The 56,594-nt window shown below is 73.5% G+C and carries 51 protein-coding genes and 3 pseudogenes (1 of these 54 only partly in view); 29 read left to right on the forward strand and 25 right to left on the reverse strand.

What is annotated here, in order from left to right:
* Positions 1–77: 77 nt before the first annotated feature.
* From ACIBMZ_RS18035 to ACIBMZ_RS18050, 4 genes and pseudogenes are all read right to left on the reverse strand, one after another.
* Positions 78–241, reverse strand: a pseudogene (locus ACIBMZ_RS18035) (biotin carboxylase N-terminal domain-containing protein); the annotation flags it as partial.
* Between the two features lie 11 nt (positions 242–252).
* A complete protein-coding gene (gene accB, locus ACIBMZ_RS18040) occupies positions 253–1,005 on the reverse strand; it encodes an acetyl-CoA carboxylase biotin carboxyl carrier protein (protein ID WP_396695087.1) in 753 nt (250 codons plus the stop codon).
* Positions 1,002–2,654 (reverse strand): carboxyl transferase domain-containing protein, encoded by a 1,653-nt coding sequence (locus ACIBMZ_RS18045; RefSeq protein WP_396695089.1) that lies wholly within the window; start codon positions 2,652–2,654, stop codon positions 1,002–1,004. Before ACIBMZ_RS18045 ends, accB begins: the two co-directional genes overlap by 4 nt.
* Positions 2,651–2,977: a TcmI family type II polyketide cyclase gene (locus ACIBMZ_RS18050; protein ID WP_396695091.1), complete on the reverse strand. Its 327-nt coding sequence runs from the start codon at positions 2,975–2,977 to the stop codon at positions 2,651–2,653. Before ACIBMZ_RS18050 ends, ACIBMZ_RS18045 begins: the two co-directional genes overlap by 4 nt.
* 309 nt (positions 2,978–3,286) lie before the next feature.
* On the opposite strand from ACIBMZ_RS18050, the gene ACIBMZ_RS18055 reads away from it, so the two are divergent.
* From ACIBMZ_RS18055 to ACIBMZ_RS18075, 5 genes are all read left to right on the forward strand, one after another.
* The gene (locus tag ACIBMZ_RS18055; RefSeq protein ID WP_396695093.1) at positions 3,287–4,129 is read left to right on the forward strand and encodes a BTAD domain-containing putative transcriptional regulator; all 843 of its coding nucleotides are present in this window, start codon (positions 3,287–3,289) and stop codon (positions 4,127–4,129) included.
* A gap of 94 nt (positions 4,130–4,223) precedes the next feature.
* Complete coding sequence (locus ACIBMZ_RS18060; protein WP_396695095.1) at positions 4,224–4,571, forward strand: TcmI family type II polyketide cyclase; 348 nt, start codon at positions 4,224–4,226, stop codon at positions 4,569–4,571.
* Between the two features lie 14 nt (positions 4,572–4,585).
* Positions 4,586–5,935 (forward strand): FAD-dependent oxidoreductase, encoded by a 1,350-nt coding sequence (locus tag ACIBMZ_RS18065; protein WP_396695097.1) that lies wholly within the window; start codon positions 4,586–4,588, stop codon positions 5,933–5,935.
* 219 nt (positions 5,936–6,154) lie between these two features.
* Complete coding sequence (locus tag ACIBMZ_RS18070) at positions 6,155–7,342, forward strand: hypothetical protein (protein WP_396695099.1); 1,188 nt, start codon at positions 6,155–6,157, stop codon at positions 7,340–7,342.
* Positions 7,343–7,567: 225 nt separating this feature from the next.
* Entirely contained in the window at positions 7,568–7,774 is a 207-nt protein-coding gene (locus ACIBMZ_RS18075; RefSeq protein ID WP_396695101.1) for a hypothetical protein, read from the forward strand.
* Between the two features lie 273 nt (positions 7,775–8,047).
* Here the strand turns inward: ACIBMZ_RS18075 and ACIBMZ_RS18080 are convergent, their stop codons facing one another.
* The 5 genes from ACIBMZ_RS18080 to ACIBMZ_RS18100 form a co-directional block, all read right to left on the reverse strand.
* Positions 8,048–9,676, reverse strand: coding sequence for a hypothetical protein (locus tag ACIBMZ_RS18080; protein ID WP_396695103.1), 1,629 nt, complete (start codon positions 9,674–9,676; stop codon positions 8,048–8,050).
* A 172-nt stretch (positions 9,677–9,848) separates the two neighbouring features.
* The gene (locus ACIBMZ_RS18085; RefSeq protein WP_396695105.1) at positions 9,849–11,942 is read right to left on the reverse strand and encodes an amino acid transporter; all 2,094 of its coding nucleotides are present in this window, start codon (positions 11,940–11,942) and stop codon (positions 9,849–9,851) included.
* A gap of 4 nt (positions 11,943–11,946) precedes the next feature.
* The gene (locus ACIBMZ_RS18090) at positions 11,947–12,342 is read right to left on the reverse strand and encodes a hypothetical protein (RefSeq protein ID WP_396695107.1); all 396 of its coding nucleotides are present in this window, start codon (positions 12,340–12,342) and stop codon (positions 11,947–11,949) included.
* A 257-nt stretch (positions 12,343–12,599) separates the two neighbouring features.
* Positions 12,600–13,370 carry a DUF5995 family protein gene (locus ACIBMZ_RS18095; RefSeq protein WP_396695108.1) on the reverse strand — a complete coding sequence of 257 codons (771 nt, stop codon included), beginning with the start codon at positions 13,368–13,370 and terminating at the stop codon, positions 12,600–12,602.
* 82 nt (positions 13,371–13,452) lie between these two features.
* Entirely contained in the window at positions 13,453–16,338 is a 2,886-nt protein-coding gene (locus ACIBMZ_RS18100) for a helix-turn-helix transcriptional regulator (RefSeq protein WP_396695110.1), read from the reverse strand.
* Between the two features lie 200 nt (positions 16,339–16,538).
* On the opposite strand from ACIBMZ_RS18100, the pseudogene ACIBMZ_RS18105 reads away from it, so the two are divergent.
* Positions 16,539–17,708, forward strand: a pseudogene (locus tag ACIBMZ_RS18105) (AAA family ATPase); the annotation flags it as partial.
* Between the two features lie 648 nt (positions 17,709–18,356).
* Here ACIBMZ_RS18105 and ACIBMZ_RS18110 read toward each other — a convergent pair.
* Positions 18,357–18,923, reverse strand: coding sequence for a dienelactone hydrolase family protein (locus ACIBMZ_RS18110; protein WP_396695366.1), 567 nt, complete (start codon positions 18,921–18,923; stop codon positions 18,357–18,359).
* A gap of 166 nt (positions 18,924–19,089) precedes the next feature.
* Positions 19,090–19,530 (reverse strand): annotated as a pseudogene (gene paaI / locus ACIBMZ_RS18115) (hydroxyphenylacetyl-CoA thioesterase PaaI); the annotation flags it as partial.
* 169 nt (positions 19,531–19,699) lie between these two features.
* Here paaI and ACIBMZ_RS18120 point away from each other — a divergent pair.
* On the forward strand, positions 19,700–20,458 hold the full coding sequence (locus ACIBMZ_RS18120) for a class I SAM-dependent methyltransferase (protein ID WP_396695112.1): 759 nt from the start codon (positions 19,700–19,702) through the stop codon (positions 20,456–20,458).
* Positions 20,459–20,489: 31 nt separating this feature from the next.
* On the opposite strand, the gene ACIBMZ_RS18125 is transcribed toward ACIBMZ_RS18120, so the two are convergent.
* Together ACIBMZ_RS18125 and ACIBMZ_RS18130 are read right to left on the reverse strand one after the other, a co-directional pair.
* Positions 20,490–20,825: a hypothetical protein gene (locus ACIBMZ_RS18125; RefSeq protein ID WP_396695114.1), complete on the reverse strand. Its 336-nt coding sequence runs from the start codon at positions 20,823–20,825 to the stop codon at positions 20,490–20,492.
* Between the two features lie 85 nt (positions 20,826–20,910).
* Complete coding sequence (locus tag ACIBMZ_RS18130) at positions 20,911–22,188, reverse strand: MFS transporter (RefSeq protein WP_396695368.1); 1,278 nt, start codon at positions 22,186–22,188, stop codon at positions 20,911–20,913.
* Between the two features lie 180 nt (positions 22,189–22,368).
* On the opposite strand from ACIBMZ_RS18130, the gene ACIBMZ_RS18135 reads away from it, so the two are divergent.
* The 19 genes from ACIBMZ_RS18135 (at position 22,369) to yidC (ending at position 39,639) form a co-directional block, all read left to right on the forward strand.
* On the forward strand, positions 22,369–23,355 hold the full coding sequence (locus ACIBMZ_RS18135; protein WP_396695116.1) for a LacI family DNA-binding transcriptional regulator: 987 nt from the start codon (positions 22,369–22,371) through the stop codon (positions 23,353–23,355).
* 215 nt (positions 23,356–23,570) lie between these two features.
* Positions 23,571–24,317, forward strand: coding sequence for an LppM family (lipo)protein (locus ACIBMZ_RS18140; protein WP_396695118.1), 747 nt, complete (start codon positions 23,571–23,573; stop codon positions 24,315–24,317).
* 86 nt (positions 24,318–24,403) lie between these two features.
* Complete coding sequence (locus tag ACIBMZ_RS18145; protein ID WP_396695120.1) at positions 24,404–24,739, forward strand: hypothetical protein; 336 nt, start codon at positions 24,404–24,406, stop codon at positions 24,737–24,739.
* A gap of 12 nt (positions 24,740–24,751) precedes the next feature.
* The gene (locus ACIBMZ_RS18150; RefSeq protein WP_396695122.1) at positions 24,752–25,363 is read left to right on the forward strand and encodes a glycine zipper family protein; all 612 of its coding nucleotides are present in this window, start codon (positions 24,752–24,754) and stop codon (positions 25,361–25,363) included.
* Positions 25,360–26,049, forward strand: a complete 690-nt coding sequence (locus ACIBMZ_RS18155; RefSeq protein WP_396695124.1) for a carboxypeptidase-like regulatory domain-containing protein — start codon at positions 25,360–25,362, stop codon at positions 26,047–26,049. The genes ACIBMZ_RS18150 and ACIBMZ_RS18155 overlap by 4 nt, the downstream gene beginning before the upstream one ends.
* A 22-nt stretch (positions 26,050–26,071) precedes the next feature.
* The gene (locus ACIBMZ_RS18160; protein ID WP_396695126.1) at positions 26,072–27,328 is read left to right on the forward strand and encodes a phage tail sheath family protein; all 1,257 of its coding nucleotides are present in this window, start codon (positions 26,072–26,074) and stop codon (positions 27,326–27,328) included.
* Between the two features lies 1 nt (position 27,329).
* Positions 27,330–27,809 (forward strand): phage tail protein, encoded by a 480-nt coding sequence (locus ACIBMZ_RS18165; protein WP_131054719.1) that lies wholly within the window; start codon positions 27,330–27,332, stop codon positions 27,807–27,809.
* Positions 27,810–29,049: 1,240 nt separating this feature from the next.
* Positions 29,050–29,619 (forward strand): hypothetical protein, encoded by a 570-nt coding sequence (locus tag ACIBMZ_RS18170; RefSeq protein WP_396695128.1) that lies wholly within the window; start codon positions 29,050–29,052, stop codon positions 29,617–29,619.
* Positions 29,619–30,362: a hypothetical protein gene (locus ACIBMZ_RS18175; protein ID WP_396695130.1), complete on the forward strand. Its 744-nt coding sequence runs from the start codon at positions 29,619–29,621 to the stop codon at positions 30,360–30,362. The genes ACIBMZ_RS18170 and ACIBMZ_RS18175 overlap by 1 nt, the downstream gene beginning before the upstream one ends.
* Entirely contained in the window at positions 30,359–31,954 is a 1,596-nt protein-coding gene (locus ACIBMZ_RS18180; protein WP_396695132.1) for a phage baseplate assembly protein V, read from the forward strand. Before ACIBMZ_RS18175 ends, ACIBMZ_RS18180 begins: the two co-directional genes overlap by 4 nt.
* The gene (locus tag ACIBMZ_RS18185) at positions 31,954–32,292 is read left to right on the forward strand and encodes a hypothetical protein (protein WP_396695134.1); all 339 of its coding nucleotides are present in this window, start codon (positions 31,954–31,956) and stop codon (positions 32,290–32,292) included. Before ACIBMZ_RS18180 ends, ACIBMZ_RS18185 begins: the two co-directional genes overlap by 1 nt.
* Positions 32,289–32,753 (forward strand): GPW/gp25 family protein, encoded by a 465-nt coding sequence (locus tag ACIBMZ_RS18190; protein WP_396695136.1) that lies wholly within the window; start codon positions 32,289–32,291, stop codon positions 32,751–32,753. Before ACIBMZ_RS18185 ends, ACIBMZ_RS18190 begins: the two co-directional genes overlap by 4 nt.
* Positions 32,750–35,338, forward strand: a complete 2,589-nt coding sequence (locus ACIBMZ_RS18195) for a putative baseplate assembly protein (protein WP_396695138.1) — start codon at positions 32,750–32,752, stop codon at positions 35,336–35,338. Before ACIBMZ_RS18190 ends, ACIBMZ_RS18195 begins: the two co-directional genes overlap by 4 nt.
* On the forward strand, positions 35,319–35,909 hold the full coding sequence (locus ACIBMZ_RS18200; RefSeq protein ID WP_396695140.1) for a phage tail protein: 591 nt from the start codon (positions 35,319–35,321) through the stop codon (positions 35,907–35,909). Before ACIBMZ_RS18195 ends, ACIBMZ_RS18200 begins: the two co-directional genes overlap by 20 nt.
* Positions 35,906–36,823, forward strand: a complete 918-nt coding sequence (locus tag ACIBMZ_RS18205) for a hypothetical protein (protein ID WP_396695142.1) — start codon at positions 35,906–35,908, stop codon at positions 36,821–36,823. The genes ACIBMZ_RS18200 and ACIBMZ_RS18205 overlap by 4 nt, the downstream gene beginning before the upstream one ends.
* Before the next feature lie 133 nt (positions 36,824–36,956).
* Positions 36,957–37,412 (forward strand): hypothetical protein, encoded by a 456-nt coding sequence (locus tag ACIBMZ_RS18210; RefSeq protein WP_396695144.1) that lies wholly within the window; start codon positions 36,957–36,959, stop codon positions 37,410–37,412.
* Between the two features lie 15 nt (positions 37,413–37,427).
* The gene (locus ACIBMZ_RS18215) at positions 37,428–38,198 is read left to right on the forward strand and encodes a hypothetical protein (protein ID WP_396695146.1); all 771 of its coding nucleotides are present in this window, start codon (positions 37,428–37,430) and stop codon (positions 38,196–38,198) included.
* Between the two features lie 29 nt (positions 38,199–38,227).
* Complete coding sequence (locus ACIBMZ_RS18220) at positions 38,228–38,551, forward strand: DUF6412 domain-containing protein (protein WP_396695148.1); 324 nt, start codon at positions 38,228–38,230, stop codon at positions 38,549–38,551.
* A gap of 170 nt (positions 38,552–38,721) precedes the next feature.
* Entirely contained in the window at positions 38,722–39,639 is a 918-nt protein-coding gene (gene yidC / locus ACIBMZ_RS18225; RefSeq protein ID WP_396695370.1) for a membrane protein insertase YidC, read from the forward strand.
* Between the two features lie 61 nt (positions 39,640–39,700).
* Here yidC and ACIBMZ_RS18230 read toward each other — a convergent pair whose 3' ends face one another.
* Genes ACIBMZ_RS18230 through ACIBMZ_RS18245 form a run of 4 tightly spaced genes read right to left on the reverse strand, consistent with a single transcriptional unit; the run spans position 39,701 to position 45,258 of the window.
* The gene (locus ACIBMZ_RS18230; RefSeq protein ID WP_396695150.1) at positions 39,701–42,031 is read right to left on the reverse strand and encodes a beta-glucosidase; all 2,331 of its coding nucleotides are present in this window, start codon (positions 42,029–42,031) and stop codon (positions 39,701–39,703) included.
* Between the two features lie 59 nt (positions 42,032–42,090).
* Positions 42,091–42,948, reverse strand: coding sequence for a carbohydrate ABC transporter permease (locus ACIBMZ_RS18235; RefSeq protein ID WP_396695152.1), 858 nt, complete (start codon positions 42,946–42,948; stop codon positions 42,091–42,093).
* A 1-nt stretch (position 42,949) separates the two neighbouring features.
* Complete coding sequence (locus tag ACIBMZ_RS18240) at positions 42,950–43,954, reverse strand: carbohydrate ABC transporter permease (protein WP_396695154.1); 1,005 nt, start codon at positions 43,952–43,954, stop codon at positions 42,950–42,952.
* Entirely contained in the window at positions 43,951–45,258 is a 1,308-nt protein-coding gene (locus ACIBMZ_RS18245; RefSeq protein WP_396695156.1) for an extracellular solute-binding protein, read from the reverse strand. The genes ACIBMZ_RS18240 and ACIBMZ_RS18245 overlap by 4 nt, the downstream gene beginning before the upstream one ends.
* Before the next feature lie 137 nt (positions 45,259–45,395).
* Here ACIBMZ_RS18245 and ACIBMZ_RS18250 point away from each other — a divergent pair, with 137 nt between their 5' ends.
* Positions 45,396–46,403 (forward strand): LacI family DNA-binding transcriptional regulator, encoded by a 1,008-nt coding sequence (locus ACIBMZ_RS18250; protein ID WP_396695157.1) that lies wholly within the window; start codon positions 45,396–45,398, stop codon positions 46,401–46,403.
* A 151-nt stretch (positions 46,404–46,554) separates the two neighbouring features.
* Positions 46,555–47,583, forward strand: coding sequence for a hypothetical protein (locus ACIBMZ_RS18255; RefSeq protein WP_396695159.1), 1,029 nt, complete (start codon positions 46,555–46,557; stop codon positions 47,581–47,583).
* Positions 47,584–47,637: 54 nt separating this feature from the next.
* Here ACIBMZ_RS18255 and ACIBMZ_RS18260 read toward each other — a convergent pair whose 3' ends face one another.
* From ACIBMZ_RS18260 to ACIBMZ_RS18270, 3 genes are read right to left on the reverse strand one after another with little or no spacing between them, the layout of a single operon-like run.
* Positions 47,638–48,102, reverse strand: coding sequence for a hypothetical protein (locus ACIBMZ_RS18260; RefSeq protein WP_396695160.1), 465 nt, complete (start codon positions 48,100–48,102; stop codon positions 47,638–47,640).
* Positions 48,077–48,709, reverse strand: coding sequence for an RNA polymerase sigma factor (locus ACIBMZ_RS18265; protein ID WP_396695162.1), 633 nt, complete (start codon positions 48,707–48,709; stop codon positions 48,077–48,079). Before ACIBMZ_RS18265 ends, ACIBMZ_RS18260 begins: the two co-directional genes overlap by 26 nt.
* 32 nt (positions 48,710–48,741) lie before the next feature.
* Entirely contained in the window at positions 48,742–50,058 is a 1,317-nt protein-coding gene (locus ACIBMZ_RS18270) for a S8 family peptidase (protein WP_396695163.1), read from the reverse strand.
* Between the two features lie 165 nt (positions 50,059–50,223).
* Between ACIBMZ_RS18270 and ACIBMZ_RS18275 the strand changes: the two genes are divergently transcribed.
* Entirely contained in the window at positions 50,224–52,845 is a 2,622-nt protein-coding gene (locus ACIBMZ_RS18275) for a CHAT domain-containing protein (RefSeq protein ID WP_396695165.1), read from the forward strand.
* 11 nt (positions 52,846–52,856) lie between these two features.
* Here ACIBMZ_RS18275 and ACIBMZ_RS18280 read toward each other — a convergent pair whose 3' ends face one another.
* The 5 genes in view from ACIBMZ_RS18280 to ACIBMZ_RS18300 are tightly spaced (at most 31 nt apart) and all read right to left on the reverse strand, a layout consistent with a single transcriptional unit that may run on beyond the window.
* Positions 52,857–53,726, reverse strand: coding sequence for a PmoA family protein (locus ACIBMZ_RS18280; RefSeq protein ID WP_396695167.1), 870 nt, complete (start codon positions 53,724–53,726; stop codon positions 52,857–52,859).
* Positions 53,723–54,355, reverse strand: coding sequence for a hypothetical protein (locus ACIBMZ_RS18285; protein WP_396695169.1), 633 nt, complete (start codon positions 54,353–54,355; stop codon positions 53,723–53,725). Before ACIBMZ_RS18285 ends, ACIBMZ_RS18280 begins: the two co-directional genes overlap by 4 nt.
* Positions 54,339–55,223: a carbohydrate ABC transporter permease gene (locus ACIBMZ_RS18290; protein WP_396695171.1), complete on the reverse strand. Its 885-nt coding sequence runs from the start codon at positions 55,221–55,223 to the stop codon at positions 54,339–54,341. Before ACIBMZ_RS18290 ends, ACIBMZ_RS18285 begins: the two co-directional genes overlap by 17 nt.
* Positions 55,223–56,206 (reverse strand): carbohydrate ABC transporter permease, encoded by a 984-nt coding sequence (locus ACIBMZ_RS18295; RefSeq protein WP_396695173.1) that lies wholly within the window; start codon positions 56,204–56,206, stop codon positions 55,223–55,225. The genes ACIBMZ_RS18290 and ACIBMZ_RS18295 overlap by 1 nt, the downstream gene beginning before the upstream one ends.
* Before the next feature lie 31 nt (positions 56,207–56,237).
* Positions 56,238–56,594: the final stretch of an ABC transporter substrate-binding protein gene (locus ACIBMZ_RS18300; RefSeq protein WP_396695175.1), read on the reverse strand. The gene runs 987 nt beyond the window's last position; the window shows 357 of its 1,344 coding nt (coding positions 988–1,344); the start codon falls outside the window, past its right edge; its stop codon occupies positions 56,238–56,240.

Genomic DNA, 56,594 nt, shown 5'->3' on the forward strand with positions numbered 1-56,594 from the left:
CGGGGGGCCCCGCCCGGCGCCCCGACTTGGGGGCCCCCCCCCCCCCGGGGGGGGGGGTGGTGGGGGCGGGGGGGGGGGCCCGCGGGGCCTCCCGGACGGCCTCGTCGGCCAGCCGCACCGCGGCCGAGTCGGCGTCCGCGGTCGAGTAGACCACGGCGGTACGGATGCCCAGCTCACGGCAGGCCCGCAGGATGCGCAGCGCGATCTCGCCCCGGTTGGCGATGAGCACCTTCTCGAACACGGTCCACCACCTCAGGCCGGGTCCAGGGCGACCAGCGGCTGGTCGTACTCCACCGGCTGGCCGTCGGCGACCAGCACCTCGGTCACCCGGCCGGCCCGGTCGGCGGTGATCTCGTTCATCAGCTTCATCGCCTCGACGATGCCGACCACCTGTCCGGGGCGGACCAGGTCGCCGACGGCCACGAAGGGCGCGGCCCCGGGCTCCGGCGCCCGGTAGAAGGTGCCGACCATCGGCGAGCGCACCGCGCTGCGAGGGATCGGCGGCACCGGCGGCGCACCGGCTCCGACCACACCGGCCAGCGCGGTGGGCGCGGGCGACGCGGGCGGTCCGCCCGACGGAATGAACACGCCCGACGTGCCGGGTGCGGAGGCCGGGCCGGATCCGGCCTCGTGCTGCCATTCCACCTCAAGCTCGGTCCCGCCGTCGCGCAACCTGAGGCGGCGCAACGGACCGGGCAGCTCGGCGACGAGCTGGGCGACGTGTCGACGCAAGCCGGTCAGTGCCGCCTCGGTGTCCGCCTCGTCGCGCGCCACGGCCGGGCCCGATCGGTGCGGGACCGTCTCGCCGGACGCGTCGGGTGCGGGTGGCGGGCAGGTGACCTCCGGGGCGCGCTCGCCCCTCGGCGTCGGGGCGGGCACCGGCTGCGGACCGGCCGCTGCCGCGACACCGGACCCGGGCATGCCGCCGTCCGGGCCGCCCGGTATCGGCGGCCGGACCGTCGGCGCACCGGCGACGGCGGGCGCGGCGCCGCCCGTGGCGCTCACCGGGCACCCGCCCGCAGGTCGGTCCGGGCCGCGCCGAACCGGCGGAACCGGCGTCGGCGACGCTGCACCAGCGTGGCGACCGGCAGCTCCAACAGCGGCAGCAGGTTCGCCAGCACCGCCTCGCGGACCGCCTGGCCCGCCGCCGCCGGGTCGTCGGCGATGCCGAGCCGTACCAGGTCCGGAGCGGTCAGCTTCAGTGCCCGGGCCGCCTGCGGCGCGGCGGTCCGGCCCGGCCACAGGATCGCGGCGCACCCCTCCGGGCTGATCACCGAGTAGACCGCGTGCTGGAGCATCAGCACCCGGTCGGCGACCGCGAGGGCGAGCGCGCCGCCGCTGCCGCCCTCGCCGGTGACCACGGTGACGACCGGGGTGGGCAGCACGCTCATGGTCAGGATGTTCTCCGCGATCGCAGCGGCCTGGCCGTGCTCCTCGGCGGCGATCCCGGGGTCCGCGCCCGGGGTGTCCACCAGGGTCACCACCGGCAGACCGAGCCGGGCGGCGAGCCGCATCAGCCGCAGCGCCTTGCGGTGCCCGGCGGGGCTGGCCATGCCGAAGTTGCGGGCCACCAGTTCGGCGCTGCTGTGTCCCTTCTGGTGCCCGATCACCATCAGGTGCCGACCGTCGAGCCGGGCCAGTCCACCCACCACCGCCGGACAGTCGCCGCCGAGTCGGTCGCCGTGCAGTTCGGTGAACCCGTCGAAGGCCGTCTCCAGGTAGTCGAGCGTGGTCGGACGGCCGGGGTGCCGGGCCAGTCGTACCGTCGCCCAGGCGTCCCGGGTCGTCGGCTCCGGTGCCGTGGCCGGGCCGGCGGGGCGCGACGAGGTGGGCGCGACGCCGGGTCGACGCCCACCGGCCGCGGCGGCGAGCAGCGTCGTCAGCCGGGCGCGCAGCGCGTGCCGGGGCACCACCATGTCGACCTGGCCGTGCCGCAGCAGGAACTCGGCGGTCTGGAAGCCCTCCGGCAGGTTCCGTCCGGTGACCTGGCGGATCACCCGGGGGCCGGCGAAGCCCATCCGGGCGCCGCTCTCGGCGACCACCAGGTCGGTGCAGGTGGCGAACGAGGCGGCGACTCCCCCGTACGTCGGGTCGGTGAGCACGCTGACGGTGAGCAGCCCGGCCTCCCGCAGCGCGGCGATCGCCTGGCTGACGGTGGCCATCTGCATCAGCGACAGGGCACCCTCCTGCATCCGGGCCCCGCCGGAGGCGGTGACCAGGACCAGGGGGACGCCGGCCGCCAGCGCCTCCTCGGCGGTCCGGGTGATCAGTTCACCGACCGCGCAGCCGAGACTGCCGCCGAGGAAGCGGAAGTCCATCACGGCGAGCGCGCACCGGTACCGGCCGACGGTGGCGGTGCCGCAGAGCACCGCCTCGGCGAGACCGGTGTCGGCGCGGGCGGCGGTGAGCCGGTGCGGGTACGGCAGCACGTCGACGAAGCCGATCGGGTCCACCTCGACTGCGCGGTCCGGCAGGGGCTGGAAGGACGCCGGGTCGACCAGTTGGCGTACCCGCTCGGGTGCGGCGAGCCGGGCGTGCCGCCCGCACTCCGGGCAGACGTCGAGGTTGCGCCGCAGCCGCTTGCGGTACAGCAGGGTGGCGCAGCCGCCGCAGCGGGACCAGAGCGTCCCGTCGGCCGGCGCGGTGGCGGTCACGACCCGGGCCCGTCGAAGTGGTAGAAGCAGCGGGCCATCGCGTCGCGCGGGGACCGCCAGGTCGGCAGGTACGGCGACACGTACGGACTCAGCCGGGCGCTGACCCGCTGGAACTCGGGGTGGTCCCGGACGGCGGCGACCGCCTCGTCGCCGGGCGACTCGGTCTCCAGCAGGTGCACGTACAGGTCGCCGAGCCGGTACAGCGACCGGTGCCGCACACCGACCAGCCGGGGCAGTTCGGTGGTGTCGGACTCGGCGAAGATCTCGGCGACGGTGGCCTCGGCGGCCGGGTCCACCTTCGCGACGATCAGCGTGCGGTCCATGCTGGACCTCCCCCCATGGGCCGGTGGTGACACCACCGGGTGCCCGGACGACTGCGGCCACGATGCGCCGCCGCGCGTCACGCGGGCGTCACCGGAACCTCGGTTCACCGGGACAGTTGGTGACGTTCCGTTGACGCACGCTGTGCCCCACCTGTGCGCCGCCGAAGTCCATGATCATCGCAAGTGTGCAGTTCAGAGGCGGCTTCATGAAGACGGCAAAGTTACTGTGCCGACATCAGCGTTGACTCAGAGTAACCGCTATTGATAATCTTCACGACGGAACCGACCCGTCCCGCAGGGGGTACCGCCGTGGCCGCCGAACCATCCGCGCCGACCACCGGCGAGCACCCGAACGACGTACGGCTGCACCTGCTGGGCGGGTTCCGGCTCACCCACGGCGCCGCCCCGGTGGTGGTGCCCCGGGGACTGCAACGCGTCATCGCGCTGATCGGGCTCCGACCCGACGCGACCCGCGCCCACCTGGCCGGTCTGCTCTGGCCGGAGGCCGGCGAGGACCGGGCGCTCTCCTCGTTGCGCACCGCGCTGTGGCGACTCCGGCAGGACCCGTACTGCCCGTTGACCACCACCGCCGACACCATCCGGCTCGACCCGCTGGTCCGGGTCGACGTCGACCGGCTGGTCCAGACCGCCGCCCGGGTACGCGACGGGCAGGCGCCCGAGGACGCCACCGAGGCGCTCGCCGCCGGGCGGCACGACCTGCTGCCCGGCTGGTACGAGGACTGGGTACTGACCGACCGGGAGCGGCTGCGCCAGCTCCGGCTGCACATGCTGGAACAGGTCGCCGCCCAGCACCTGGCCGCCGGGCGGCACGGTGAGGCCCTGGAGGCGGCACTGGAGGCGATGGCCGCCGAACCGCTACGCGAGACGCCGCACCGGCTGGTGGTCCGCATCCATCTCGCCGAGGGCAACGCCTTCGAGGCGGTGCACGCCTTCTACGTCTACCGTGACCTGCTGCTGCGGGAGCTGCGCCTGGAGCCGTCCCCGGCGATGAGCGCACTGCTCGACGAGACGCTGGAGCCGATCCGCCGGGCCACCCGGGTACCCGCCGAGGCCCACCACCCCGGCGGCCGTGCGCGGTTCGCGGACCCGCTGACCCACCGGTCGCGTCACCGGCCCGACCGGTCGCGTTGACGGGCAGGTGACAGTCCACCGGACAGGGTGACACCGGACAGCCGTCCGTGGCCCGGCGAGACGTCCGGGCGGGAACACCGGTGAGAGGGGTCCGATGAGCCGTCTAGTGATCGTGAACAGGATCATCCCGGGCGCGGAGGGACGGGTGGCGCAGATATTCGCCGAGTCCGACGCGACCGAACTGCCCAACCTGACCGGGGTCCGCCACCGGTCCCTGTACTGCCTGCACGACCTGTGCGTACACCTGATGGAGACCGACGACGTCGGCGCGGACGCCCTCGCGGCGGCCCGCAACCACCCGCTCTACCGCGAGGTCAACGAGCGGCTCTCCGCGCACACCTCGCCGTACCTGCCGACCTGGCGCTCGCCCCGCGACGCGATCGCCAGTTGCTTCTACCGCTGGGACGCCGCGGACGTCCCCGCACCGCGCGTGGCCGGCTGACCGGTGGTCGGCTGATGTCCACCCGAGCACCGCACGTCCTGGTCATCGGCGCGGGCACCGGCGGTCTCTGCCTGGCACACGGGCTACGCCGGGCCGGGATCAGCGTCGCCGTGTACGAGCGGCACCGGACCCGGGCCGACGGCCTGCTCGGTTACCGGGTGGGCATCGGGCCCACCGGCAGCCGGGCGCTGCGCGACTGCCTGCCGCCGGAACTGTTCCGGATCTACCTGGCCACCTGCGCCCGTTCACCCCGCTACTTCAACGTGCTGACCCAGCGGATGCGGCACACCGCGTCGTTCCCGCTGCGGCCGGACACCGACCCGGTGGACACCGAACGGTCGGTGGCCCGGATGACGCTGCGTCAGGTGCTGTTGACCGGCATGGAGGACGTGGTCCACTTCGACCGCACCTTCACCCACTACGACCAGCACGACGACGGTACGGTCACCGCACACTTCGCCGACGGCACCAGCGCCGTCGGCGACCTGCTGGTGGCGGCGGACGGCACGCACTCCGCGGTCCGCCGGCAGTACCTGCCGCACGCCGCCGTCCGGGACGCCGGCACCGTCAACATCGCCACCCGGATCCCGCTCACCGCACACACCCGGGGACTGCTGCCGGAGACCGTCCGGCGTGGCATCTCGCTGATCTTCGGCACCGGTGGCGTGATGGGCGTCCTGCACGTGATGGAGTTCAAGTGGGACGGTGCCGGGCGACTCAAGTCCGACGTCTCCCCCGCCGACGCGGCCCTGCTGGCCGACTGGCCCGGTCTGCGGCACGACCCGACCCGCGACAACATCAACCTGGTGGTGTGGAGCACCGCGCGGCGCTTCCCGGCGGACGTGCTGCAACGCCGGGGCGGCGACCTCGTCCAGGTGGCGCTGGAGTTGACCGCCAACTGGCACCCGACCCTGCGTGAACTGCTCAACCGTGCCGACCCGGACAGCGCGCTGCCGATCCGGGTGTCCACATCGGAACCGGTGCCGCCGTGGAAGAGCAGCACCGTCACGCTGCTCGGCGACGCGATCCACACCATGACACCGGGCCGGGGCGTCGGTGCCAACACCGCGTTGCGCGACGCCAACCTGCTGCGCGGGCACCTGGTGCAGGCCGTGACCGGCGAGAAGACGCTGGTGCAGGCGGTTGCCGACTACGAGGCGGCGATGCTGCCGTACGGCTTCGCCCGGGTGGCCGACTCACTGAACCGCAGCGGTACCAACGGCGACGACCGGATGTACAAACCGGTGTTCGGCCGACTCGCACTGCTCGGCGCACGCGGGTACTTCCGGGTCACCAGCCGGGTACCCCCGTTACGGCGCAAGTTCGTCGACGACTTCTACACCTATCGCGGCGAGGAGGACTGACCCGTCCCGATCCGGCCCCCGGCACGGCGACCCGTGCCGGGGGCCGGCGCGTACCCGCCGTGTCCACACCGTCCGTCCCGCGTCGGACACCTGCGGTGAGCCCCGTCCCGCGAGTACGGACTGTTACATGGCCTGCCTGTTGCCCCGGCCCCACGTGTGCGAAGCTGCGGCGAGCTTTTTTCGCGACGATTCGGACGTAGGACTTCAGGGAGGTTTACCGTGGGCGACTCCTTCGGGAGCTGGCTGATACTGCTCGTGGCGCTGCTGGCGGGTCTGGCGGTGGGCTGGGTGCTGCTGCGCGGCCGACGGGGCGAACCTCCCGCGTCGACCACCGCGAGCGCCACCACCAGCGAGCCGACCCCGGCCGCCACCGTCAGCGAGCCGACCCCGGCCGCCGTCGAGACCGAACCGACCCCCGCCGCCGTCATCGCGGAGCCGGCCCCGGCCGCCGTCGAGAGTTCTGCGGCTGGCGAGACCGAGGCGGCGTCGTCCGTCGCAGAGACCTCTGCCGCTGTCGAACCCGCCGCTGCCGGCACCGAGGCGACGCCCGCCCCCGTCGAGACCGGGCCTACGGTGGACGCCGTCGAGACCGCGCCCGCGGTGGACGCCGAGCCGGCCACCGCCCAGCCGGCGATCGACGCGACGGCGGGCACCGACGCCACCTCGGTCGAGGACGTCGCCACCGCCCCGACCGTCGACGCGACGGCGACCGGCAAGCCCGAGCCCGCCCCGGCGGTGTCCGCCGCATCGGCCGCCACCGAGTCGACCACCCCGGACCCGGCCGTCACCGAGTCGGTCACCTCGGAGCCGGCCAGCTCGGACCCGGTCACCGCGCCGGTCACCCTGCCCGCCGACAGCATCACGCCGGAGCCGGTGTCCGTCCTCGACGCACCCGAGACCGACTCCGCGACGCGGCCCGCCGTCGCCACTCCACCGGTCCGGCCCACTTCGGCCGCCGACCCCACGGCGGCGGCCACCACCGAGACGGCGGTGTCGCCCGTCGCCAGCGAGTCGGCCACCACCGAGCCCGTAGCGTCGCCCGTCGCCACCGGACCCACTGCCGAGCCCGCCGCCGAGCCGGTGGCCGCCGGGGCCGCGTCGGCAGTGGCCGCGTCCGCCGGGGCCGCGTCCGCCGGGGCCGCGTCCGCCGGGGCCGCGTCCGCCGGGGCCGCGTCCGCCGGGGCCGCGTCCGCCGGGGCCGCGGACGACTTCCGGCGGATCCAGGGCGTCGGGCCGAAGATGGCAGCCGCGCTGCAGGGCGCGGGCATCCTCACGTACCGGCAGTTGGCCGAGCTGGACGAGGCCGCGCTGCGGGAGGTCATCAAGAGTGCCGGGCTCCGCGCCACCGCGAGCCTGGTCACCTGGCCGCAGCAGGCGAAGGTGCTGGCGGCCGGCGGCACCGACTGACCGATCGCCCCAACGGGCCGCCGACGCGGACGGGTCTTCGGACCGTCCCCGGGTCGGCGGCCCGTCTCGTTGCGGTCACGGCGGGTACGCCCGGTGGCCCTGCTACGGGTCAGAGTCGCCGCAGACCTGGTCGTCGCCGGAGCCACGCCGACCTCCGTTTGGCCGTTCGGTCCGTCTGGGTACAAGGCCCGGCACCGTGCAACCCACCGGACCGTGGAGGAAGCCATGCGTGGCACGTCGATATTCGGAGTCCTGGTCGTGATCTGGCTCATCATCGGCGCGGTCGCCGCCGGCCAGCGCGGCTACTACGACAACGAGGAGACCAACTGTGCCGAGTTGGGCACCATACTGGTGACCATCGTCGCCGGGCCGCTGAACTACGTCGGCGCCAACCCGCAGATCGAGTGTGAACTGCCGCAGCCCTCGCAGTGACGTTTCCCGGGTGGTGCCGGGTGACGCACACCCGGCGCCCCCAGCGCCCGGTGCCACCCGACGTCACCCGTCGGCGTACCGCCCGAAGATCACGCTCGATCCGGGATCGAGTGGCTGGCGTCACGCCACGAGGCCACTCGATCACGGATCGAGCATGATCTTGCGAAGAAGGCGGCGGTCCCCGGGCCGGAGCGGAGGTGCCGGGGCGGACGGATCCGGCCCTCCGCCGTGGTCACGAGGACCGGGTGGCGGAGGGCCGGGCGTACGAGTGGATCAGCGGAAGCAGTGCGCCACCGGCGGACGGCTTCCCTCGCAGTTGGTGGGGCTGTTCTCGATGACGACGGAGTCATCATCGATCTTGAGCTGGGCCCGCTCGACCTGTGCGCCGCCGGCCTTCACGGTCGCCCGGTTGCCGGTCACCTGGCTGCGGTAGAGCGAGGCGGTGCCGGCGGTGACGAACAGGCCGGCGCCCCGCGACCGTGGTCCGACCGCCGCGTTGTCCTGCACGCCGCTGCCGCGCACCTGCAGGTTGGACTTCTCGGCGTAGATGCCGCCGCCGTTGCCCCGGGTGGTGTTGTCCTGGACCACGCTGTCGTCCAGCGGCAGCAGGCCCTGGACGGTGGAGATGCCACCACCGGCCACCGCGGCCAGGTTGTCCCGGATCGTCATCTGGCGCAGGACCAGCACCGCGTCCGAGTTGGCCAGGCCGCCGCCGGTCTGGGCGCTGTTGCCGATCACCGCGCTGTCGAAGACCTTGGTACGCGCGGAGAAGCTGGCCAGGCCACCGCCCTGCCCGGCGTTGTTCTGCACGAAGGTGGAGGAGTACACGTCACCGGCGGCCCGGAAGTTGGCCAGGCCACCGCCGTAGCTGACCGCGCTGTTGTGCCGGAACTCGGTGCGGTGCATGGTCATCACACCACCGTTGAGCAGGCCCCCACCCTTGCCCTGGGCACCGGCGGCCCGGTTGCCGATCAGCCGGCTGTCGCTGATCTGGAGGTTGCCGTCGTTGAAGATCCCACCGCCGCCGCCCTCGGCGGACAGGGAGGTGCTGTTCACGACGGTGACCCCCTCGACCACCGCGGTCGCGCCGTGCACCACGAAGAGGCTGCCGCCCTCCGCCTTCGACCGGCCGTTGCGCAGGGTCACGTCGCGCAGGGTCAGCTCACCGCCGTCCCGGACGGTGAAGAAGCGGAACTCCTCGGCGTCGGCGGCGCGCACGATGGAGGCGCCGGAGCCCTCGATGGTGATCCCGTGGTAGATGACCGGCAGTCCGGCCGTGTCGTCGGCCGGGTTGCGGGGCGGCGCCTCGGCGTCGCCCGGGGTCTCGGCGGCGTCCGCGGCCTCCCGCGCGTCGCGGATGCCACCGTCGTACTCGTCGACCTGCGCGAAGGCGTGGGTCAGGGTGTAGGTGCACTTCTCGGCCAGGCGCAGCGTCGCACCGCCCTCGGCGTTGGCGCGGACCAGCGCCGCGATGAGTCGGGCGGAGTCGCACGGCACCCGGATCGCCTCGCCCTGCGGGGGGCGACCGTTGCGGGCCGGGAGCCGGTCGGCGGACGCGTCGTCGCCCCGTCCGGAGGCGGAGCCGTCGCGACGGCCGCCCCACGAGCCGTCCGGGTCGCCGCCGTCGTGCCGCCACTCCGGGCGCTGCCGGTCCGGGCCCTGCTGGTCCGGGCGCTGCTGGTCCTGGCCGGGACCGGCGTCCGCACCGCCGGGGACGTCGGAGTACATCGCGGCGGCGTGGCCCGGGCTCGGGGCCGGTGTGCGGTTCTCGGTGGTCGAGGCGACGGCGGTCACGCCCGCCGCTCCGACCACCAGAGTTCCCGCCACCAGAGAGCCGGCCAGCAGCCAGCGGGACCGCCGTCCGGGTCGGCGCGACCCGGGGCTGCCTTGGTAGGTGGACATCAAGGTTCCTGCCTCTCGTGCATGCGAAGACACGGCCGCGCCGAAATCGGGCGCGGGGTGGCGGACGTCGCCTCCGCCACCAGAGGTCACCGTACGAGGATCAAGAACCCAAATCCGGCATACGTGAATAAGTACGCCACTCGCGTTCACATTGCGTCAGAGGGGACCCGACTCATCCGCCGACGTGGATGCCCGGCCGCCGGGCCGGGTCCGGCTCGGACTTACGCAGGATCTCCCGGACCACCGGCGGCGTGTCGCCCCGCCCCAGGATCAGGTACCGCAGCAGGTGCGCGATCGGGTTGCCCTCGGACCACTCGAAGTGCGCGTGCGGACGTACCCCGGTGGCGTCGCGCAGCGCCAGCAGGATCGCGGCGATGGCGTTGGGCGCGGCCGGACTGCTGGCCCGCAGCACCCGGTACCCGCCGACCTCGACGCCGCACACCCGCAACACGTGCCGGAACCCGGACGGGTCCTCCACGTCGATCTCCAGGAACAGCACGTCGGTCGCGCCCGGCACCGGGTTCAGCCCACGCTGGGCGCGCTCCTTGATGGTGTACTCCTTGACCGCGCCGCTGCGCCGCTTGTGGGCGATCACGTGCAACCGGCCGTCGTGCGCCACCGAGTCGGCGACGAACCGCCGCGCCACCTCGTCGAACTCGACCCGCTCGGCCCGCAGCTCGGTGGTCCGGCTGACCCGGGAGACCAGCGAGACGGCGATGATGCCGAGGACGAACAGACCGGAGATCGCGATCCCGTCCGGCTTCTCGATCACGTTCTCCACGAGGGCGTACACGAGCACCAGGGTGAGCACGGTGAAGCCGACGGAGGCGACGCGCTGGCGCCGGGCGGCTGCGGCGATGGCCACCGCCACCGACGCGGAGACCATCATCGCCAGGATCCCGGTCGCGTACGCACCGGCCTGCGCGTCGACGTCGGCGCGGAACAGGACGGTCAGCACGATGCAGACCAGCGTGTAGACGATCACCACGGGTCGTACCGCACGCGCCCACTCCGGCGCCATGCCGTAGGAGGGCAGATAGCGCGGCACGATGTTGATCAGACCGGCCATCGCCGAGGCGCCGGCGAACCAGAGGATGAGCACGCTGCTCAGGTCGTAGACGGTGCCGAACGCCTCGCCGACGTGCTCGTGGGCCAGGTAGGCCAGGGCCCGCCCGTTGGCCGCGCCGCCCGGCGCGAACTGCTCGGGCGGGATGAGCAGCGTGGTCACGAAGGTGGTGGAGAGCAGGTAGACCGACATGATCAGCGCGGCGGCGGTGAGCAGTCGCCGGGTGTTGCGGATGCGCGCGGCCAGCCGGGTCTCGGCGTCCCGCCCCTCCCCGGCGACCAGCGGCATCATGCTCACCCCGGTCTCGAAGCCGGAGAGCCCCAGCACCAGCAGCGGGAAGGCCAGCGCCGCGGTCAGCGCCACGCCGCCCGGGCCGCCGCCGTCCGTGGTCAGCGCCGCCGTCCAGTCCGCCAGCGGGGCGGGATCCGCGGCGAGGTCGGTCAGCGCCACCACGACGATCACCGCGTTCAGCGCCAGGAAGACCACGACCAGCGGCACGGCCACGGCGACGGCCTCCCGGAAGCCGAGCAAAAACACCCCACCGAGGATCAGCAGCAGCACCACGGTGACGGTGACCGCCACCGCGGTCCCCCCGAACGCCTCCGGCAGGTACGGGTTCTGCAGCATGTGCACCGTGGCGTCGGCCGAGGAGAGCGTGATCGTGACGATCCAGGAGGTGGCGACGAAACCGAGCAGCACCAGTACGAAGATCTTGCCCCGCCAGAACGGCAGCAGCCGTTCCAGCATCGCCACCGACCCCTGGCCGTGCGGGCTGTCCCCGGCCACCCGGCGGTACATCGGCAGCATGCCGAACAGGGTCAGCGCCACGATCAGCAGCGTCGCCAGCGGGGAGAGCGCCCCGGCGGCCAGCGCGGCGATGCCCGGCAGGTACGACAGGGTGGAGAAGTAGTCGACGCCGGTCAGGCACATCACCCGCCACCAGGCGTGCGAGCGGGTCTGCCCCTCGGCCGTCTCCGGGCCGACCGGCTGCACCTGGTGCACGAACAGCCACCGGCGCAGCCGGCTCTCCGGTCGGGCCGGTCCGGCCGGTACCGCGACCCGGTCGGGCACGGTGACCCGTCGCCCGGCCCGTTCGCCGGGACGGGTGGGGTCCCGCGCGGCGCGAAGCGACGGCTCCGGTGTCCCGGACGCCGGACGACGCCGGTCCCGGCCCCGTCGCGCTCTGGTCCCGTCCCCCATCCGGTCAGCCGCCGGGCGGTACGGCCAGCGCGCGGGCCAGGGCGGCGGGGTCGTCGACGGTCACCGTCAGCCCGGGATGGCGCGGACGGCCACCCGGCAGCAGCGCCGGCACCGGTCGCGCGAAGCGGACGCAGAGCCCGGCGGCGGTGGAACTGCCGAAGGTGACGCCGAGGTCGGCGGCGGACAGGCGCGGACCGACCACCCGCCACCAGCGGTACGGGCCGGTGCGCGCGGTGTCCACGACGTTCGCCCGCTCGGTGCGCAGCCGCCAGGGCCCGAACCGCACCGTCAACGTGTCGCCGTCGACCCCTACCCAGGCGGTGGAGGGCCGTACCCCGAGCAGGGCCAGGAAGGGGCGCAGCACCGGGTCGAACCGGAACGGGAAGCGGTGCGTGGTCATCCCCGGACCCGTCGGCCGACCCGGTCCCCCGGTCGACTCGGACGAGGCGGGGCGGCGGGGCGTGGGCGGGGCCGTGCGGCGGGACGCCGGAAGGCAGCGGTCATGGGCGCCGCGTACCCCGCGAAGGCCGGCCGACACCCCCCGGGCCGGCCGGCCTCCTGTTTCCCCCGTGCTCACATGCCGGGCGACGTCGCCCGGGCGGGTCGGATGCCCCCGTGCCCCGCCGTGCGGCGAGGCGCGGGGACCCCCCGTCCCGGCTACTGCAGGAATGCCCCGAGGGGCGACAGCAGCAACCGACCGAGCGCGGCGGCCGTCTGGTCCAGCCGCGCGCGCTCGCGCTCGTGTCGATGCGGGTCGTGCCGGCATCGCCAGATCCGTTGTGCGTTGCGCCAGGCGACATCCCGGGTGTACTCGATCAGCTCACCCTGGTACCAGTCGTCGATGTCGCCGTTGACCATGTCGATGAGCAGTTGCCACTGCTCCAGGTAGCCCCGGCGCAGGCCGGGGATCTTGTCGGCGAAGATCTTGTTGATCTCCAGGTAGTCGCGGTGCTGGTCGCTGCCCTCGACCGGCTCCGACTCCAGGTAGTCGAACGTGGTGACCAGCGCGAACGGCAGGTCGAAATTGATGTGCGCGTTGACGCCGGCCGCCGCCGACGGCAACGGCCGGGCGTCCGGTCCGCGCATCCGCTCGAACAGGCAGGCCCACGCCTTCGGCGTACCGGGGCTGGCGTCACTCCACATCCGCAGGGCGTCGAAGTAGCGGGCGGCGAACTCGACGTCCAGCCGGGACAGGAAGACCGGGTCGATGAACCGGTCGGCGTAGAGGCCGTCCAACACGCTCGTGGTGATGGTGAGGTAGAGCTTGTTGAAGTCGGCGAGCGGGCAGCTCTCCAGCAGCGGTGGCAGCCGGACCAGCATGTCCTGGAGCTTGGTCAGGTGGTCGACGACGGCGGGCACGTCGGCCGGGTGATCGGCGAGCAGGTCCACGATGTCCCGGTGCACTGGCCCCCAGACCGGTTCACTCACGCTGCCCCCTCGCTGCTCCCGGCGCCGCGTTCCGACGCCGGGCACAGCCTTTCAGGCGGGGGCACCGCCGACATCAGTAGAACTACGTATCCGACACCGACACCCGGCTACGCAGGAAGATGGCGCTCGCCTGCACCCGGGTACGTACGTGGAGCTTGTCGAAGATGTGCGAGACGTGCACGCCGATGGTCCGCTCGCTGATGAACAGCCGCTGGCCGATCTCCTTGTTGGTCAGCCCCTCGGCCACCGCGGCGAGCACCTCGCGCTCCCGCGCGGTCAACGCGGCCAGCTCGTCTCCGGCGCCGGGCGGCGGCTCGACCTGACCGGAGGCGCGTTCCTCCAGCTCCACCCGGGCCCGACCGGCGAGGGTACGGATCTCCTCGGTGAACGGCACCGCACCGAGGCCCTGCGCCGCCTGGTACGCCTGCCGGAGCAGTCGGCCGGCGGTCGCCGTACGGCGGCGGCGGGCCAGCAGCGCCTCGGCCTGGCGCAGCCGCGCGTAGGCCGCCGGGTACGGGTGGTTGCGGCGGTCCCACTCGGCCGCCGCCCGCGCCCACAGTTCCGGGTCGCTGTCGTCGAGCCGGCTCACCTCGGCCGCGCAGAGTGCCAGGTAGCCGTCGACCACGTCGCGCACCGGCCGGGCCGCCGGAACACTGCGCCCGGCCACCCGGTCGGCGATCTCCCGTAGCCGACGTACCGCGTTCTGGTCGACGGCGACGGTGCGGCTGGCGTGCGCCTCGGCCTCGGCGCGCAGCCCGTGCCAGACCAGCACGGCGAGGATCACCAGGTCGTCGGAGCGGGTCTCGGTCAGGCCCCGCTGCACCGCGTGCCGGGCCACGTCGTGCCGCCCCTGCCACATCGCCAGACCGGCGCGCAGGGTGAGCAGTGGGATGACGTGCCGGGCACCGCCGCCGGCCAACATGGTGGCCGCCGCGTCCAGGTCCCGGTCGGCGGCCTCGACGTCGCCGTACCCGACCGACAGCTTGCACCGGGCCAGCAGCAGCTCCACCGCGTCCGCGCCGGACGGGCGGTGCCGCAGCGCCGCCGCGATGACCTTCTCCGCCTCGGCCCACTGCCCCACCCGGAACAGCCCGTTGGTGGCGATGGCCAACAACCGGGTTTCGTAGGCACGCCCCAGTCCCAGCTCGGCCACCCGCTCGGCACCCCGGCGGGCCACCACCACCCCCTCCTCGAGGATGTTCAGCGGCCCGGTGAGCAGCTCGGCCAGGTGCAGGTAGGCGCGCGCCACGTCCTCCGGACGACCGGCCCGCTCGGCGGTGTCCAACGCCCGCCGCAGCACCGCCAGACCGGCGTCCGGATCCTCCAGGTACGCCTCGGAGAACCCCAGCGCCGCGCTGGCCAGCACCACCTCCGTGGTGGCGCCCTCGACCTGCTCCGCCAGGGCCAGCGCCTCCCGCGCCCGCTGGCCCGCGTCGGCGTACCGGCCGAGGTACACCAGCAGGTCCGCCAGGTGCGCGGCGGCGGCGGCCCGCTGGCGGGGTGTGCAGTCGGCGGTGTCCAGCGCCTGCTGGTACTCCACCTCGGCCAGCGCCGACCGTCCGGCGGCGGCCAGATACCGCGCCCGCCGGATGTGCAGCTCGCAGGCGGGCAGGTCGGTGTCGGTGTCGGCCAACTCCTCCAGCAGCGCCAGCGCCCGGGCGTACTCGCCGCTCTTGTGCGCGGCCTCGGCGGCCTGACCCAGCAGCGTCGCCCGGTCGAACCCGGCCCGCCCCTGACTCAGTTCCACCGCGACCGACCAGTGCCGGTGCGCCTCGGCGTAGCCGTACAGCCGCTCGGCCTCCTCGGCGGCGGCCACCGCGGCCGGCAACGCCCGCTCCGGTTCGCCGGCCAACCGCCAGTGGTGCGCCAGCCGCGCCTGGTGCAGCTCGCCCGGCGCGGCGGTCAGCGCCTCGGCGTAGCGCCGGTGCAGCAGGGCGCGCTCGGCGGGCAGCAGCTCGTCCTCCAGCACCTCGGCGACGAGCCGGTGCCGCAGCCGGTAGCCGTCCTCGGAGCCGACCAGCAGCCGGTGCGCGACGGCGGCCTTGACCGCGACGAGCAGGTCCTGCTCCGGCAGCCCGACCACCTCGGTGAGCAGCCGGTGCTCGACCGGCTCCACTCCGGCGGCGACCGCGTGCACGGCCTGGTGCGCCGGTTGCGGCAACGCGTCCACCCGGGCCAGGAACACCTCCCGCAGCGTGTCGGACAGGTCGTCACGGCCGTCGCGCAGATCCCGGGACAGCTCCTCCACCACGAACGGGTTGCCGCCGCTGCGTTGCCACAGCCGGTCGGCCGCCTCGGGCGCGAGCGGGGCCCGGACGATCGCCGCGGCGAGTTCCTCGGTGGCGGCGCGGTCCAGCGGCGCCAGGTCCAGCACCCGCACCGACCGGAGCCGACGCAGCTCGGTGAGCACCCGCCGCAGCGGATGCGCCCCCTGCAACGACTCCGACCGGACCGCCGCCAGCACCGACAGTTGCAGGTCGCCCAGACCGGCGAGCAGATAGAGCAGCAACTGGCGGGTGGTCCGGTCGACCCACTGGAGATCGTCGAGCACCAGCACCAGCGGACGACCACCGGCGATCACGCCGAGTCCCCGGGAGACCCGCTCCAGCAGCGCCCCGGCACCGTCCGGCCCGGTCGCGCCCTCGGCGAACACCCCGAGCAACGCGCGCACCGACGCGGTGGCAGCCGGCGGGAGGTCGGCGTCGAGACGCCGCAGCGCCTGCCGCAACGGATGCAGCGGCGAGGCGTCGCCGATGTCCAGACAGGACCCGGTGAGCACCAGCGCCCCACCCGCGCTCAACTGCCCGCCCACCTCGTGCAGCAGCCGGGTCTTGCCCACGCCGCTCTCGCCGGTGAGGAAGACCCCGGCCGTGTTTCCCGGCGCCACGTCGTCGAGCAACGCGGCGCGTACCGTCGCCACCAGGTCGGCCCGACCGACGAGCGGTGTGGTGTCCACGTCGCTGGCCATGGCTCGCAGCCTAGTCACAGCCGCCGCCCCCGTTCTACCGCCGCCGCGCCGCCCCTCCCCCACTCGCGTCGACATTGCGACCGAAGGTTGCGCTCGGCCGACATACGTCGTTCTGCCGATCCGCCGTCGGACCGGGGATGACAGTCTCCGGGACATCGTTGGCACGTACGGGGGGAGAGGCAGGTGCGATCTCGATGCCCATGTCGATCGTCGCAGGTCAGCCGAGCCAGCAGCGGCGCTGGCCGGTAGCCGAGGAACGCCGGACGGTGACCGTCCTCTTCGTCGACATCGTCGGGTCGACACGTCTGGTCGACCGACTGGACCCGGAGGACGTCCGCACCCTGCAACGCGTCTACTTCCGCACCGTAGCCCGGGTGCTGCGGCGCTGGGACGGTGTGGTGGAGAAGTACGTCGGTGACGCGGTGATGGCGCTGTTCGGCGCCCGGGCCGGGGACGGCCTCGAGGCGTACCGGGCGGTGCGGGCCGGGCTGGAGGTCCAGCGGGACCTGGACCGTCGGCCGCTGGCCGCCGCACCCGGGCTGCGGGTCCGCGTCGGGGTGGCGACCGGCGAGGCGGTGGTGGATCTGGCCGCCGGGCGTGACGGCGGGCACGGTATGGCCAGCGGCGCGGTGCTCACCCTCGCCGCCCGCCTCCAGGGACACGCCCCGCACGGCGGGGTGGCGGTCTGCGAGGCCACCCACCGGGCCGTCGCCGGGCTGATCGCGCTGCGCCCGGTGCCGGCGGTCACGGTCAGCGGCAAGGCCCTGCCGGTCGGCGTCTGGCACGCCGTGGGCACCGTGGCGCCCCGGCCGCCGCGCCACGACCCCCCGCTGGTCGGCCGGCACCGGGAGCTGGCCGCCGTACGGGAACAGCTCGCCGAGGCGGTACGCGGACGCGGCGTACGTCGGCTGTGGCTGACCGGTCCGTCGGGCAGCGGCCGGAGCCGGCTGCTGCGCGAGCTGGCCCGCAGCACGCCGACGCTGGACGGGATGCCGGTGCGGTGGTGCCTCACCGCCTGCCCGCCCTACCCGGACGGGCCGCTGGCTCCCGTCGTGGAGCTGGTGCGGACGCTGGCCGGCAACCGTGCTCCCGCCACCACCGGCGGGCTCCGCGACCGGCTGGCCGCCGCCCTGGGCGGGTCGGTGCCGGGCGCGCACCTGACGGCGGCACTGGACACAGTGGACGACCTGGTCACCGGCGCCGGTGGGGCCGCCGGAGCCCGGGCGGCGATGCACTGGCGGGACGTCCTGCTCGGGCTGGCCCGCCGACAGCCGGTGGTGGTGGCCGTGGACGACCTGGACCGGGCCGCCCCGGCGCTGCGCCGTCACCTGGACGCCCTGGTCGACCTGGCCACCGCGGACGGCCTGCCGCTGGTGCTGGTCGGCACCGGGGCGGGCGTCGCCTCCACCCGACCCACGGCCCGGGTCCGGCTGCGCCCGCTCGACACGGTGACCACCGGCCGACTGCTGCGGCGGCTGCTGCGCCGGGCCGGTCAGCCCGCCACACTGGTGGGACGGCTGATCCCGCTGGTGGGCGGCAACCCCGGACGGGCGGTGGCGTACGTGCGGTCGCTCGCCGGGGCGGACCCGGCGCGGCTGCCGGTGCCGGAGAGCATCCGGCGGGCCGCCGGAGCGCGACTGGACCGGCTCGACGGCACCCGGCGGGCCGCCCTGATGGCGGTCGCCGCCCTGCCGGCCGGCTGCCCGGTGGCGGACCTGGCCCGCGCACTCGGCTGGGCCGCCGCCCAGGTGGAGACGGCCCTGCGCACGCTGACCGGGGCGGGCCTGCTCGTCCGACTGCCCACCGGCGGGCACGCGTTCGTCGACCCGGCGCTGCGTGAGGTCGCCGTCGCCCGGCTCCCCCGGGCGACCCGGGCCACCTTCACCAGCCGGGCCGGTGTGCTGCCCCCCGACGCGCCACCGGCACCGGCTGCGGTCTCGGGGGCGTCGACGCCGGTGGGGCCGGTGGGTTCCGGAGCGGCCCGGCCGCGACCGGCGGCGGGACCGGTGCGGCCGGCGTCAGCGATCGGCCAGGAAGGACAGGGCGCGCTCCCAGGCGAGCGCGGCGGCGGCCGGGTCGTGGTCGGCCGTGGCCGGATCGGTGAACAGGTGGCCCGCCCCCGGGTAGCCGTACACGGTGACCCGGGCTCCGGCGGCGGTCATCTCCCGCCGCCACTGGTCGACCTCGTCGGGCGGGTCGTAGGGATCCGGCTCGGCCAGGTGCAGCTCGACGGGCAGCCCGGGCCGGACGTCGGCGGGCGCACCGCCGGTGCCGTGCCAGAGCAGCAGGCCGCCGCTGTCGGGGCGGTCGGCAAGCATCGCACCGGCCACCCCGGCGCCCATCGAGAACCCGGCGAGCACGGTGTCGGGCGGGAGCCCGTCCAGTGCGGCCCGGGCGCGGTCCAGCACGGTCTGCTGCCCGATCCGGTCGAGCAGGGCGAAGCCCTCGTCGACGGTGCCCACGGCGGGCACCCCGTACAGGTCGGGCGCGTGCACCTGGTGTCCGGCGGCGCGCAGCCGATCGGCGGCGTCCCGCACCGCGGGCCGCAGCCCGTACACGGAGTGGAAGAGTGCGACATGTCCCATTCGCTCATCGTGCCGGACGGCACCGACACCTCCGGCCCGGCACGCACGGGCACCCCGGTCAGTCTCGGCCGACGCCGTCCGGTCCGCCGGCCGGTGCCGCCGAACCCGGTCCGTCGTCCGGCCGCGCCGGAGCCGTTACGCCATCCCGGGCACCGGCGTCCGGCCGGAGGACCCGGCTGTGCCCCCGGAACTCGGCGATTACCTGCCCGTCCGCGCGGCTCACCGTGACGTCGTAGATCCCGCTGCGGCCGTACCGGGTCCGTTCCGTGGCCCGGGCGACCAGCAGGTCCCCCTCGCGGGCCGGACGGAGGAAGGTGATCTCGCCGCCGGCCGCGACGGTGGCCGGGCCGTGGCTGTTGCAGGCCAGCGCGAAGGCGGTGTCGGCGAGCAGGAACACGAAGCCGCCGTGGGCGATGCGGTGGCCGTTGACCATGCTGTCGGTGATCCGCATCCGGGCCACCGCGCCGCCGTGGGCGGCGCTGACCAGCTCGATGCCCAGCCGGTTCGAGGCGACATCGGCCTCGAACATCTCGTGCGCGGCGGTACGCGGATCCACCTGGCTCCCGACTGGTCGGCGGGGCTCTGCGCCCCGGGGAACCGCCATCATGCCACCGCCCACCGGGTCGGCCGCGTGCCGGTTGCACGACGACGACCGGGCCGGATCGGTGTCCCCGATCCGGCCCGGCACTGATCATCGCTCCGCCATTGTCTCGCAGTTGCACATTCTTGGCAACAAGGCTGGACACCGACCCGCCAATGTAACTAGCCTGATCGCTATGAGTCCTTACATCACCGATGCCGCCGCATGGCAGGAGAGCTGGGACCGGCAGCAGGAGGCGTACCTGCCGGACCGGGAACACCGCTTCACCACCATGCTCGACGCGGTCGAGGCGGTCCGCGACACCACCGCGCCGCGCCTGCTGGACCTGGCCGGCGGCACCGGCACCATCTCGCTGCGCGCGCTGCGCCGCTTCCCCGACGCCGAGGTGACCCTGGTCGACCTCGATCCGGCCCTGCTCGCCCTCGCCACCGCCTCGCTCGGCGACCGGGCCACCATCGTCACCGCCGACCTCAGCGGGCCGGGCTGGGTGGACGCCCTGCCGCACCGGGGCTACGACGCGGTGCTCACCGCCACCGCGCTGCACTGGCTGCCCGCCGACCGGCTGACCACCCTCTACGCCGAGGTCCGCGAGCTGCTGCGCCCCGGCGGCCTGCTGGTCAACGCCGACCACATGCCCGACGACACCCTGCCCGAGCTGACCAAGCGCCTGCTCGCCCGGGCCGAGGCGCGCCGGACGGCACGGTACGCGGCGGGCGCGGTGCCCTCCTGGGCGCAGTGGTGGGAGCACGCCGCGCAGGACCCGGACCTGCGGCCGCTCGTCGAGCGTCGGCACGCGATCTATCCGACGGGACACAGCCCGGAGTGGAACCCCCCGGTCTCCTGGCACCTCGGCGCGCTCTCCGCAGCCGGCTTCACCGAGGTCGGCACGCTCTGGCGCGGCGGCGCGGACGCGGCGGTCGTCGCCGTCCGGTGACCACCCGCGCGGCGGCCGCCGGACGGACCGCTCAGCGGGCCCGACGTTCCGGGTGCGCCCGGTTCCAGGCCCGCATCCGTTCCGGATAGCCGACCTTGGTCGCCTCGTACAGCGGGATCGCGTGCTTACGGGCCATCCTCCCGGCGGCCCGGGGCGTCCCGGTACGCCGTCGGATCCACTCGCCGTCGTGGGCGATGGCGACCACCGTGGTGTCGGTGGCGGTGGTCTCCGGTTCGAGGTAGAACTCCACCCCCTGCCGGCTGGTCGCGAACTGCTCCAGCGAGGCGAGGTCCTCCGGGGTCGCCTCGCGGTCCAACTTCGTCGGGGTGCCCTGTGCGGCCTGGGGCCGCCGGCTGAACCAGCCCATGCCCGGCTCCTCTCCTCGGCGTACCTCCCAGTGCAGCACCCGGACCTGGCAGTTGCCTGGACGGCCGGTGTACGGGCCCTGGCCGCTACGCCTCCGGCCGGGAAGAACCGGCCCGCTCCGGCTCCGGGGCGCCCGACCGCTCCGGCTCCCCCGTGGTGCCGGAGACGGGCGGGCGGGTGACCCGTACCAGCAGCAGAGTCGGCAGCAGCAGCAACGGCACCACCAGCAACGCGTGCAGCGTGCCGATCCGGTCGCCGAGCAGCCCCAGCAACGGCGGGCCGGCCAGGAACGCGGTGTAACCGATCACCGCGACCACGCTGACCCGGACATGGGCGTGCTCCTCCTCGTCGGCGGCGGCGCTCATGCCGACCGGGAAGCCGAGCGAGGCGCCGATCCCCCACAGCACCACGCCGACCACCGCGACCGGACCGGAGCCGGCCAGGATCGCCACACCGGCGCCGACGATGGCGAGCAGGATGGTCACGGTCAGCACCGGCACCCGCCCCCACCGGTCCAGGGCCACCGTGCCGAGCGTGCGGCCCACGGTCATGCCGGTGACGAAGACCGCGAAGACCGCCGCGCCGGCCGCCTCACTGAAGCCGTACCCGTCGATGAAGGCGACCGCGATCCAGTCGTTGGCGCTGCCCTCGGCGAACGCCGCCGCCAGCACCACCAGACCGATGAGCAGGGTGCGCGGTTCCCGCCAGGCGGCGAGCAGGGACTTCCGACCGCCACCGGAGCCCTCGCCCTCCGCACCGGGAGCGGCGGGCAGGAACGCGCGGGCGCCCAGCAGCGTGCCGCCGAGCACCACCGCCGCCAGCGCCCCGAGGTGGACGGCGATCGGCAGGCCGAGCCGGGCGGCCCCGGCGCCCAGACCGGCACCGGCCACCGAACCGAGGCTCCATGCCGCATGGAACCGGGGCATCACCGTCCAGCCCAGTCGGCGTTCGACGATCGCGCCCTCGATGTTCATCGCCACGTCGCAACTGCCGGAGCCGTAACCGAGCGCGAAGAGCCCCACCGCCACCCCGGGCAACGAGCCGACCACCGCCGACACCCCGGCCACGCTGAGGCCGAGGGCGACCACGGTGGTGGAGAACACCACCGCACGGGCCGCGCCGAGACGCTGGGTGAGCAGACCGGCGGTCGGCATCGCGACGATCGCGCCGATGGACATGGCGAGCAGGAGCAGGCCGAGCCGACCGGGGCTGAGTTCCAGTCCGTCACGGACCGCCGGCACCCGGGAGAACCAGGTCGCGACGGCCAGTCCGTTGAGCGCGAACACCACCGCCACGCCGTTGCGGGCGGCCAGCACCGCCCGGGGCGGACCGGAGGAGACCGGCGGTGTCGCGGGGGTGCTGATGGCGGGATCCATGGAACTTCCCGGTCCTTCCGACGGCGGTGGGGGCGCAGGCAACGATCACACACCTGGGAGCGCTACCACCACAATCCACCTCCGGTCCTTACCCCTGGACCTCCGGCGAGGCATGATGCGGGTGGGAGCCCGCGTACCAGGCGGGCCGAGGGCAACGGGGAGAACACCATGACCACGGCACGCCGGCCGGCAACCCTGGACGACGTCGCCCGGGCCGCCGGAGTCTCCCGCTCCACGGCGTCCCGGGTCATCGCGGGCACCGGGTTCGCGTCACCGACCGCCCGGGAGCGGGTACGCACCGCCGTGGACGAGCTCGGCTACGTACCCAACCCGGCCGCGCGGGCGCTGGTGCGCGGCACCGGCGTACGGCTGCTGGTGGCGGTGGCCGGCACCGACCCGGCCGTGCTCGACGACAGCTACGTCGACCAGGTGCTCGGCGCCACCGCGCGGGTCTGCGCACCGTACGGTCTGGGCGTCACCGTCGACTGGGTGCCGCTGCACGCGCCGGAGCGGCTGGTCCGGCTGACCGACGACCGGGGGGTGACCGGGCTGATCCTGGTCAACACGACCCCGGCGCTGCTGGATTTGGTACCGCGACGGTTGCGCGGGCGGGCGGTCTCGATCGGGATCGGTTCGGGCACCGTGCCGTCGGTGGACATCGACAACGGCGGCGCCACCGAGGCCATCGTCCGTCACCTGTACGCCAGTGGTCGCCGCCGGATCGCGATGGTCACCGGCCCCCCGTGGCTGACCTGCGCCAACCGCTCGGTGGACGCGTACCGGGGGCTGATGCGCGACGCGGGCCTGCCGGCACGCGAGGTGATCGGCGACTTCTCCGTGGAGCGGGGCCGCGCCGCCGCCCGAGAGGTGTTGAGCCGCTGGCCGGACACGGACGCGATCGTCGGGATCAGCGACGCGACCGCGCTGGGCGTGATCGGTCGGCTCCGGGCCGACGGCGTACAGGTGCCCGGTGACGTCGCGGTGACCGGCTTCGACGACATCCCGCTGGCCGCCGTGGCGGCGCCCGCCCTGACCACCGCCAGCCACCCGGTACGCCAGATCGCCAGTGCCGCCGCCACCATGGTGCTGGAGCACCGGCACGCACCGCTGTGCACGCGCTTCCCGTCGGCGCTGGTACGCCGGGACAGCGCCTGACGGCCGAACCTTTCAGGATATCCATTTCGGAGGTACGCGGCCTCGGCCGAATGTGACGGGAAAGCGGTAAGATCGGCGACTGCCATCTGACTGATCGCTGACTGATGGCTCGGGCGGCGAACGCACAGACTGAGCCCATGAAATCGGGGCCCGGGCGCACCAGGATACTCCGCGGCGCGGCGTGTCTCGTCCTTCTGGCGATCCTTTCCGGCTGCATGCAACTCAACGCCGGACTGACCGTCAACGCCGACGACACGGTCAGCGGACAACTCCTGCTGACCGCCGAGCGCAGTGTGCTGACCGCGAACAACAGGACGGTCGAGGCCGGCTTCGCCGAGCTTCGGCAAAACATCCCGGCGCTGCCTCAAGGCACCGAGACCCGGTACGAGGACGCCACCCACTACGGTTCTCAGATCAACTATCGGAATGTGCCGCTCGATCGGTTCGACAGCGAAAGTCTGAGCATCGTCCGGCAGGGTGACGACCGGTACGTGTTCACTCTTCCACTCGACCCGAAGAGGTACGGCGGAAAAGTGGCCGAGCAGAATCCAGCGAATCAGGCGCACTTCATGACGCTGATGTCGTTCGAGATCTCGGTGACGTTCCCCGGACGCGTCCTGGACGTCAGCACGGGCGGTCAGGTCAACGACCGTACGGTCACCTGGCGGGTCGCCCGCAACCAGCCGAAGCCGCCCGAACTGCGGGCGGTGGCCGAGGCACCGCCCCGACCGTCCGCCCCGGCGGAGGACGAGGACACCGGCGGGGGCTTCCCGTGGTTGCTGGTCGGTGCCGGTGCGGTGATCCTGCTGCTGGTCGCGGTGATCGTCGTACTGCTGCTGCGCCGGTCCGGCCCGGGTCCGGCCGATGGCGGCACGCCGACGCCCGGCGGTGCGGGCGGCACCCCGGGCATCCCCGGTCCGGCACCGCACACCACGACCGGCGGTGTGCCGGGCTCCGGCTGACCCCTGGGTCATCCGGCACCGCCGCCCGCCGAGCGGGCGGCACCCCATCCCACCCCGCACCACGCGAGACCGAAGGGGGATCGGCGATGAACGATCTCTTCACCTGGGCGGCGCTGGGCAGTCTCACCGGCGCGAGCGCCGCGACGCTGCTGGCCACGAACGTCATCGGCGGGCTGATCGGCCCGAGTGCCGACACGGCACGCAAGTGGATCGCGCTGGGCATCGCCCTGCTGCTGTCGTACCTCACCGCGGCCTTCGCCACCGAGGCGGGCGCCGAGAAGTGGATCATCGCGTTCTTCAACGGGCTGGTCGTCTTCTCCGCCGCCCTCGGCGTCAACCAACTGCCCCCCGGCAACCGGCAGGCGACGCCGACCCGGCTGGCGCAGGGCACCGAGCCCCGCTTCATCCGCTCCTGGGCCTAGAGGAGAACTGTCATGGCCATCTTCGGAGTCATCAGCGCCGCCGTCCACGTCGCGGCGGGCGCGGTCCTCGGCCTGCTGCTCGGCGGACCCGTCGGGCTGCTCGTCGGTGCGGGCGTCGGCCTGGTCGTCGGCATCGTCTTCGGTTGGACGATCACCTCGGCCCGGGTCTACGGGACCGACGCCCGAGGGATCCTCCTGTTCGTCGTCGACCACAGTTGGAGCCTGCTGAACACGGTGGTCGGCGCGTTCTACCTCACGGTGCACCTGGTCTTCGGTCACTCGCTGGACCGGGCCACCTCGCAGCACAGTTGCCGGGTCAACGTGGTGGAGGGCGTCTCGCCGCGCTACGCCACCACGCTGGGCACGGTCTGCGCCGGCTCCGGGCCGGGCATCCAGCGCCACGAGGACGTGCACATCTTCCAGGCCCGGCTGCTCGGGCCGCTCTACATCCCGCTGGTCGTGGCCAACTACGTGCTGTTCACCGTCGCGCCGGTGTGGCTGCTCTACCACGACCACACCGGTGCGCCGATCAACCGCTTCACGCGGTACTTCGAGATCGGCGTCTACCCGCACGTGTGGAACGAGGCCATCGCGTACCGGATCCAGGGGACACCGCCGAGATGACCGGAGGTGGTCCGATCGAGACGGCCACCGCCGAACTGGCGGACTGGCTGGCCGGGGCGGCGGGTGACGCCGTCCCGGTCGGTCCGCCCGGGCCCGGCCCGGCGGCGGGCGGGCTGACCCTCTGGCCGCTGGAGCTGCGTCCGGCGCGGCAGACCCGGGGCAGCGGCGGACCCGAGCCGTACCGGCTCGTCGCCCGCTACCTGCTCGCGGTCGACGGGCCGGAGGCGCTGGCGAAGCTGGACCGGGTGCTCGTCGCGGCCACCGGACAGAGCGGACACACGCTGGTGCTGGAGGCCGGGGACCCGGCGCTGTGGGTGGCGCTCGGCGTGCCGCCCCGACCGGCCCTGTTGATCGACGTACCGGTGCAGGTCACCCACCCGCACGAGCCGGCGCCGCCGGTGCTGCGCCCGCTGCGGCTGCGGCAACTGGAGATGCTCACCTTCGACGGCCGCGTCGTCGGTCCCGCCGACCAGCCGCTCGCCGCGATGCGGGTGGAGGTCGTCGGTCAGCCGTACGCGACGCGGACCGATCCGGCGGGACGGTTCCGGGTCGTCGGTGTGCCGCACGACCCGCAGCAGCCCGGGACGGTACGGCTCCGGCTCACCGGTCGGGGTCAGGTGCTCACCGCCGAGGTGGACCCGACCGACCCCGACATCGTCATCGTCTGCTCGCCACCGACCCGCTGACCCGACCCGTACGGGAGGACCGATGCCCAGCTACTTCTCACCCGGGATCTACGTCGAGGAGGTGCCTGCCGGTGCCCGGCCGATCGGACCGGTCGGCACCAGCACGGCAGCCTTCGTCGGCGTGGCACCGGACCGCACCGCCCGTCTCGGCGAGGCCCTCGCCGTGAACAACTGGACCGAGTTCCTGCGCCTCTACGCCGACGGCGACGAGTTCGAGAGCACCCCGCTGGCCCGCGCGGTCTTCGGTTTCCTCGACAACGGCGGCACCCGCTGCTGGGTGGTCAACGTCGGCGAGGGTGGCGCGCTCACCGGCAGCGGACGCCAGCGCGGCGGGCTGGACCTGCTGGAGGCGATCGACGAGATCTCCATCGTGGCCGCGCCCGGCTTCCACGACCCGGTCGCGCACGAGGCGCTGCTGGGCCTGGCCGAGCGCACCCGCACCATGGTCGCCATCTGCGACCCGGCCCCCGACATCGACGACATCTCGACGCTGACCCGGGTGGCCACGGCCGGCTCCGGCCGGGCGGCGAAGCCCGGTGACGGCGGCGACACCACCGTCAGCAGTTCGGGCGGTACGGGCGGCGGGGCGAGCGGGTCGAGCGGTGGCCCGACGGCGCACCGGCCCCGACAGTCGGACTTCGGCGCGCTGTACTTCCCCTGGCTGCGGGTGCGTGACCCGCTCAGCGGCGAGCTGGTGCTCACCCCGCCGAGCGGGCACCTGGCGGGCATCTGGGCCCGCACCGACGCCCTGCGCGGCGTGCACAAGGCACCCGCCAACGAGCCGGTGCGCGGCGCCGTCGACCTGGGTCATTTGGTCACCCGCTCCGAGCACGACGTCCTCAACCCCAAGGGCGTCAACGTGATCCGGTACTTCCCCGGCGAGGGCATCCGGGTCTGGGGCGCGCGTACGCTCGCCGCCGAGGCCAGCGAGTGGCGGTACCTCAACGTCCGGCGGCTCTCCATCGCCATCGAGCAGGCCATCGCCAACGGCACCCGCTGGATGGTGTTCGAGCCCAACGACTACACGCTGTGGCGCTCCATCCGCCGGGACATCGGCGCCTTCCTGACCCGGGTGTGGCGCGACGGCGCACTGCTGGGGCGTACGCCCGAGGAGGCGTTCTTCGTCAAGTGCGACGAGGAGACCAACCCGGCCGACGTCCGCGACGCCGGGATGGTGGTCGCGCACATCGGCATCGCGGTGGTCAAGCCCGCCGAGTTCGTGGTGTTCAAGCTGAGCCAGTGGGCCGGCGGCACCGAGACCGAGACGATTGGAGGCTGACATGCCGACCACGGCCACTCCGCAGCCGGGCGCCCCGGTCGACCCGTACCGGGCGTACAACTTCAAGCTGCTGGTCAACGGGGTCACCAACGGCCACTTCACGGAGGTCAGCGGCCTGGACGTGAACATCCCGGCGCAGCCGTACCGGGAGCAGGGCAACGACCGGATCCGGATGATCCCCGGTCAGGTCGAGTACGGCCCGGTGACGCTGCACTTCGGCCTGACCGCGTCCCGGGAGCTGTGGGACTGGGTGCACACCATCGCCCGGGGCACGAGCGACCGCCGCAACGTCTCGGTGGTGCTGCTCGACTCCGTCGGCACGGCCGAGGTGCTGCGCTGGAACCTGCTCAACGCCTGGCCCACCCGATGGCGCGGCGCGCACCTCAACACGCTCGGCCAGGAAATCGCCATCGCGGCGCTGACGTTGCGCTACGAGAGCCTGGAACTGGAGACCGGCGGTGCCGCGCCCACGCCCGCGTAGCTGGGTCGCCGGTCGGCTCCGCTCCGCCGCGCGCGCCGTGGACCGTTTCGCCGGCCTGGTGGACACCGCCCCCGACGGCGCGCCGGGCGACGGGTGGCGGGGCGGCGTCGAGGGCGACACGGTCGGTGGCCCGCGTGGCAGCGCGCGTGACAGCGCGATCGGCGGCCCGCGTGGCGACGCGGTCGGCGACGCGGACCACGGTCCTGACGCCGCCGCGTCGTCGGACGGGTGGAAGGCGGTCGCGTACCGGCATCCGGAGCGTCCCCCGGAGCACTGGCTGCGGCTGATCGCGGCCCACGCCCCGGGGCTGCTCCGCGACCTCGCGGCCGAGTTGCCGGCGGGCGCTCTGCCGGCCGAGCGCGAGGAGTACGCCGACGACCCGCACCGGGTGGCCGAGGGAGCGGTGGACGGGACCGATCCGTGGGCCGGGCGACGGCCGCCCGGCGACGGCTGGGGCGACGGAAGCTCGTCGCCCCACGCCGCGTCGCCGGGGACCGACCGGTCCTCCCCCGCCCCCTTTGTTCTGCTTCAACCGACGCAACCCCCCGGATTCCGCGGGTCAGCCGTTGCGTGGAGTGAAGCAGAGCAAAGGCGCGGCGCAGGGGTACCGTCCGGTGCGGCGGACCCGCGCCGGGAGGTTCCGGCGGCACGCGATCACGGCGCACCGGGAGGCCGGCGCGCGGTGAGCGGGGCCGGCGCACCCCGGACGGGCTCCACAGCGGACAACGCGGGCACGCCGTCTGCGGTGAGTGGGGCGGACACACCCGGAACAGGCTCGACCGTAGCCGGGGCGTACCCACCCGGAGCAGCGTCGACGGTCAGCGGGGCGCCCACACCGGGGGCAGGGCCGCTGGTCAGCGGGGCAGGGGCACCGGGGACACGGTCGACGCCGAACGGGACGGGGGCGCCGGGGGCGGGGGCACCGGGGGCGGGGGCACCGGGGGCGGGGGCGTCGGCGGCAGGGGCGGTGCCGAGTGGGGCGGGCCCGGGCCCGGCGGTGGGCGACGCGACGATCCCGTGGGCGGGCGGACGTGGGCACCACGCGGATTCGGCCCACGGTCGGGCGGACACAGCGCCCACCGGCACCGGGGTGGCGGGCGCCCCGGGCCGTCGGCTGGTCGAGGGAGGCGACCGCCAGCGCGCGGACGCTCCTGCGGACGCCGCCGCCTCGTCGCCCGGCTTCGGGTCGGCGACGGATCGCGCACGGCCGGCGACGGATCGGCGGCAAGAGCCGGGATCGGTGCCGGGCCGGAACAGGGCGGTGCTGCGGCTGGTCGACTCCGCCCCGGACGACCCGTCGTCGCCGGGAGCGGGGCGGGAGGCGTATCCGGCGCGGACGTACCCCTGGACGGCCGGCACGGTCGGCGGGCTCGGCAGCGGCTCGGACGTCGACGGGCTGCGGCATCCGGCGCGGTCGAGTGCGCTCGGGCCCGACGGGGCCCGGCACCCTGGACGGTTGGGGGCGGCAACGGGTGGGGACGAGGCGTACCGGGCGGCGGGTGGGGCCGGTCTGTCCGGGAGGGGCGGCGAGGTCGGGCGGCGGCGCGCGGACGGCGCGTTCGGGGACGGGCTCTGGCCCGGTGCGGGACTGCCGGCCGGTGCCGGTCAGCGGGTGCCGTCACGCGGACCGTGGCCGGACCTGGGCGCGGGCCGGGCGGGTGACGGGGACGGCCGGGCGGGTGACGGGCGGGACACCTCCGACCCGTGGCCGGCGTTGCCGGACGACCGGGCGCTGTGGGTGGTCCCCGGTCCGGAGGACGCCGCCGCGAACCACCTGCGTCGACTGGACCGGGAACAGGCGGGCGGCTGATGGAACGGGTCGCCTTCCTCGTCGACGCCACCGGTGAACGCGTGGACTGCCTGCTCAACCCGGAGACCGTGCAGGTCAGTCGACTGGCCGGGGTACGGCACCGGGGCAGCGCGGGCAGTCAGCTCACCGGTGCCGGGCTCGCCGACGACCCGCTGGTGTTCACCGGTGGCGGGCGGACCGAACTCGTGCTCGACCTGCTCTTCGACACCGACTTCGCGGAGGGGCAGGTCCGGCCCGCCGACGTGCGCGCGCTGACCCGTCCGCTGTGGATGCTGGCGGAGAACTCGGCGGTCGAGCACGGCTGGGTCCGGCCGCCGCTGGTACGGCTGGTCTGGGGCAAGACCTGGAACGTGCCGGGGGTGATCGTGGCGGTGGCGGAGCGGTTCGACGCGTTCACCGCGACGGGATCGCCGCGCCGCTCCTGGCTGCGACTCAAGCTGGTGCGGGTCGCCGAGGACGCCACCCGGGCCGACGAGGGCTTCGCCGAGGAGTTGGCCGAGGCGCAGACGCCGGCCGTCGCGCCGGGCACGGCCCTGGTCGCCGCCGGTGACGGCAGCACCACCGCCGACTCCACCGGCGTCCGTTTCGACCTGCTCGCCCACGACGCGCTCGGCTCGCCACTGCGCTGGCGGCTGCTGGCCGAACACAACCGGATCACCGACCCGCTCGCCGTGCCGCCCGGCACCGTGCTTGCCGTGCCGCCGCTGCCGGGGACCGTCGCCGCCCCGGGTGACGGGGCATGAGCGGCGGCGCGCCCCGGGCGCTGACCGTGCTGCTCGACGGCGACCCGTTGGCCGGTCGCGGCGTCGGGCGGGTGCTCTCGGCCCGGGTGGCGGCTCGACTCAACCGGCCCACCCAGTGCGAGGTGGCGCTGGTCACCGGGCCGGGCAGCGCCGCACCGCCGGCCACGGCGCGGATCGGCGCACGCCTGGAGGTACGCCTCGACGGGCAGTCGGCGGCGCTGTTCGGCGGCGAGGTCACCGCCGTCGAGGTCGAGTACGCCGCCGACGGCGCGGCGACCCTGCGGATCCGGGCCTACGACGCGCTGCACCGGTTGCGCAAGCGACAGCGGCTGCGGGTGTTCGAGTCGGTGACCGCCGCCGAGCTGGCCGCCGACCTCTGCGCCGACCTGGACCTGCGGGTCGACGCCGAGGTCGACGGGCCACGGCTGGACCGGTTGCCGCACCACCGCCCGAGCGACCTGGACCTGCTGCTGGAGGTGACCGGTCGGGCCGGGCTGCACCTGAGCGTCGACGACGACGTGCTGCGCCTGCTGACGCTCGACGGCTTCGGCGCGCCGATCCCGCTCGTGCTCGGCCGCGACGTGCACGGCCTGCGGCTGTCGGTGAACGCGGACACCGCCGTGGGCGAGAGCGCCGCGCTGGGCTGGCACCCGCAGCGGGCCGAACCGTTCACCTCGCAGGCCGGGGCGCCCCGGTGCGGGCGGGACACGCCGGTGGACCCGGATCCGGCCGACGTGGGCGCGGACGGCACCCGGACCGCGCTGGACCAGCCGGGACGCAGCGACGACGAGATCACCGCGCTGGCCCAGGCCCGGCTGGACGTCCGCACGGCGGCGCTGGTCACCGCCGAGGGCACCGCCGAGGGGAATCCCGCGTTGCGGCCCGGCCGGCGGATCCGGCTGACCGGGGTCGTCGAGCCGATGGCCGGCACGTACGTGCTGACCGAGGTGGTGCACACCGTCGACGCCGACGGATACCTGAGCCGGTTCTCCACCGTGCCGCCGCCGGCGCCGCCGGTCGGGCCGCCCGCCCCGGCGGTGGTCACCCTGGGCACCGTCACCGACGTGGCCGATCCGGACGGGCTGGGCCGGGTACGGGTGGAACTGCCCGCGTACGGCGGGGCGGACGCCGGGTGGCTGGCGGTGCTCTGCCCGGGCGCGGGCCGGGGCAAGGGACTGGTGGCGCTGCCCGATCCGCAGGACAACGTGCTGGTGGCGTTGCCCGGTGGTGAACCCGCGTCCGGGGTGGTGCTCGGTGCGCTGTTCGGTGCCGTCACGCCGTACGACACCGGGGTGGACGACGGACGGGCCCGGCGCTGGTCGCTGCGGACCTCGGGCGGCCAGCAGGTGGTGGTCGACGACGTGGCCCGCAGCCTCCGGTTGAGCACCGACGGCGGTAGCTGGCTGGAGCTGACCCCGGACCTGGTGACCCTGCACGCCGCCGCCGACCTGGTGCTCTCCGCCCCGGGCCGGGCGATGGTGGTGCGCGCCCGCAGCGTCGACTTCCTGCACGCCGAGGGGCCCGAGGACCCGGGCACCGCCGCCGAGCGGGCCCGCAGCCTGGCCCGCGCCCATCACCGAGGAGGTGGCTGATGCGCTGGATCCATCGGGACTCGGTGATCAGGTGTAACCACGACGGCCTGGTCCGCAACGAGGAGTCGCAGCGATGGGTGCGGGTGGTCGGCGTACCGGTGCTGGTGGCCGACGACCCGACCGACCGCACGATCGTGGCCTGCCCGAACTACGGCACGACGGTCAAGCCGTGCACAAAGACCGAGCCGGTCCGGGTCGGCTACAGCGACTTCGTCCGGGTGGACGGTCACCGGGTGGTGCTGTCGCACCTGGAGGGCTTCACCGACGGCAGCCCGCCGGGCCAGTTCCGGTACCGGGTGCGCGATCCCCGGCAACCGTTCCTGGGGGCCGACCGGTGAGGGCGATCCGCTTCCTCGGCGCGGGTTTCGACGCCGGTCGCAGTGGTGGGCTCGGGCTGACCGCGGCCGGCGGGCTGGCCATGACCGACGGCGACGAGACGGTACGCCAGGCGCTGTTCCTGCTGCTGTCCACCACGCCGGGCGAGCGGCTGATGCGTCCCGGGTACGGCTCCCGACTGCACCGGCTGGTCTTCGCCCCGAACGACGACACGACCGCCGGGCTGGCCATCCACTACGTGCGCGCGGCGGTCACCCGCTGGGAGCCGCGCATCGACGTGCTCGACGTGGACGCCGGGCCGGACCCGGACGACCCGTGGCGGCTGGTGATCCGGCTGGACTACCGGATCCGGGCCAGCCTCACCCCCGGGCAGTTGGTCTTCTCCGTGGACCTGCTGCCCGCCGACGACGACCCACCGGGGCCGACCCCCGACCCTGCCGCCGACGCTGAGGAGGGGCGATGACCCTGCCCGTGCCGCACCTGGACGACCGGACCTTCCTCGACCTGGTGACCGAGGCCCGGGAGCGGATCCGGCAGTCCTGCCCCGGCTGGACCGACCTGTCCGCGCACGACCCGGGCATCGCCCTGCTGGAGGCGTTCGCGCACCTCACCGAGGTGATGATCTACCGGCTGAACCAGTTGCCGGAGAAGGCGTACGTCTCCTTCCTCAACCTGCTCGGGGTGGTTCGGCACGCCCCGTCGGCGGCCTGGGTCGACGTCCGCTTCACCCGGACCGGCGCCGACGACGAGGCACTGCGCATCCCGGCCGGTACCCGCGTCGCGGCGGCGCGCGGGGCCGACCCGCGACCGGTCGTCTTCGTCACCTGCGAGCCGGCGCTGCTCGCCGCCGGCCAGCGGGAGGTGACCGTACGGATGCACCACTGCGAGCCGGTCGAGGCGGAACTGCTCGGCGTCGGCACCGGCGCGCCGGGTCAGGTGCTGCGGGCCGGACGGGCCCCGCTGGCCCGCACCGCCGAGACGCTGGACCTGCTGCTCGGCGTCGAGGTGCCGACCGGCTCGGTGGAGTTGGGCGCGGCAGCCCGCGAGCACGAGGGACGCACCTTCGAGATCTGGCGGGCGGTGGACAGCTTCGCCGGCCTCGGGCCGCAGGACAAGGCGTACCTGGTGGACCGCTGCTCGGGCACGGTGACCTTCGCCCCGGCGCTGGACCTGCGCGGGCCGGACCCCGCCGGTGACGACGCCCCGGTCGCGGCGGTGCCACCGGCCGGTCGGCAGGTGCGGCTCTGGTACCGGGCCGGTGGTGGCACCGCCGGCAACGTGGCGGCCGGGACGCTGACCAGCCTGCGGGACCCGCTGCCCGGGGTGAAGGCGGTCAACCCGCTACCGGCGGCCGGGGGCCGGGAGATGGAGGCGATGGAGTCGGTGCTGCTGCGCGGCCCGTACGCCTTCTTCGCCCAGCAGCGCGCGGTGACCGCCCGCGACTTCGAGGTGCTGGCCACCGGCTCCGGCGGGGTGAGCCGGGCGCGCGCCTTCACCCGGGCCGCCGTCTACAGCTTCGCCCGTCCCGGCGAGGTCGAGGTGGTGCTGGTGCCGTACGTGCCGGACGACGCCCGGCCCGGCGGGCGGCTGCCGGTGGCGGTGCTGCGCGGGCACGAGGTGGAGGAGGCGCGGCTGCGGGTGGAGGCGGACCTGGAACGTCGCCGCTCGCTCGGCACCACCTGCCGGGCGAGTTGGGCGCGGTACAAGGCGGTGTCGATCCGGGCCCGGGTGGTGGTCCGCCGGGAGGAGGACGCGGAGGCGGTGCGACGGCGCATCCACGACCGGCTGCACCAGACGCTGAGCCCGCTGCCCACCCCGTTGAACCCGGCCGGCTGGGCGTTCGGTGAACCGCTGCGGGCCTCCAACGTGTACCGGCTGCTGGAGCACGCCGAGCCGGGGGTGCGCTACGTCGAGTCCGTGCGGTTCGTCGTCGACGAGGCCCCCGACCAGCAGGTACGCACGCTCGCCGCGGACCAGTACCAACCCCGCACCTGGTACGCGGGCAGCGGCCCGGTGCTGTTCCGCTCCACCAACGCGGGTGCCGGATGGGAGCCGGCGGGCCGGTTCGACGGGGAGACCGTACAGCGGGTGGCGCCCGCGCCCGCCCCGGTGCGACCCGGCATCGTGCCCCGGCCCGGTTCGGTGGCGGTGGCCACCGTGCGCTCCGGCGGCGGCTCCCGGGTACACCTGAGCGCCGACCTGGGCGAGACCTGGTCCCTGCTGGCCGACCTGGACTCGCGGATCAGCGACCTGGCCTGGATCGACCGGGACGGCGCGGGCGCGCTGCTGGTCGCCACCGACACCGGCCTGTACGAGGTGTCGCTGCTGCCCGGCGCGGTGCCGTTGCAGATCCTGGTCGATCCGGCCGACGCCGACCGGGGCTTCTACGCGGTCCGGGCGTTCGTCTCCGAGCGCGGCGCGCCCGGGGTGGCGGTGGCCGCGCAGGCCGGGTTCGGGGTCTACCTGTCCGGCAACGCGGGCCGCCCCGGCAGCTTCGCCCACGTCGGCCTCGCCAACGTGGACAACCGGCTGCTCGCGGTGCAGTACGACGGCCCGGCGACGCTGCTGTGGAGCGGCGCCGGGGAGCCGGACCCGAAGAAGCCCGGGCAGGGCTGCTTCCGCGCCCGACTGTTCGAGTCCGACGTGAAGTGGCAGGCGATGCAGGCCGGCTGGGTCGGCGGCACCTGCCGGGACCTGGCCTTCAGCGGCACCCTGGCGCTGGCCGCCACGCAGAGCGGCGGGGTGTTGCGGCTGGACACCGTCGCGGCGCAGCCGCAGTGGGCGTCGGTGTCGGTCAACTGCGGGCTGCCGCTGCGCGACCGCACCCGGTTCGTGCCGGTGGACGCGATCGCCGCCACCGCCGGCACGGATCGGCTGGTGCTCGCCGGTGGCGAACGCGGTGTGCACCGCAGTGGTGACGCGGTCGACTGGTCGGCCAGCGCCAACCAGGCCACCGCCGACGTGGTCACCGTCCCGGACACCTGGCTGCTCTGCTCCGGCGAGCACGACATCGAGGTGGTGCGGCAGGATGCGTCGACCGGCCATTGAGCGGCTGCTGCCCGCCGCCTATCAGCGCGCCTGTGTGCCGGGCAGCGTGCTGTGGGCGCTGCTGGACGTGATGGAGGCGCTGCACGCGCCGGACGAGGCGGTGCTGGCCGAGGTCGACGGGCTGTTCGCGCCGTACCGGGCGCCGGACGGCATGGTGGCGTACCTGGCCGGGTGGGTGGCGATGGACCACGTGATCGCCGCGCCCCGGCGGGACGCCCCGCTGCCGCTGCCGGCCAGTCGGCTGCGTGACCTGGTGGCGCACGGGGCGGCGTTGGCGACCTGGCGGGGCACTCCGGAGGGGCTGCGCACCGCCCTGGAACTGGCCACCGGGGTCACCGGGTTCGTCCTCGACGAGCCGGCCGACCGGCCGTTCCACCTGGTCGTCCGGGTGCAGGCGACCGCTGCCGACCAGCTCGCCCTGGTCAGCCGGATCGTGGCGGCGGAGAAGCCGGCCGCCGTGACCGCCGAGGTCACCGTCGTGGCGGACGCACCGGCGGTCGGCCGGGCCAGTGTGCCGTCCCCCTCCCCCGTTCCCACCGTGCCCGATCCCGCTCCGGAGGAGCCGTCATGACCACCGAATGGACCGTCGTCGCCGCAGCCGAGCAGTTCACCCTGGACGCCCGCAACTCCGGGGAGCTGACCTTCACCGTCTCCAACCCGGGACTCGCGCCGGACACGGTGGTGTTCGACGTGGCACCGGGCGAGGGCACGCAACGCTCCTGGTTCACCGTGGCCGAACCGCAGCGGGTGGTGCCCGGGCAGGGCTCGGTGTCGTTCCTGGTCCGGCTGGCCGTGCCGGCGGGCACGCCGCCGCGCCGCTACGACATGACCGGGTTCGCGTACTCGGCGAACACCGCTCCGGAGGAGAGTTCCCGCTCCAGCGGTCGGGTCACCTACGAGGTGAAGGCCGTGGCGCCGCCGAAGCGTACGCCCTGGCCGTGGATCGCCGCCGCGGCGGCGTTGGTGCTGGTGGTCTCGGCGGTGGTGGTGTTCCTGGTGGCACGCGACGACGACCCGCCGCCGCAGGCCCGGGTGGTGACCGTCGAGGCGGAGACGCTGGTGCCCGGTGCCCGGGTCGAGTCGCCGAGCGGCGCCGCGCCGACGGTGGCGGTGCAGCCCAACTGCTGCGAGGTGACGTGGTCGCAGGACAACCAGTTGTTCTTCCTGGGCCGGGCGATCAACGACCGGGTGACCGTGACGGTGGAACTGCCCGCCCAGGCCGTCTGGCAGTTCTCCACCGTGCGGACCACCGCTCCCGACTACGCCAACACGGTGTTCCTGATCGACGGTCGGCAGGTCGGTGATCCCTTCATCGGCTTCTCCCCCACGGTCCGGATCACCGACTGGGTCGACGTGGCGCGGGTGCCGCTGGCGGCGGGCCCGCACCAGATCACCCTGGTGGCGATCGGCAAGACGCAGAGCACCGACCGCTACTTCGCCGGGCTCGACGCGATCCGCTTCACCGAGCTCCCACCGACCCCCTGACCCTGGTTGATCAAGAGATTCGCGTCAGCTCAGTCCCTGTTCCCGACGCAAACCTCTTGATCGACGCGGAGAGAACCGGAGAGAACGCGGAGTGAGCAGCGATGGCGGCGTGCGACGGAGTGGGGGTGGGGTGGTGACGGGGCGGCAGAAGGTGCTGTTGGTGGCGCTCGGGGTGCTGGTGGCGATCCTGTTCGTGGTGGCGGTGGGGGCGGGGGGCGGTGATCGGGGGGACCCGTCGGCGCGCCGTGGGTTGGTCGACCTGCTGGGGCGGGCCGGCGGTGGGGCGCAGGCGGTGGACCCGGCCACCGTCGACGCGGACTGTGCCGAGGCTGCCGGTCGGCTGGCCGTGGACGGCGACTGCGAGCTGCGGGTGGCCGACCCGGGTGGGCTGCGCACGCTGATCCTGCGCGGCCCGGAGGCGTTCACCGTCGAGGCGCCGGCACCGGGGGACGCCGAGTTCACCGTCGAGGACGACGTCACACCGGCCGACGACGGTACCGGCGCGGTGGCCCGGATCGCCGTGGACCGGGCCACCACGGTACGGGTGAGCTGCTCCGGCGGCTGCCCGATCACGATCGCGCGGGACTGAGGCGGGGAGGCCGGGATGGGCGCGTTACGCAAGCCGTTCCTGCTGCTGGCGATGCTGGCGCTGGTGCTGGCGGTGGGCGTCGAGTGGGGTGCCGGGCTGCTGCTGGGCGGCGGTGACGCCGGTGCCGCGCTGGCCGACAGCGCCGGTGACCTCGGGGTCGAGGTCGGTGACGTGAGCGGGGTCGGCGAGCCGTCCGGCCGGGGCACCGGCTATCTGGTGCTCGTCGACGCGGCGGCGCTCTGGACGACCGGGCTGTTCTGCCTGGGGCTGGTGCTGCCCGAGCGGATCCACGGCCGGGTGCAGGGCGTCGCCACGCTGATCTTCTCGATCATCCTGATCATCGGGGCGTTCGTGGCGTTGATCGTCGCCTTCGTCGAGCTGATGGTGATGGTGTCGTTGTTCCTGGCCCCGCCGTTCGGCACGCTGGCCTACCTGGCCCTGTGGGGGTTCTTCCCGGTCGGGGACGCGGCCGTCCTGCTCGGTCTGGCGTTGCTGCTCAAGCTCGCCTGGGCCGGGCTGCTGGTGCTGGCGCAGCCGAAGTTCCTCCAGAACAAGGGCCTGGTCCTGCTGATCCTGACCAGCCTGCTCTGCACGGTGCTGCTGGAGTTCCTGCACAACCTGGTGCCGGTGATCCTGGTGAGCATCCTCGACGACCTGGGCGCACTGCTCTTCGCGATCATCGCGATCGTCTGGGCACTGGTGCTGCTGATCGGCGCGATCCCGGCGATCGTCAAGGCGCTCCGGGCCACCGCCGCGCTGCGCGCCGAGCCCGATCCCGACCGCTAGGGCCTGTTTCGTGAGGGCGGCCAGTCCTGATGAGGCAGGCCCTGGGTGCGCGGGGCGGATATGGTGGTGAGGTGATCGGGCTCGGCATGATCTGGTACCTCGTCGGCGTACTCGCCGACGTGGGTGCCTCCAGCATGCTGTCCGGCACGGCCGCGGCGACCGGTGTGCTCCTCACCGTCGTGCTCGCCGCCGCGAACCTGGTCCATCGGGTGGTCACCGCCCCCGACCTGCGGATCACCCGACGACTGCTGCGGGAACGCGCCGGGCGCACGGGTGTGCCCCGACACCGCGATCCGGACGCCGCCGGCCGGGCCCGCCCCAGGGCACCGACCGCGACCCTCGTGGTCGCCTGAGCCCTCGCTGCACTCCATCCCTGTGCCGCTCCTCGGCGACCGCTGCTGACACGTCCCGCCCGTCATCAGTCTCGTCGTGTTCCGAGGAGTACCCACATGCCCGATCCGTCCGTTCTCCGCCACCCGTACGTCACCGGGGTCCTCCGGTGAGCGCCCTGTTCAGCCCACTCATGGCGGTCGTCTACGGCGCCATCTCGGCCGTCCTGCTGTTCTGGCACGGCGCCTGGCAGATGCTCTTCGGCGACGCCGCCGCGCTCGGCACCGACTGGGCGTGGGTGCTGGGCATCGTCTTCCTGGTGCTGACCGTCCGGGGCGTGCTGTTCCCGGTCTACGTCAGGCAGATCAAGTCGCAGCGCGCCATGCAGGCGCTCCAACCGCGCATCAGGGAGATCCAGGAGAGGCACAAGGACGACCGGGAGACCATGCAGAAGGAGTTGCTGGAGCTCTACCGCACGGAGAAGGCCAACCCGCTGATGGGTTTCCTGCCGATGCTGGTGCAGATTCCGGTCTTCCTGGGCCTGTTCCACGTGCTGCGTCATCTCAAGCCGACCATGCCGGAGCACATGAAGACGCTGTACGGCTGGACCGTCACCCAGTTCGACAGCGCGTCGTCGGCGACGTTGTTCGGCGCGCCGATCGCCGCCAGCCTCCGGTCCGGCGCGCAGGAACTGTCGCTGCTCGGCGCGGACGGCACGACCGTCCGGATCGTCGCCGCGCTCCTGATCGTCACGATGATCGCCACGACCTACCTGAGCAGCCGGCAGATGATCCTGCGGACCGGATGGGCCGAGGACCCGCCGCAGCGGATGGTGCAGCGGCTGATGCTCTACGGCATCCCGTTCTCGCTGCTCGTCTCGGGCCTGATCTTCCCGATCGGCGTGGTCATCTACTGGGTGACCACGAACCTGTTCTCCCTCGCCCAGCAGACCTGGGTGCTGCGGAAGTACCCGCCGCCGACCAGCGGTACGCCGAAGGCCACGGCTGCCGCCCGGCGTGACGGGGGCACCCCGGCCCCCGCCAGGTCGCTCGCCCCCAAGGTCGGCGCGAAGCCGACCACCTCCCGCAGGGGCGCGTCGCGCGGCCGATAGACGCCGAGATCCCGGTACGCCGCCTCGCCCGGCGGCGTACCGGGATCACCGGCAACAGACGTCAGCGCACGTCGGTCGTGGTCCAGCGCGGCGACGCGTTGGTCACCACGGCGGTGTCGCCGACCAGCGTGGTACGCGCCTCGGCGTCCCGACGCACACTGCTGCCCACCCACAGGTCGACGTCGCCGGGCTCCACCACGCGGGTGAGGCTCCGGTCGGAGAAGGCCAGCCGGGTGGTGGGCACCGTCAACTCGACCGTCACCGACTGGCCCGGCTCCAGGTGCACCCGGCGGTAGCCGAGCAACTGGGCCACCGGCCGGGTCACCGAGGCGACCAGGTCACGACCGTAGAGCTGGACCACCTCGTCGCCGGCCACCGCACCGGTGTTGGTGAGCCGGACGGTCACCGGCACCGCCCCGTCGGTCGGCACCGTGGCGGGAACGGTCAGGTCGGCGTACTCGAAGGTGGTGTAGGACAGGCCGTGACCGAACGGGGCCACCGGGATCGCCGGCAGGTTGGTCACCTCGTTGCCCTCGCCCAGGGTGGGGTGCAGGTACGAGAACGGCTGCGCCCCGGCCGAACCGGGCAGGCTGACCGGCAGCCGCCCGGACGGGTTGACCCGCCCGGAGAGCACCCCGACGATGGCGCCCGCGCCCTCCTCGCCGGGGAAGAACGCCTGCACCACGGCCGCGCAGCGGTCCACCGCCCACCCGATCGCGTACGGCCGGCCGGTGAGCAGCACCAGCACCACCGGCGTACCGGTGGCCAGCACCGCCTCCACCAGCTCGCGCTGCACACCGGGCAGTTCCAGGTCCTCCCGGTCGCAGCCCTCGCCGACCGTGCCGCGCCCGAACAGCCCCGCGTGGTCGCCGACCACCAGGACCGCCACGTCCGCCGCCGCGGCGACGGCCGCCGCCTCGTCGAGGCCGGACCGGTCCGCCGAGTCCACGTCGCAGCCGCGCGCCCAGCTCACCTGGTCGGTGCCGAACTCGGCGCGGGCCGCCGCGAGGACGGTGGGCACCTCGATGCCGGTCTCCACGTCCGGGTGCTGCACGAGCACGTGGTTCAGGAACGAGTAGCAGCCGAACAGCGCACCCTCCCGGTCCGCGTTCGGCCCGACCACCGCCACCCGCCGCCCGGCCGGCAGCGGGAGTACGCCCTGGTTGGCGACCAGGACGACGGACTTCTCGGCGAGCCGGCGAGCGATCGACCGGTGCTCCGGGGAGTCGAGGTCGACCGGTTGCGGCTCGTCGTCGAAGGTGGCGTCGAGGAGCCCGATCGCCTCCTTCTGACGCAGCACCCGCAGCACCGCCCGGTCCACGATCGCCTCGTCGAGCCGGCCCGAGCGCACCGACTCGGCCACCGTCAGGTAGGCGTCCCCGGTCGGCAGTTCGATGTCGACACCGGCGGTCAGCGCCTGCACCGCCGCGTCGGCGTGGTCGGCCGCGACGTGGTGTAGCAGGTTCAGGAAGGCCACGCCGAAGTAGTCGGCGACCACCGTCCCGTCGAAGCCCCACCGGTCCCGCAGGATCCCGGTCAGCATCGTCGGGTCGGCCGCCACCGGTACGCCGTCGATCTCCGCGTACGAGTGCATGACCGACCGCGCGTCGCCGTCCAGGATCGCCATCTCGAACGGCGGGAACAGCACGTCGGCGAGTTCCCGGGGGCCGGCGTGCACCGGGGCGAAGTTGCGCCCCGCGCGGGAGGCGGAGTAGCCGGCGAAGTGCTTGAGCGTGGCCAGCACCCCCTGCGCCTGGAGTCCCCGCACGTACGACGTGCCGAGCGTGCCGACCAGGTACGGGTCCTCGGCGATGCACTCGTCGACCCGTCCCCACCGGGGATCGCGGATCACGTCGAGCACCGGGGAGAGTCCCTGGTGGATGCCGAGTGCCCGCATGGACGACCCGATCGCCTCGGCCATCTCGGTGACGAGGTCCGGGTCGCAGGCCGCGCCCCAGGCCAGTGGAGTGGGATAGGTGGCCGCCTTCCACGCGGAGAGCCCGGTGAGGCACTCCTCGTGGACGATCGCCGGGATGCCGAGTCGGGTGCCGGTCACCAGGTCGGACTGGAACTTCCACAACCAGGACGCGCGGGCCGCAGCGTCGACCGGCCGGGTGCCGTACGCCCGGGTGAGGTGCCCGAGTCCGTGCCGCGAGAAGGTCTCCAGCTTGCCGACGTCGGCGAACTCGCCCTGCAACGGCGCGACCGCCTCGCCCTCCTCCTTCTCCCAGAAGCCGACGAGCTGGGCGACCTTCTCCTCGATGGTCATCCGCCCGAGCAGCTCACGGACCCGTGCCTCGCCGTCCGGCCGGTCGGACCGGTCGTGGCGGTCGTGGCCCGGACCCGGTTGTGCCGGGACCGGTGCGCCGACCACGCCGTGGACCTCAGTCATGCTGTGCTTTCCCCTTTGTGTTGTGCTGGTGCCGCGTGGCCCTCGTCGAGCCGCGCCGCTCAGCCCTTGACCGCGCCCTGCAGGCCACCGACGATCTGCTTCTCGGCGAACGTGAAGAAAAGAAGTGCCGGCAGCATTGCCAGCGAGGTGAAGGCGAGGATTCCGGCCGTGTCCGAGGTGTACTGGCTGGAGAAGTTCTGTACGCCCAGCGGCAGGGTGTGCAGGCTGGCGTCACCGAGCACGAGCAACGGCAGGAGGAAGGCGTTCCAGCTCGCCACGAACGCGAGGATCCCGACGGTGACGAGGGCGGGACGCGACAGCGGGAGCATGATGCGCCAGAGGAATCCGAGCCGACCGGTGCCGTCGATCGCGGCGGCGTCCTCCAGCTCACGCGGGATCGCGGAGAGGAAGGGACGCAGGATCACGATGGTCAACGGCAACGAGAAGGCGATCTGCGGCAGGATCACCGCGTAGTAGGAGTTGATCAGATTCAGGTCGCGAAGCATGAGGTAGAGCGGCAGGATCGCCGCGCCGGCCGGGAACAGCAGGCCGAGGGTGAAGAAGGTGTAGAGCACCTCCCGGCCGCGGAAGGTGTACCGGGCCAGCACGAACGCGGCGCAGACCCCGAGCAGGACGACGCCGAGCGTGGTGCCGAATGCGATCACCGCGCTGTTGAACGCCTGCGTCCAGAAGCCGCTCTTGGTCAGCACCCGGGCGTAGTTGTCGAAGACCCACGGGTCGGGCAGGCCGGCCGGGTTCGCGACGATCTGCGGGGTGGTGCGGAAGCCGCCGATGATGACGTACAGCACCGGGACGATCGACACCGCCGCGACCGCGAGGGCCAGCGCGTAGGTGAGGGGGTTGCCCCACGACACCGGGCGACGCCGGGGCGGGGGCAGAGTGGCGTTGGCGGTCACGTCAGTTCGCCCTTCCGGTCGTGGCACCCTGGATGTCGCGGCGGAGCAGGAACCGCTGGAACAGCAGCGCCGCGACGAACGAGATGACGAAGAGGATCACCGCCACCGCGTTGCCGTACCCCCAGAGCCGGGCGAAGAACCCGTTGTCCACCATGTAGGTGGCCATGGTGGCGGAGGCGCCGAGCGAGCGGACGGCGGGTACCGAGGTCACCCAGATGACGTCGAAGACCTGCAACGAGCCGATCATCGACAGGAACATCCAGATCCGGATGGTGGGGCCGAGCAGCGGCAGGGTGACGTGCCGCTGGATCTGCCACCAGCTCGCGCCGTCGATGGCGGCGGCCTCGTGCAGCTCCTGCGGCACGTTGGACAGGCCGGCGAGCAGCAGGATGATGGCGAAGCCGACGTACTTCCAGGTGAGCACGAACAGCAACGTCCAGATCACGATGTCCAGGTCGGCCAGCCATGCCTGCACCAGGCCGCCCAGGCCGATCGACTGGAACAGCGCGTCCAGGCTGCCGCCCGGGGTCAGGATCAGCTTCCACATGATGCCGACGGTGACCTCGGCCAGCACGTACGGCACGAACGCCAGCAGGCGGAACAGCGTGCGGCCCCGGAAGTGCCGGTTGAGCAGCAGGGCCACGCCGAGGGCGACCGGCCCCTGTAGCAGCAGCGAGCCGAAGACGATGATGGCGTTGTTGCGCAGGGCGTCGAGGAAGATCGGGTCCTGGAACGCCATGACGTAGTTGTCGAAGCCGATGTACTCGGTGGGCGGTCCGACCCCACGCCAGCGGAAGAGGCTGTAGTAGAAGGCGAAGCCCATCGGCACCAGGACGAACATCACGTAGACGATGATCGCCGGGGTGGTGAGACCGATGATCTCGTACCACTTGCGTCGGGTCTCGGCGGCCCGGTCCTTGGAGGGGCGTCGGACGGGCCGGAGCCCCGCCGGCGGCGCGGAGGCACCGCCGGCAGGGTCCAGTGTGGTGGGGTTGGTGGCGGTCACTTGCGCGCGGCCGCCTTCATCGCGTCGACGACCTGCTCGGGCGTCCCGTTGCCAGCGAAGATGGCGACGATCGCGTCATTCATCGCGTTACCGACGGTGCTGCCGAACGCGGTGTCCAGCCAGAGCTGCACGTAGGTCGCACCGGTGGTCGCCTCCAGGATGGAGCGCAGAGCCGGGTCCTCGACGCCGTCCTCGGCACCCTTGGCGACGGGCAGGCCGGTGCCGGTCTGCGCGTAGCCCTTCTGCACCTCGGGGCTGACGATGTACTTGAGGAACTCGACGCACTCGCCCGGGGCGTTCTTGGCGCAGGCGAAACCGTCGCCACCGCCGAGCGCCGCCTTCGGGTCACCGGCGGAGCCGGAGATCGCCGGCACCGGGAACCAGCCAAGGAACTTGTCGAGCGCCTCCTTGTCGTTGGTCACCGTCTCCAGCGAGCCCTTGTTCCAGTCGCCCATCAGCTCCATGGCGGCCTTGCCGTTGGCGAGCAGACCGTTGGCGCTGGTCGGGTCGTTCTGACCCGGGGTGGCGATGAAGTTGTCCTGGAACGGCTTGGTGTCGATGAAGGTCTTGAGGTCCTGGCCGGCCTTCACGAAGCACGGGTCGTCGAAGACCGTGTCGGTGCTGGCCTTCTTCAGCGTGTCCACCGAGCAGGCGCGCAGGGCGAAGTTGTACCACCAGTGCGCGGCGGGCCACTTGTCACCGGCGCCCAGCGCGATCGGAATCACGTTGATCGCCTTGAGCTTGGTGACCGCGTCGTTCAGCTCTTCGAACGTGGTCGGCGGGGCGGCGATGCCGGCCCGCTGGAACATGTCCTTGTTGTACCAGATGCCCTCGATGCCCATCCGGTACGGCAGACCGTACTGCTTGCCGTCCACCTGCCAGATCTCGGCGGCGCTACCGATGTTGTCGACCTCCGACTTCACCTGCTCGGTGATGTCCTTGAGGTAGTCGGCCTCGACCTGCTCGCGGATCTCGCCGCCGCCCCACGCCTGGAAGATGTCCGGCGGGTCGTTGCTCAGCAGCGCGGCGGGCAGCCGGGTGCGTTGGAGCTGGTTGGTCTCGATCCCCTCGATTTCGATCTTGACCGTCGGGTGGAGTGCGGTGAAGTCGGCGGCGACCTTCTCCCAGTAGGTCTTGCCGGGACCGTCCTGGGAGGCGTTGTGCCACCAGGTCAGGGTCACCGGGTTCTTGAACAGCTCACTCTCCGGAGCTTCGGACTCACCCCCGCCGCCGCATCCGGCGGCAAGCAGTGCGGTGGTGATGGACAGCGCTATAGCGGTGGTTACGCGGCGCTTCAAAGCCATCGGTATCTCCTCGACATTCGTCGCGGTGCTCGGCCTGCCGGGGAGTTTTACAGCCGTGTAACCCGGTGTCAATCGGTGTCGATAACGTTTTCGACTCGCCGTACGCGGCGCTCGTTGAGCCCTCTATCATCGTCGGCGTGGCGTTCCCGCAGCGTGTCAACATGTCGGACGTGGCCCGTGCGGCCGGCGTCTCGGTCGCAACCGTATCCAAGGTGGTAAATGGCCGGTACGGCGTGGCGCAGGCGACCGTGGAGCGGGTTCAGCAGGTCATCCACCAACTCGGATACGAGGCCAGCCTCGGCGCGCAGAGCCTGCGCAGTCACCGCACGAACGTGCTGGGCATCCTGGTGGCCGAGTTCGAGCCGTTCTCCACCGAGTTGCTCAAGGGCGCCTCGTCGGAGGTCACCGGCACCGGCTACCAGTTGCTGGCGTACTCCAGCGGTGACGTGGCCGGCGCCGCCGTCGGCTGGGAACGTCGCTCGCTGGCCCGACTCTCCGGGACGCTGATCGACGGTGCCGTGATCGTCACCCCCACGGTGGTGGAGACCAAGCAGGGCTTCCACGTGGTGGCCGTCGACCCGCACACCGGGCCGTCCGGCCTGCCCACCGTCGACTCCGACAACTTCGCCGGTGCCGTGCTCGCCACCAACTACCTGCTCTCGCTCGGCCACCGCCGCATCGGGCACATCTCCGGTCGCGCCGACCTGGAGTCGTCCCGCCTGCGCGAGGCGGGCTTCCGACAGGCCATGGCCGACGCGGGCGTGACCGTGGACGAACGACTCGTCCGGGTCGGTGGCTTCCGGATCGAGAGCGCCGCCGGCACCGCCGCCGAACTGCTCGCCCTCCCCGACCGGCCGACCGCGGTCTTCGCCGGCAACGACCTCTCCGCCATCTCGACCATCGACGTGGCGCAGCGCATGGGCCTGTCGGTACCGGACGACGTCTCCGTGATCGGCTTCGACAACGTCCCGGAGTCGGCGCTGACCAACCCGCCCCTGACCACGATCATGCAACCGATCCAGCGGATGGGCGCCGAGGCGCTGCGGCTGCTCGTCGACCTGATCGCCGGGGTGGAGCGCGACATCCACATCCGGCTCCCCACCGAGCTCGTGGTCCGCGCCTCCTGCCGCCCGTTCCCCGCCTGACACCACCGGCAGAGGGAATTCGTCCGTCCTCGCACCATCTGACGACAGGTATCACCAGCCCGGTTGCCGGCTCCTGAACTACGTCATCGCGCCGACACGGTACGTACACACACCGTCACCGGCGCACGCTCCTTCGATAGGAGAACCTGTCATGAGCAGTGCAGGAAGACGAGTCCGCCGCGCCACGGTGGTCGGGCTCACCGCTGCGATGCTGACCGGCCTGCTGGCGGTCACCGCCGCTGCGGCGGTACCGGTCGAGGCGGTCCCGGCCGCCGCCGCGGCGGCGCGTTCCGACGTCTACATCCAGGACACCACCGCCGACGTCGGAGTCGAACCGCACACGCTGAACCCGCTCTGGGCCAGCCCCGACATCAAGGTCTGCCCCACCGCCGTGGAGTGCGCGGTGAGCCAGAACCCGATCGTCGGCGTCACCAACTACCTCTTCATCAAGCTGCGAAACCCCGGCCCGTACGGCTCGGGCAGCAGCAGCGGAGTGCTCCGCGTCTACCGGACCACGCCCGGCGGCGGCGCGGTCTGGCCGACCCACTGGACCCAGATCGGCGCGGCCAACGTGGTGTCCTTCGCCGGCGTCACCACGGTCACCATCCCGTGGACCGGAGTCCCCGGGCCGGGACACTTCTGCCTGCTCGCCCGCTGGGTGTCCGCGACCGACCCGATGACCTTCGAGGGCCCGGACATCAGCACGAACACCCGGTACAACAACAACATCGCGTGGCGCAACGTCGACTCGGTCCGGCTCACCCCGGGCGGACCGTCGGTCGTACGACCCTTCGCCATCGGCAACTCGCTGACCGTCCCGTCCCGGAACGAGGTCGTCTTCGCGGCGGCCGAACCGCTCCAGGGGATCGGCGGGCGAGTCGTCGTCGACCTCGGCCCGGACCTCTTCGAGCGCTGGCGGGCCGGGGGCGCGGTCGGCACGGGTGTCCGAGCGGTCGGCCGGACCCAGGTGGAGATCGTCGAACCCACCAAGGCCAGCCTGGGCAACATCACGCTGAACCCCGGTGAGCGCGCGGAGTTCTCGCTGCTCTTCTCCGCCGCCGCCGACAGCCAGCGGGAGATCTCCTTCACCGTGACCCAGTTCGGTCCGGACACCAGCGGGGCCAGGTCGACCGATCTCGGTGGTGTGCAGTACCTGATCAGCACCGGCAGGCAGGGCTAGCTCGCACCGAGGCGCGGGGTCGTGGGTCGGAGGGGGCCCACGACCCCCGTGGCGTCAGCGCAGGCAGACCCAGTCGGTGGCCACCACGTGCTCGCCGCTGTACGCGCGAAGCTGCACCGGGCCCGTCGGCGGTACCCCGAGCGAGAAGAGACCCACCGCGTCGACCGTCGCCTCGTCGTAGATTCCGCTCATCGTCCGGGCGCTGACCCGGCCCCGGCCGGCCGGTGAGAACTGGCCGACGATGCCGGCGTCGCTCACCTCGATCTCCAGGACGACGTCGGCGCTCCGGAAGCACAGGCTCCGCGCCGAGCCGGACGAGCGGGTGGCCCCGGCGGGCTCCGCCTCGAGCGCCGAGTCGAAGGTCAGCTCAGCCAGGGTCACCCCGGTCTCCGTCGTCCGCCCCGCGAACGCCGCCCGCGCCGCCGTCAGATGCTCCTCGGGCACGCCCTCGGAGTTCCAGAGCGCGGCGACGAGTTCCGCCCTGAGCCTGTCGTCATCGACCGGCGGCCACGGCTCCATCGCGTTCACCCCCCTGCCGTCCGGCGTGCGGCCCCAGTCCCAGGTACGGGGCCAGCACCGCACAGTCACGCAGCCTCCGCAGGCACCGGGCCTGGGTCGGCCCGATGCTGCCGACCGGTACGCCCAACCGCTCGGAAACCTGCCGGTAGCTGGGCGGCGGCTCGGCCATCAACAGCGCGAGCAGTTCCTGGCACCGGGGCGGTAGCTGGGCGAAGCCCTCCCGCAGCGCCTGCCGCCGTTCCGCCCGCAGCAGGTCCTCCTCCGGCGGAGCGGCGTACGGCCAGGTCCCGTGGTAGGCGTCGAGCGCGCCGTCGGAGGGGTCGACCGGCTGGGTGCGCCGGACGAGACGGGACATCCGGTAGCACTCCCGTCTGGTCGTGACGGCCAACCAGGCCGCCAGTGCCTGCGGCTCGCGGACCTGGCCCAGGTGCTCCACCAGGCGCAACCACACGGTCTGGTTGACATCGGCCGCGTCGGCGCCGCTCAGGTCGTGCGACCGGATCACCGAGTACACCAGCGGGGTGTACCGACGCACCAGTTCGACCCAGGCCGACTCGTCCCCATCGGCCGCCTCGGCGACCAGGACGCGTACGTGTCGATCGGTCACCACGACACCGCTCGGTGCTCCGCCGTGCCCGGTCATCCGACGAGCACGCCGTAGTCGGGGTGCCAGCGCGGCGCCGCGAGCAGGGCCAGCCGTGCCCCGTCGGCACTCAGTCCGGCCTCGGTCATCAGGGCGGCGAGTCGGCCGGCGACATGCGCCGTGGCGAACGACGTGCCGGCCCAGGTGGCGTACCGGTGGAACAGCCGGGTCGGTCGTCCGGGCAGCGGCAGCCGCCCCTCGACGTACGTGCTGTCGCGTCGACCGAGGGCGCAGGCGTCGACCCAACCACCCCGGCCGCTGTACTCCGCCGGCACCACCGCACCCGCGGCGCTCACCTCGACGGCCCCGACCGCCAGCACGCGGTCCAGGGCGGCCGGCCAGACCGGACGGTCGACACCGGCGTTGCCCGCCGCGGCCACCACCGCCGTCGTCGGCATCGCGGCCAGCACGTTGGCGAGCGGCAACGAGGGCCGGTCGTCGAGGGTGAAGCCGCCCAGGGACAGGTTCACCACCGACACCTCGCCCGAGAGCCGGCTCAGGGCGGCCACCAGCATCGACTCGTCCCCGACACCGGTCGGCGCGAGCGCCGTCTCGGGATCGAGGCGTACGCCCGGCGCGGCCTGCCGCACCACCCCGGCGACGAACGTGCCGTGACCGCCCTGCGGAGCGAGCACGTCGGTGTGCACGTAGAGCGGGTCCTCGTCGTCGACCTCAGGCAGGTATGCGCCGCCCAGCCACTGCGGGTGTCGGCTGCCCGCCTGCCGGCAGATGCCGGTGTCGCAGATCCCGACCGTCACCCCCGCACCCTCGGCGAGCCGGGACGGATCCGGGGGTGGCAGGGCGGCAAGCGCCCGGGGCGGCCCTCCCGGGTTACCCATGATGTTGCCCAGACCGAGCAGCACGTGGTGCGGTTGGACCACGGGTACCGGCGCTCCGGGCCACTGTCGGGGGTCGCGCAGCTTCGTCACGAGCGCGGGGATGTCGGCCTCCCCGGCGAACAGCAGTCGGCTGACACCGGCGAAGCCGACGCCGAACGTCACCGGGTTGCCGGTGGCCCTGAGCCACGCGGCGACCCGCTGGGCGTCGGCGGGGGCGGTGAGCAACTGCCGGGGTCGGTACAGCATCTCCCGCCCCGGTACGGCGTACCGCCGCACGTTGCGGTCGGCGTCGAGCGTCTCGGCGAACGCGAGCTGGTACGCCTTGTCGTCGGCGGCGTCGTCGCCGAGTGCCGGTGCCGGTCGCACGGTGGCACCCAGGGGCAGCGCCATGGTGGTCAGCGCGGACGCGGCCAGCAGGCGTCGTCGGGACAGCCGGGCGGTGACGGGTGGCGCGGTGGGACGGTCGGGCAGCAAGGGTCCTCCCCAGACGACTCGGGAGGCGGCTCGGCACTGGTGGTCCGGTGCGGCGGGTCCCGGTCTCCGGTCAATTCTTCCAACTGATCGGCACATGTCAATGGCATCCGCCTACTCACTGTCACACGTCGACCACTCGGACGAAATATGGACGACACTCAACGGATGGTGAACCCTGCACCGGTGCCCGACCGCACCGACAGTGCCGCGACCGCCCAGGCGGCCCTCGACACCGTCCAGCGCCGCCCCAGCGAAGCGATCGTGATCGCCGAGCGGGTCCTCGCCGCCGGATCCGACGGGGACGAGCGCTCGACCGCCGACCGCGCCATCGGGCTGGCGCTACGCGAACTCAACGACATGGCCGGCGCCCGGCGGCACCTGCGTCGGGCGGTGCGCCACGCGGGCACGGCCCGGACCCGGGCACTGGCCCGGATGAGCCTCGGGTACGTCCTGGCCAGCTCGGGACACACCGCGGCGGCGCTGCGGGCCGTGACCGCGGCCCTGCCCGAACTGACCGGAGCCGACGCCGGTCGGGCCCGGATGCAGCGGGGGGTGGTGCTGCACTATCGCGGCCGGTACGACGAGGCGGTGCGGGACTACGGCCTCGCCATCGACATCGCCCAACGCGAGGGCGACCTCCTGCTGGAGGCCCGGGCCCGGAACAACCGGGGCCTGCTCAACGCCCACCGGGGCACCACCGGCGGCACCGACGACCTTTCCCGGGCGGCGACCGCCTTCGAGCGGCTCGGCCTCGACCTCGCGGCGGCCGACGCCCGGTGGAACAGCGGGATCGCGGCCGGTCGACGCGGCGACATCGCGGCGGCGCTGCGCTGTTTCGCCGCCGTCGGCGAGGAGTACCGACGCCTCGGCGTGCCCCGACCGGCGCTGCTGCTGGACCGCTTCGAGTTGCTGCTGTCGGTGCCCCTGGTCGACGAGGCGGTGGAGATCGCCGACGTGGCGATCCGGGAGCTGCGCCGCCGGGGCATGGCCTCCGACCTGGCTGAGGCGATGCTGGCCCGGGCCCGGGCCGCGCTGCTCGCCGGTGACCTGACCACCGCCACCGAGGCCGCCGCCGCAGCCCGGACCCGGTTCCGGCGGCAGGGCCGCCGCACCTGGGCGGCGTTCGCCCGGCACGTCGAGCTACGCGCCGAGGTCCGCCGGGGAACCCGGACCACGGCCCTGGTCACCGCGATGATGCGGACCGCCGACCAGCTCGACGACACCGGGTGGTCCGACCCGGCACTGAGCACCCGCATCGACGCCGGCCTGCTGGCCGCCGCGATGGGTCGCCCGGACCGGGCCCGCACGCTGTTCGCCGTCGCCGCCCGCGCGCGGGCCCGGGGCACCGCACCCCGGCGGGCCCAGGGCTGGTATGCCCTGGCGCTGTCCCGCCGACTCGGCGGCGACGCGACGGGTGCGGCCCGCGCGCTTCGCCGTGGACTGGGTGTGCTCGACCGGCACCGGACCTCGCTCGGCGCCACCGAACTGCGGGCCAGCAGCGGCGCGTACGGACAGGAACTGGCGGCCGAGGGCCTGGACATCGCGATCCGGGCCGGTGCACCGGCGCGGGTCCTCGCCTGGACCGAGCGGTGGCGGGCCAACGCGCTGCGGATGCGCCCGGCCCTGCCACCGGACGATCCCGACCTGGTCGCGACGCTGGCCGAACTCCGGCTCGTCAGCGGGCTGCTGGAGGACGCCGTCCTGGCCGGGCGTCCGGTCCGCGCCCTGCGCGGCCGGCAGACCCGACTCGAACAGCACATCCGGGACCTGGCCCGGCGGGCGCCCGGCGCGTCCGGGGTGACCACCCCACCGGGCGTACGTCGGCTGGCCGACCGCCTCGGCTCCCGCGTACTCGTCGAACTCGTGGCCCACGGCGACCGGCTCGGCGCGGTACTGGTCCGCGACGGCCGGGCCAGCCTGCACGACCTCGGGCCGCTCGCCGAGGCGGCGAGGCTGGCCCGGTGGCACCGGTTCGGGCTGCGCCGGCTGATCGTCGGCCGGGATCCGACCGCCGCACGGGCCGGTGCCGAGCACGCTGCGGCGGCACTCGACCGTCAGCTCTTCGATCCGGTGCGACGACGCCTCGGTGACCGTCCCCTGGTCATCGTCCCGGTCGGTGCCCTGCACTCGGTGGGCTGGGCCGGGTTGCCCACCTGCGCCGGGCGCGCCGTCACGGTCGCGCCCTCGGCGACGGTCTGGCTCCAGGCGGACCGTCGCACGGCGGGGGCGGGGCCGCCCGTGCTGGCCTGTGGTCCGCGGCTGGCCGCCGGGCAGGCCGAGGTCGCACGGCTCGCCGAGGTGCTGCCCGGCGCCCGGTCGCTCGTCGGGCCGGACGCCACCGCCGGTGCGCTGACCGCCGCGCTGGACGGTGCCGGCATGGTGCACATCGCGGCCCACGGCACCTTCCGCGCCGACAATCCGCAGTTCTCCACGCTGGAGCTGGCCGACGGGCCGCTGTTCGCCTACGAATGGGAGCGGGTCGCCCGTCCGCCCGGCTGCGTGGTGCTCTCCGCCTGCGAATCGGGGCTGACCGACGTCCGTCCCGGTGACGAGATCATGGGTTTCGCCGCGGTGCTGCTGGCGCTGGGTACCCGGTGTCTGATCGCCACCGTCCTGCCGGTGCCCGCCGAGCCCACCACGGCGCTCATGGTGGACCTGCACCGACGGATGTGGGCGGGCGCCCACCCCGCCTCGGCGCTCGCCGAGGCCCAGCAGGCGTTCGTCGCCTCCGGCGACAGCACCGCCCGGGCCACTGCGGCGGCGTTCGTCTGCCTGGGCGCCGGCTGAGACCGGGCCGTCTAGATCAGCGCGGCAGCGGTGGCGCGATCCAGCGCGCCGTCGGCGACGACCACCTGGTAGCGGCCGGGCCGGCTGGTGCCGGCCGGGATCGTCGCGGTCTGCGCGAACGCGAACGCCACGCAGACCCCCGGATACATCGTGGTCCGGACGAACCACCGGTCCCCCGGCCCCAGACCACTGAACACCAGCGTGTACGCCGCGCCCTCCGGCGACCTGCCGCGCAGTGCGACCCACGGCTCGGCGCAGCCGTTGACCGTCTCCTCGCCGTCGCGCGCGGCGGTGAACACCTCGGTCGGCCCGTCCGTCAGCGCCCGCCAGAAGAACCCGCCGTACCCGGCCCCGCCGGGGCGACCGTTGGTGGCCGGGCTGCCCAGCGTCACGTCCCGGTCGGCGGGAGCGGTCAGGGTGCTGCCGACGTCGAGCCGCCAGGCGCTCCGGTGGCCCGGCAGCACCGAGGCGGTGAGGGTACGCCGCTCGGTGAGCAGCACCGCACCGGTCGGGTCGCACCAGTGCAGCAGGTGGTCGAGCCGGTCGGGTGCGCGATGCTGCCAGCCGGTGTGCGCGATCCGGCCGTGGTCGGCCCGCCAGGTGTAGCCGACGTCGCGGACGTAGGTGCGACCGCCCCAGAGGTTGGTGCCGTCGACGTCCTGCACGGCCAGCGACGCACCGAGGTGCCAGACGTGGTCGGCCGGGAACGCGTCGGTGACCGTGGTGCCCGCCAGGGTACGCACCGGGTGCAGGTAGGGCCGGGGTCCGTGCTTCGCGTCGAGGTCGGGTGCGAGCACGTACCGGGCGACCGGCGTACCGCCGACGACCAGGTGCGGATCGTCGTCGGTCGAACGCGTACCGGTGAGCGGTCCGGCGGTCACGACAGCTCCGCCTCGGCGACCGTCCGGCGGCGGGCCACGGCGTGCACGGCGGCCAGCGCGTACCCGGCGAGGATCGGCACCGCGACCGGGGTGACCAGTACGCCGAGCAGCGCGGCGACCACGGTGGTGCCGGCCAGCGCGGCCCAGTGCGCGGGGTGGTCGAGGCAGGCCCGGGCGGCCCGGCCGGCGGCCCACCGCCAGCCGGTGCCGCCGGTACGACCCACCTCGACCACGACGGCGGCGGCGTACCCGAGCAGGCCCGCCGCGACGACGGTGGTGACGCTCAACGCCAGCGCCCCGCCGGGCACCCGACCGGTGGCCAACGCCACCAGGTCGGCGGCGAGCAGGCCGACGGCGGCGAGCCCGAGCAGCGCCACCGGCAGGCCCGGCAGCAGTCCCCGGCCGAACCGGGAGAACGTCTGCCGGGCCGTCGGCCACCTGCCGGTGGCCAGCCAGTCGTGCACGGCCGCGCTGGCGGTGCCGACCGCGGCGCCGGCGGTCACCACCGGCACCGAGGCGAGCACCGTCAGGATGCCGACCAGCGCCAGGTCGGCGGCGTCGCGGACGGTGTCGCGCCAGTCGCGGCGCGGTGTCCGCCGGTCGTGGCCGTCGTCAGCCCTTGAGTCCACTGGTGTTGATCCCCTCGACGAGCATCCGTTGGAAGGCCACGAAGAACACGAAGACCGGCAGCAGGGACAGCACCGACATGGCGAACATCGGTCCCACCGCGCTCTGGCTGGTGGAGTCGATGAACAGGGTCAGCGCCACCGGCACCGTGTAGTCGCTCAGGCTGGACAGGAAGACCAGTTGCCGGAAGAAGTCGTTCCAGGTCCAGATGAACGAGAAGATCGCGGTGGTGACCAGCGCGGGTCGGCTCAGCGGCAGGATGACGTACCGGAAGATGCCGAACGCGTTGGCGCCGTCGATCCGGGCGGCCTCGTCCAGCTCACGCGGGATGCTCCGCATGAACTGCACCATCAGGAAGACGAAGAACGCCTCGGTGGCCAGGAACTGCGGGATCAGCAGTGGGAGGTACGGCCAGTCGCCGCCGACCAGGCCGAGGCTGCGGAACAGGATGTACTGCGGCACGATCAGCACGTGCCCCGGCAGCAGCAGGGTGCCGATCATGACGGCGAACCACAGCCCGCGCAGCCGGAACCTCAGCCGGGCGAAGGCGTACGCGGCCAGCAGGCAGCTCACCGCGTTGCCGACCACGGTCAGCAGACTGACCGTGGCGCTGTTGAGGAAGAACCGGCCGAAGCTGACGTCGAAGTTGCTCCAGCCGTTGGTGTAGTTGCCCGGGGTGAAGGTCTCCGGCAGCAGCCCGATGTTGTTGACGATCTCCTGCTGCGACTTGAACGACGTGCCGATCATCCAGATCAGCGGATAGAGCACCACCGCGACGATGGCCAGCAGCACGATCAGCCGCAGCCAGGAGCGGCTGCGCGGGCGTTGCGGGCGGGTCGCCACGGGTGGCGCCACGGTGCTCGCCACCATCAGCGGTCCTCCCCGTCGGAGTAGTGCACCCAGAACCGGCCGGTGCTGAAGAAGACGACCGTGATCAGGGCGATGGCGATCAGGAACACCCAGGCCATCGCGGAGGCGTAACCCATCTCCAGGTCGGTGAAGCCGGTGATGTAGAGGTTCAGCGTGTACATCAGGGTCGAGTCGACCGGGCCGCCGGTGCCGTTGCTGAGCACGAACGCGGCGGTGAAGCCCTGGAAACCGTTGATGGTCTCCAGCACCAGGTTGAAGAAGATCACCGGAGAGAGCATCGGCAGCGTCACGTTGACGAACTTGCGGAACGTCCCGGCGCCGTCCACCGAGGCGGCCTCGTACAGCTCGGTCGGCACCTGCTTGAGCCCGGCCAGGAAGATCACCATAGGTGCGCCGAACTGCCAGATGGCCAGCACCATCAGGGTCTCCAGGGCCCAGTCCGGGTCGTTGACCCAGGGCTTGCCCTCGATGCCGAACAGCGCCAGGAAGGAGTTGAACGCCCCCTCCCGGTTGAACATGTTCACCCAGACGATGGCCAGCGCCACGCTGCCGCCGAGCAACGACGGCAGGTAGAACAGGCCCCGGAACAGCCCGACCCCGCGCCAGGCCCGGTTGAGCAGCAGCGCCACCCCGAGGGCCGCGGCCAGTTTCAGCGGTACGGCGATCAGGGCGAAGCTGAGCGTGACCCGGACCGAGTGCCACCACGACGGATCGCTGGTGAACATCCGTTCGTAGTTGGCCAGCCCGACCCACTCCACCTCGGACCAGGGGGTGAGGATGTCGTAGTTGGTGAAGCTGAGGTAGAGCGACAACAGCATGGGCATCGCCGTGATGGCCATCAGACCGATGAGCCAGGGCGACAGGAAGACGTAACCGGCCAGACCTTCCCCGTGCCGGATCCGTCCGGTCCCGCGCCGGGTGGCGTCGGGCCGGACGGATCCGGTGCCGCGGCGGGTCGGGTCGGGCGCCGTGGTCAGGGCCACGAACTGCTCCTCTCCGGGTTTCGCGGCGGCGTCAGGACGCGATCGCTGCCTTGCAGGCCTCGACGAACTGCGCCGCGGCCTCGGCGGGGGTGGCCCGCCCGTACTGGGCGTTCTCGGCGGCCTTGGTCAGTTCGGCGCGGACCTTGCTGTGGCCCTTGATCGGCACCTGCGGCGCCTCGCCGAACGTCTCGGCCAGCTTGTTCTCGACCTCGATGGACTGCTTCATCGCCGGGTCGGTGGTGTCGTCGCTGACCACCCGGCGCAGGTCCATGTTGGACGGCAGGCCCCGGTCGGTGCCGAGCAGCTTGACCGCCTCCGGGTCGTTGGCGAGGAAGTTGATCACGTCCACCGCGACGTCGGCGTTCTTGCTGCCCCGGAAGACCGACCA

Origin of the sequence: Micromonospora sp. NPDC049900, from assembly GCF_044461025.1 — a bacterium.
In the GTDB taxonomy this organism is placed as follows: Bacteria; Actinomycetota; Actinomycetes; order Mycobacteriales; family Micromonosporaceae; genus Micromonospora.

Excerpts from the sequence above, each read along its gene's own strand:
- ACIBMZ_RS18125 (WP_396695114.1), bottom strand. The coding sequence starts at position 20,825 with ATGGGCTGGTTCAGCCGGCGGCCCCAGGCCGCACAGGGCACCCCGACG.
- yidC (WP_396695370.1), top strand. The coding sequence starts at position 38,722 with ATGGCGGTCGTCTACGGCGCCATCTCGGCCGTCCTGCTGTTCTGGCAC.
- ACIBMZ_RS18145 (WP_396695120.1), top strand. The coding sequence starts at position 24,404 with ATGAACGATCTCTTCACCTGGGCGGCGCTGGGCAGTCTCACCGGCGCG.
- ACIBMZ_RS18065 (WP_396695097.1), top strand. The coding sequence starts at position 4,586 with ATGTCCACCCGAGCACCGCACGTCCTGGTCATCGGCGCGGGCACCGGC.
- ACIBMZ_RS18255 (WP_396695159.1), top strand. The coding sequence starts at position 46,555 with ATGAGCAGTGCAGGAAGACGAGTCCGCCGCGCCACGGTGGTCGGGCTC.
- ACIBMZ_RS18120 (WP_396695112.1), top strand. The coding sequence starts at position 19,700 with ATGAGTCCTTACATCACCGATGCCGCCGCATGGCAGGAGAGCTGGGAC.
- ACIBMZ_RS18085 (WP_396695105.1), bottom strand. The coding sequence starts at position 11,942 with ATGGGGGACGGGACCAGAGCGCGACGGGGCCGGGACCGGCGTCGTCCG.
- ACIBMZ_RS18205 (WP_396695142.1), top strand. The coding sequence starts at position 35,906 with ATGACCACCGAATGGACCGTCGTCGCCGCAGCCGAGCAGTTCACCCTG.
- ACIBMZ_RS18155 (WP_396695124.1), top strand. The coding sequence starts at position 25,360 with ATGACCGGAGGTGGTCCGATCGAGACGGCCACCGCCGAACTGGCGGAC.
- ACIBMZ_RS18175 (WP_396695130.1), top strand. The coding sequence starts at position 29,619 with ATGGAACGGGTCGCCTTCCTCGTCGACGCCACCGGTGAACGCGTGGAC.
- ACIBMZ_RS18080 (WP_396695103.1), bottom strand. The coding sequence starts at position 9,676 with ATGTCCACCTACCAAGGCAGCCCCGGGTCGCGCCGACCCGGACGGCGG.
- ACIBMZ_RS18090 (WP_396695107.1), bottom strand. The coding sequence starts at position 12,342 with ATGACCACGCACCGCTTCCCGTTCCGGTTCGACCCGGTGCTGCGCCCC.
- ACIBMZ_RS18195 (WP_396695138.1), top strand. The coding sequence starts at position 32,750 with ATGACCCTGCCCGTGCCGCACCTGGACGACCGGACCTTCCTCGACCTG.
- ACIBMZ_RS18140 (WP_396695118.1), top strand. The coding sequence starts at position 23,571 with ATGCAACTCAACGCCGGACTGACCGTCAACGCCGACGACACGGTCAGC.
- ACIBMZ_RS18150 (WP_396695122.1), top strand. The coding sequence starts at position 24,752 with ATGGCCATCTTCGGAGTCATCAGCGCCGCCGTCCACGTCGCGGCGGGC.
- ACIBMZ_RS18200 (WP_396695140.1), top strand. The coding sequence starts at position 35,319 with ATGCGTCGACCGGCCATTGAGCGGCTGCTGCCCGCCGCCTATCAGCGC.
- ACIBMZ_RS18185 (WP_396695134.1), top strand. The coding sequence starts at position 31,954 with ATGCGCTGGATCCATCGGGACTCGGTGATCAGGTGTAACCACGACGGC.
- ACIBMZ_RS18220 (WP_396695148.1), top strand. The coding sequence starts at position 38,228 with ATGAGGCAGGCCCTGGGTGCGCGGGGCGGATATGGTGGTGAGGTGATC.
- ACIBMZ_RS18060 (WP_396695095.1), top strand. The coding sequence starts at position 4,224 with ATGAGCCGTCTAGTGATCGTGAACAGGATCATCCCGGGCGCGGAGGGA.
- ACIBMZ_RS18180 (WP_396695132.1), top strand. The coding sequence starts at position 30,359 with ATGAGCGGCGGCGCGCCCCGGGCGCTGACCGTGCTGCTCGACGGCGAC.
- ACIBMZ_RS18160 (WP_396695126.1), top strand. The coding sequence starts at position 26,072 with ATGCCCAGCTACTTCTCACCCGGGATCTACGTCGAGGAGGTGCCTGCC.
- ACIBMZ_RS18100 (WP_396695110.1), bottom strand. The coding sequence starts at position 16,338 with ATGGCCAGCGACGTGGACACCACACCGCTCGTCGGTCGGGCCGACCTG.
- ACIBMZ_RS18110 (WP_396695366.1), bottom strand. The coding sequence starts at position 18,923 with ATGGGACATGTCGCACTCTTCCACTCCGTGTACGGGCTGCGGCCCGCG.
- ACIBMZ_RS18290 (WP_396695171.1), bottom strand. The coding sequence starts at position 55,223 with ATGGTGGCGAGCACCGTGGCGCCACCCGTGGCGACCCGCCCGCAACGC.
- ACIBMZ_RS18245 (WP_396695156.1), bottom strand. The coding sequence starts at position 45,258 with ATGGCTTTGAAGCGCCGCGTAACCACCGCTATAGCGCTGTCCATCACC.
- ACIBMZ_RS18165 (WP_131054719.1), top strand. The coding sequence starts at position 27,330 with ATGCCGACCACGGCCACTCCGCAGCCGGGCGCCCCGGTCGACCCGTAC.
- ACIBMZ_RS18275 (WP_396695165.1), top strand. The coding sequence starts at position 50,224 with ATGGTGAACCCTGCACCGGTGCCCGACCGCACCGACAGTGCCGCGACC.
- ACIBMZ_RS18075 (WP_396695101.1), top strand. The coding sequence starts at position 7,568 with ATGCGTGGCACGTCGATATTCGGAGTCCTGGTCGTGATCTGGCTCATC.
- ACIBMZ_RS18230 (WP_396695150.1), bottom strand. The coding sequence starts at position 42,031 with ATGACTGAGGTCCACGGCGTGGTCGGCGCACCGGTCCCGGCACAACCG.
- ACIBMZ_RS18135 (WP_396695116.1), top strand. The coding sequence starts at position 22,369 with ATGACCACGGCACGCCGGCCGGCAACCCTGGACGACGTCGCCCGGGCC.
- ACIBMZ_RS18050 (WP_396695091.1), bottom strand. The coding sequence starts at position 2,977 with ATGGACCGCACGCTGATCGTCGCGAAGGTGGACCCGGCCGCCGAGGCC.
- ACIBMZ_RS18215 (WP_396695146.1), top strand. The coding sequence starts at position 37,428 with ATGGGCGCGTTACGCAAGCCGTTCCTGCTGCTGGCGATGCTGGCGCTG.
- ACIBMZ_RS18260 (WP_396695160.1), bottom strand. The coding sequence starts at position 48,102 with ATGGAGCCGTGGCCGCCGGTCGATGACGACAGGCTCAGGGCGGAACTC.